The following is a 56,826-nucleotide window of genomic DNA, read 5'->3' as shown; positions in this document are numbered from 1 at the left end:
TGATCATGCCGTGAAAGCGTTGCACCGGGCCGCAGGTTTCTTTCTTCATGGTCATTCCGTAAAACGTAAACGCATTGCCAACCCTGCCGCCGCCCGCCCACGTTTGGTGGGCGCTCGGTGCAGTCGACGATAGCGGGTCATCTTTTCCGATTCGAGCGCCCTGTCAAACACGCTGTCGGTAATTGCCTTCTCTATCCCATTCCCGACAAAAGATTATCCTCGTCTTTGCTTACGTCGGAGCGCAGGATGGCCGGCGACTGTCGCTCATCCGCAGCGGACGAGAAAAACGTTTGCGCCGGAGTACGAAGATTCGGACTTTTCATTGTGTAACGCACGTCGAACTGTAGATGCGGGCATCGGCCTGCGTCGCCGGGGCAGGCAATGGATAAAAGCATAGAGAAGTGCCGTGGCCATAGCAAACCGCGTGGTCCGCTCGTCTTGCTCAAATCCATGCTCCGAGCGTGGCGCATCACCCTGAGCAAGGCGGCCGCTTCAAGTGATGCCCCCGCGACACGCCCGATCGCCCGATACGCTGTAAGGATGGCGGAGGCCTCAGTGCCTCGCTTCCCCCGGTGCCGCATCTTTGCCCGCGGTCGGCGGCGTGTCCTCGTCGCTGCTGCGAGCCCAGAAAAAGCGATCCGGCATATATGCACCCATGCCTGGGCGGAAGGCGGCGCGCATCGCCTGGTACAGGTACTCCTGCGCCTCGCGGACCGCCTCTGCCGGTTCCTGGCCGTTGGCGAGGAGCGCCGCGATAGCGGAACCCAGTGTGTCGGTGAGGCCCATGATCCGGTGGCTGCCGCGGTCCCACATGTCCTGGCGCAACTGACCGTCTTCGCTGAAAAGCGTATTGACGAGCCGGTGCGTGCCGGTTTCGGTCGACAGAATGTATTCGCAGCCCTGCGACAGCAGATGCGAGATCGCCGCGTCGAGGCTCGGCGCTTCTGCGTCGCCGTCGGGTTGGGCGAGGGCGAGCAGCGTGGCGGAATCGGCGACCAGCAAAGTGGTCTGCGGCGCAAGCAGATCGGCGATGGCTTCGCGCAATTCGTCGGCGGCGAGCACGTGTTCGTCGTCGAGCGTGAAGTCGGGGGCAAGGATCAGCGGAATGTCGTCGTAGTCGGCTACGACTTCGGCGATTGCGCTCACCACCTCGGCTCGCGTGCAGGCGCCGACCTTGAAGGCTGCAATCGGCATGTCCTCGAGCAGCATGCGCGCCTGGGTCGCCACGACTTCTGGATCGAGTCCGTTGACCTCGTCGCAGCTCGCCGAGTCGCGCACGGTATAGCCGGTGAGCACAGAGACGCCATGACAGCCCATGCTGGCGAGGGTCATCAGGTCGGCTTGCAAGCCGGAGCCGCCGGTAGGATCGGAAAGGCCGAAGGTGAGGACGATCGGAGGCGTGTCGCTGGGCATGAAAATATACGAAGGAGCAGAATTTTTGGCGCAGTGAGTGCGCAATCGGCTCAATTATGCGTCCTAAACCGGCGCGGGGGCGTTTTTTCGCATTGAGGCCGGCGCCGTGCGGGCAACCTGTGGCGCGACGCCGCACGCAGCGCCGCTTTGCGCACTCCGCATTGCCGGGGGCCGTTGCGCAGGCGGACTCGGCGTTTGCGATTGCTAGGCATTGGGGCGGCAACACGGTACCATCATGGCTTCCGTTTCCACGGATTTCACGACGCGACACAAGAATGGAATATCAAAGCTGGATGTGCCTGATTTGCGGCTGGATTTACGACGAAGAAGCCGGTTTGCCGGACGAAGGCATTGCGCCGGGCACTCGTTGGGAAGACGTTCCCATCAACTGGACATGCCCCGAGTGCGGTGCGCGCAAGGAAGACTTCGAGATGGTCCAGATCTGAAGTCCGACAGCGCACGGCGGTGCTCCGCCGAGGTGTGGCATTGCGCCGGAACGTCCTTCTGCGGGCCGTGTCGCAATCACAGGTTGACGTTGCATGGTCTGTCATGGCGCATTGGTCGTTCTGCTTCCGTCGCTGCGCAGGTGCCATTGCGCATTTGTCATTGTTCAGTCGCCGGTTCGCGCGTTAGGCGCTCAGTCTGCGTGCGGCGCCAAACGGCGGCCCGCCGGCTTTCCGTCGCCAACTCATGACTCTTCAATCCGCAGCCCCCGTTTCCTTCGACGCATTGCCTAATCCGCGCGGCGGCGCGGTTCGCCCGGCGGAACTTGCGCTGGCCGAGGCGCTGCTGGCGTTTGAGCAGCACACCGGTTGCACCACGGCGCTGGTGCGCGCCTCGCACGCATTGCGCAGCGCCGGGTGGCTGAGCGCTACGCGTTTTGCCGACGCGCTCGTGCGCCTTTCGCCGCTGGCCGCGGGAGATCCCGCCGAGGCCGAGAATGTGCGGCCGGCGTTCGGGGCCGCGCTGCGCGACTTCCGTGCGGCGCTCGAGCGTCACAATCTGCGCGAGATGGCCTGTTCACCCACGCTTTTCAGTCATTACCGCGCGCTGTGTGCCGATCCCGGGGAACACACCTCCGCTTCTCCGGTTGCTTTCGAAGACCTCGCGCTGACCGCGCGGCCGGTGCCGCCCGTATCGTTCCATGCGCAGTCGGCCGAGCAGTTGGCTCATCTGCGTGCGCGGTATGAACGCGCGCTGCTGCCGGTGCTGCGCTCCCAGCCCGATACCGGCAGCGTAGCGGCGCGCGCGGCCACGAATGCCGCGCTGGACGAACTCGACGCTGTATTCACCGAGCTCGCCGGTCCGGACCCGTACGACTTCTGGCGTCTTGCGAAGGCTTGCGCCCGCGCGTTGCGAGTCAGTGGACGCGCGGCGGGCGAGCCCGACGCCCGGCGTTTCTACGCGCGTTGCAATCTGGCGCTCGCCGATCACGCGCGCGGCATCGAGCGCGCGCAGCGTTCGCTGGTGCGAGCGACTCTCGCGTTGCTGTGGCGCGATTACGCACTGTTCGGCGCCGCCGCGGAAGACGCCGACCAGGTCGAGGTGCTGCACGACTACGGCTTGACCGTCGACTGGCACGTCGCGGGCACGCAGGCATCCGAAATGCTTTGGGAAGCCGGTGCGGTCGAGGCGCAGTCGGTGAGCGCGCGCACTTCGCTGACACGGGAACTCGGTGTGCTGAGCGTCAACGCCCACGCGTACGAAGATTTTCTGCAGACGGCCGATGCCGCGATCTCTGCGCTCGCCGAACATGCGCGCGCCGCGGATCAGCCTGAAAAGGCCGATCCAAGCGAAGCGCTGCAAGCGGGCGAGGCCGCCTACCGGCTCGGGTCCGCAGCTTGCGCGCTCGGCCTCGGCCATGTCGCGCTGCTAGCCGATGCGCTCGGACTCGCGTGGCGTCGTCGCGCTCATGCAGGCGTGTCGACGCCTGCGGTGCGCGCTCATGTGTTCGTCGACGCACCCGCGGCGAGCGCGCTCGAAGGCGCCGCCGAGGCGTTGCGTGCGACGCTGCACAAGGTGGCGGCGGGCGTGGCGCCCCCGGCCAGCGGCGCGGCACTCGCTGCGCTCACGCGCTCGATCGAGCAGGGCGGCGCGTAACCGGCCTCGGGTGCGCAAGGGCCGCGCGAAGAGCGCGTCACGCAGGCGAGCGCGCCGCTCAAAGCTGCACCGTGGCAAGGCCCGCGTGCGTGATAGAGTGCAACATGATTCGCCGTCGATGGCTCGCGGCACGCTGCCTGACTCGCGTCGCCAATCCACGCTCAAAGCCCGCCATCCTGCACCGTCTTTGCTAAAATCCGAACTATGTCCAAGAGTACCGATCGCATCAATCTGACCAACCAGTTCCTGATCGCCATGCCCAACATGGCCGATCCGACGTTTTCAGGAACGGTGGTCTACCTTTGCGATCACAGTGAGCGCGGCGCGCTCGGCCTCGTGATCAACCGGCCGACCGATATCGACCTGGAAGCGCTCTTCAGTCGCATCGACCTCAAGCTCGAAATCGAGCCTCTCCTTCATGTTCCTGTGTATTTCGGTGGCCCGGTGCAAACCGAGCGTGGCTTCGTGCTGCACGACCCGAAAGACGGCAACACCTATACGTCCTCCATGTCGGTGCCGGGCGGCCTCGAGATGACCACGTCGAAAGACGTGCTCGAGGCGGTCGCGAGCGGCACGGGCCCCGAGCGTTTCCTGCTCACGCTCGGTCACGCCGGCTGGGGCGCGGGTCAACTGGAAGAAGAGATCTCGAAGAACGGCTGGCTGACGGTCGAGGCCGATCCGAAAATCGTGTTCGACGTGCCGGCCGAAGAGCGTCTCGAAGCGGCTCTGGCGCTGCTCGGCATTTCGCTGTCCATGCTGTCGGGCGAGGCCGGGCACGCATGAGGGGCGCCGCATGAGCCTGCCGGCCGGACGTGAGGCGACGCTGCTTGCGTTCGACTACGGTGAAAAGCGCATCGGCGTGGCGGTCGGCAATTCGCTGACGAAGAGCGCGCGGCCGCTCGTCATCGTGCAGAATCGCAGCCGCGAATATCGCTTCGTAGAGGTGGGCAAACTGATCGCCGAATGGAAGCCGGACGCGCTCGTCGTCGGCTTGCCGATGCATCCGGACGGCACGCCGCACGAAATGACGCAACTCGCCAAACGGTTCGGCAATCAATTGAACGGCCGCTTCAATTTGCCCGTCACGTGGGTCGACGAGCGTTATTCGTCGGTTGAGGCAAAGTCGGGTATCCGCGAGGGCAAGGGCCGAGCCGACATGCTCGACGCCGAAGCTGCCAGCATCATCCTTCAGCAATATCTAGACGGACTTTCCGACCATCATGAGTTCCATTGACGCCGAAGCGCTTTATCGCGCGTTGCTCGACCAGATTCGCGCCGCCTATGGCGACGAGTTCGGTGCGGCACAAAACGGTGCCGAGGGCGCCGTGCTCGCCGGCATTTACAGCGGCGGTGCGTGGCTCGCCGAACGGCTCGCGCATGATCTGAAGCTGGCGAGTTTCGGCGTTGTGAATGTCGCACTGCATCGGGACGACTACGCGAAGAAAGGTCTGCACTCGCAGGCGAGCCCGACCTCGCTGCCTTTCTCCGTCGACGGCCGCCGCATCGTGCTGGTCGACGACGTGCTGTACACCGGCCGCACGATCCGCGCAGCGCTCAATGAACTCTACGACTACGGCCGCCCGGCGGCGGTCGAACTGGCGGTGCTCGCCGATCGCGGCGGGCGCGAGTTGCCGGTAGCGGCACGCTTCGTCGGCGGCGTGGTGGATGTGCCCGCGGACGCGACGCTGGTGCTCGCGCGCGAGGAGAGCAGCGCAGGCGAGCCGCGTTTCACCTTTCACACCGAAGCCCGCGCCGATTGAGCGCGGCATCGGGCGCGAGTGCGCACGCACCGCGACTCGCCGCCCGCCGCACAACGTTGAAGTCCGTATCTCCAGCAGGTAACTCATGAACACCGCGAACCAGGCCTCTCACGACCAAGCCGATAGCGCCACCGAGCGCTTCCGCTACGGCTTCCTGAAGGGCAACCCGCAGCTCACGAAAAACGGCGAGCTGAAGCATTTGTTGTCGATTGAAGGTTTGCCGAAGGCGATCGTCAACCACATTCTCGACACGGCAAGCCAGTTCGTCAGCGTGACGGATCGCGAGGTCAAGAAGGTACCGCTCCTGCGCGGTAAGTCGGTCTTCAATCTGTTCTTCGAGAATTCGACGCGCACACGCACCACGTTTGAAATTGCCGCGACACGGTTGTCGGCCGACGTGCTGAACCTGAACATCAACGCTTCGTCTACGAGTAAGGGCGAATCGCTGCTCGACACGATCAACAATCTGTCGGCCATGCATGCCGACATGTTCGTCGTGCGCCATGCGTCGAGCGGCGCGCCGTATCTGATCGCCCAGCACTGTGCACCGCACGTGCACGTGATCAATGCCGGCGACGGCCGTCATGCGCACCCCACCCAGGGTCTGCTCGACATGTACACGATCCGCCACTACAAGAAGGACTTCACGAACCTGCGCGTGGCGATTGTCGGCGACATTCTGCATTCGCGCGTCGCGCGCTCGGACATACACGCGCTGACCACGCTCGGCGTGCCCGAAGTGCGCGCGATCGGCCCGCGCACGCTGCTGCCGGGCGGCCTCGAACAAATGGGCGTGCGAGTGTTCCACAACCTCGACGAAGGGCTGAAGGACGTCGACGTGATCATCATGCTGCGTCTGCAGAACGAGCGGATGAGCGGCGCGCTGTTGCCGTCGGCGCAGGAGTATTTCAAGAGCTGGGGCCTGACGCCCGAGCGGCTCGCGCTCGCCAAGCCCGACGCAATCGTGATGCATCCGGGCCCGATGAATCGCGGCGTCGAAATCGATTCGCAGGTGGCCGACGGTCCGCAATCGGTGATTCTGAATCAGGTGACGTTCGGCATTGCAGTGCGCATGGCGGTGATGGGGATCGTCGCAGGCAATAACGATTGATCCGGCAAACGCATGCGCGCGACGCCACCCCGGCGCACATGCGGCAAACAACGCAGAACCTGGCCGAATCCGGCCGAAACATTAAGGCAGCGCATGAAGATTCGTATTCAAGACGGCACGCTGATCGATCCGGCAGCGGGTACCGAACAGCAGCAGGACGTTTTCATCGAGGCGGGCAAGATCGTCGCGCTCGGCAACGCGCCCGCCGGTTTCGAGACGACGCAAACCATCGACGCGCGCGGTCTGCATATCGCGCCCGGTCTTGTCGACCTGTCCGCGCGTCTGCGCGAGCCGGGCTTTGAACACAAGGCCACGCTCGAATCGGAAATGGCCGCGGCGCTCGCCGGCGGCGTGACGAGCCTCGTCTGTCCGCCGGACACCGATCCGACGCTCGACGAACCCGGTCTCGTCGAAATGCTGAAGTTCCGCGCCCGTAATCTCGATCAGGCGCATGTGTATCCGCTCGGCGCGTTGACGGTTGGCCTGAAGGGCCAGGTCATCACGGAAATGGTCGAACTGACCGAAGCGGGTTGCATCGGTTTTTCGCAGGCCGACGCGCCGGTGGTGGATACGCAGGTGTTGATGCGCGCGCTTCAATACGCGAAAACGTATGGCTACACGGTGTGGCTGCGTCCTGTGGATGCCTATCTCGGCAAGGGCGGCGTGGCGGCGAGCGGCGCGCTGGCGTCGCGGCTCGGCCTTTCCGGCGTGCCCGTCGCGGCGGAAACCATCGCGCTGCATACCATCTTCGAACTCGTGCGTGTGACGGGCGCGCGGGTGCATCTGTCGCATGTGTCGTCGGCGGCGGGCATCGCGCTCATGCGCGAGGCGAAGGCCGAGGGCTTGCCGGTTTCGTGCGACGTCACCGTGAACCATGTGCATCTGATCGACCTCGACATCGGCTACTTCGACGCGCAGTTCCGGCTCGACCCGCCGCTGCGTCAACAGCGCGATCGCGAAGCGATCCGCGCGGGTCTCGTCGACGGCACCATCGACGCAATCTGCTCCGACCACACACCGGTCGATGACGACGAAAAACTGCTGCCCTTTGGCGAAGCGACACCGGGTGCTACCGGCCTCGAGCTGTTTCTGTCGCTAACGGTGAAATGGGCCGACGAAGCCGGTGTGCCGCTTGCAAAGGCGCTCAACCGCATCACCGCAGCGCCGGCCGCCGTGCTCGATCTGCCGGCGGCGGCCAACGTTTCGGTAGGCAGCGTAGCCGACCTCTGCGTGTTCGACCGTCACGCGCATTGGCGCGTCGAGCCGCGCGCGCTGAAGAGTCAAGGGCATAACACGCCGTTCCTCGGTTACGAATTGCCGGCTCGCGTTCGCGCGACCATCGTGGCCGGTCGCGTCGCATTCGAGCAGCGCTAACGTACCCGGCATGGCTCACGCATTGGCCAGCCTGAATTTCGCATCGACCCGCAACGGAAAGCTCCAAACATGAAGCTCGCGTTACGCAAGGCCCGTCTCATCGCGCATCTGCTGCACGGCATGTGGATCGTGGCGACGCGCTTTCCGAAAGCTGACGCGGACCGGCGTCACGCGCTCAATCGCGAATGGTCGCTGAAGATCCTGCGCCTGTGCGGCATGCGGCTCGTCGTGCATAACGACGGCGCGCGGCTCGACCGCGGTGCGCTTGTGGTGGCCAATCACATCTCGTGGATCGACATCTATGTGATCAATGCGTGGCGGCCCACGCCGTTCGTGTCGAAGGCGGAGATCCGCCACTGGCCGTTGGTCGGCTGGCTCGCGCAGCAACTGGATACGGTCTTTATCCAGCGTGAGAAGCGCAGCGACGCAAAGCGGATCATGCATGAGCTGTCCGACCGTTTGAGCGCGGGCGAGCTGATGTGCGTGTTTCCGGAAGGCACGACGTCCAATGGACTCGCGCTGTTGCCGTTTCACGCGAATATGTTTCAGGCGGCGGTGTCGGCCGCCGCGCCGGTGCAGCCGCTATGCATCATGTATGAGGACGCGCACGGCCGGCAGTCCACGGCGCCTGCCTATATCGACGATCTGTCGCTCGCGGACTCGCTTAACTTGCTGCTGCGTGGCGGGCCGTTGACCGCACATGTGTACGTGGGTGCGCCGCTTGCGGCGGGCGCGGACCGTCGTACATTGGCGGCCCAAGCGCAAGGCGTAATCGAAGCGGCGCTGCGCGAGATGCAGGGCGGCGCGGCAATAAGCGGCGCGCTCGTCGCCGAGCAGGCGGAAACGTCCGCATCCGCCGAAACAATGATTGAACCCGCCGACAGCCCGGCGCGCTCGCCAGGCGTCTAAACCCCGTACTGCTTAATTGCCGCCGCTCGAGCGGCAGTTGTCGCATTGGACCTGCGTGAGTGTGCGCTCCGCGGGATTCTGCGCGAGCCGCACCGCTGACAGCTTTTCGCCCCACACGCAGCCGGAGTCGAGTCCGATCAGGTTGTCGCGCAACATCAGCCCTAGCGCGGCCCAATGGCCGAACACCACGGTCACGTCGGTGGTCTTGCGCCACGGCACGTCGAACCAGGGCATGCAGCCGGGCGGCGCGGCGTTCAGGCCGCCGCTGCTGCTGAAGTCCATCGCGCCTTCCGCATTGCAGAAACGCACGCGCGTCAATGCGCTGCACGTGACGCGCAGGCGTTCGATGCCTTTCAGATTCGGCGTCCACAGGCTCGGCTCGTTGCCATACAGGCCCCCCAGTGTCTCCTTCCAGTTCGGCGCGCGCAGCGCCCGCTGCAATTCGTCGGCGAGTTCGAGCGTGAGGTTCACGTCCCATTGCGGCACCACGCCCGCGTGCACCATCAGCATGCCGTTCTCGTAATGCGCGATAGGGCGGTGACGGACCCACTCGAGCAGATCTGCGGCATCGGGTGCGGCCAGAATGTCGTCGATCGTGTCGCCCTTTTTCGACTTGCGAATTCCCGCCGACACCGACAGCAGATGCAGATCGTGATTGCCGAGCACCGGCACTGCGCGATCGCCGAGCGCGACGATGTCGCGTAGCGTGGCAAGCGATTCGGCGCCGCGGTTGATCAGATCGCCCGCGAACCATAGCGGCGTGCCGGCCGGCGGCGCGGCCTTCGCGAGCAGCCGTTGGAACGGCGTGCGGCATCCTTGCAGATCGCCGAACGCGAGAGGCGCCAGGCGCTGCGGCGAGTTGAAGGGGGCGGATGAAGGCGCGGTGGACGTTGTCATCGACAGAATAGGGGCGGTTCGATACACGCGGCGGCGCACGGCGCGTGCCGCGTTAGCCGGTGCAGCAAAAGAGCGTGACATAATAGCCCGTTAGAGGTCGGATGCTGCGGCTTACGAGGTGGGGGAGCCGCTAGCGGCGGACTGATGGGGCGTTGTCAGGACCGCCGCCGGCCGCGCGCCGAGGATATTGCATGACAACAGGTTGGCTGCTCCCCTCTCTTACTGAAAGGGAATTCCCACTTCACAGACGGCAGCCCTATTCATCTCAGAGAGACATGGGACTTACGCTTTCTCCATGGGCTAACGCCGCCAGCCCGGCGGCCAAAACATTGCGCGCAGCGTTGATGTCGCGATCATGGTTGTTGCCGCAATCCGGGCAGGTCCATGCACGCGTATTCAACGGCAGCTTGACCACTGTATGTCCGCAATCGCTGCATCGTTTGCTTGACGGATATCATTTGTCGATGCCGACCAACTTGCGACCATACCACTGCGCTTTGTACTCGAGTTGCCGGGTGAATTCGGACCAGCTTGCATCGCTGATTGCCTTTGCAAGGCAACGGTTCTTCTGCATGTTGCTGACGGCGAGGCTTTCGACGGCGATCACTTGGTTTTCGTTTATCAGCCGGGTCGAAAGTTTGTGCAGGAAGTCCTTTCGCGAATCTGCGATTCTGGCATGCATCCGTGCAACCTTAAGCTTCGCCTTCCTGCGATTGGCAGAGCCCTTTTGCTTCTTGGCTAGTCGTCGTTCGAGTTTTGCAAGCTTGCCCTCGTTCTTTCGGAGTATCTTTGAGGCAGGAATCTTCTCGCCGGTTGAAAGAATGGCGAAGTGCGTGAGACCCAAGTCGATGCCAACTTTGCCGGATACCTCTGCTTCACGCTGACTGCGTCATCGCACAGCAACGAGACATGGTATCTGCCCGACGGGTCTTTCGAAACAGTGGCGGTTGTTACCCTCGCGCCTTTCGGGATCGTGCGCGACCATCGAATCGCAAGTGGCGCAGCCATTTTCGCGAGCGTTAATGACGCACCATCCCATTTGAAAGCGCTAGTTGTGTACTCGGCCGACTGCACGCCTTCGTTGCGCCTGAAATTCGGATACCTCGCACGCTTTGCAAAGAAGTTCGCAAATGCCGACTGCAAGTGGCGCAAGGCCTGCTGTACCGGGACCGAACTGACTTCGTTCAACCATGCGTGCTGGGGTGTTCTATTGAGCGCCGTGAGCGCTGCAGAGGTTTCATGATATCCGACTCGTTTCTGGCGCTGATACCAAGCGTCGGTTCGCAACCGAAGCATGTAGTTATAAGCAAAGCGCGCGCACCCGAACGTCCGACCAAGAACCGCTTGTTGGTCCGGCGTCGGTTAGAACCTGAACTTATATGCACGCTTAATGCCCATGTCTCACACGATACCATACGTGTATGTGAGGCGGAGCGGCAGTCTTCCGGCTACCGCATTTCATTTCCCCGCCTCATGCGGCGGGACACGTCGGAGCGAATTTGATGACCCTCGTGAACGGAGAAAGCATGTCGTCTTTCCATGCGAAGCAACCCGTCCGCACGCTCGTCACCGGGGCGAGCGGCTTTACCGGCCGCTATCTGGTGGACAATCTGCTCGATCGCGGCCATACCGTGATCGAAACTTTCGCCGGCCGCGACGAAGCCCAAACGCCCACGCGCCTGAGGCTCGACATTACGTCGCCGGAAAACTGCCGGCGCGTCATTGAAGCCGTGCGGCCGGATTACATCGTTCATCTCGCTGCGATCAGCTTTGTCGGCCACGACGATCCGCTCGACTTCTACCGCGTCAACGTGATCGGCACGCTGAACCTGCTGGAGGCGTGTGCGGCGACCGGCCATTCGCCGCGCAAGGTGCTGATTGCGAGCAGCGCCAATGTCTATGGCAACGTGACGAGCGATGCGATCGACGAAAGCTTTCCGCTCACGCCGGTCAATCACTACGCGGCCAGCAAGGCCGCCATGGAAACGATGGTGCACACCTGGTTCGACCGGTTGCCCATCCTGATCGTACGCCCGTTCAACTACACGGGTCGCGGACAGGCGTCGAACTTCCTCGTGCCGAAGATCGTCGAGCACTTCGCGCGGCGCGAGCCCTCTATCGAACTCGGCAATATCGATGTTGCACGGGATTTTTCCGACGTGCGCTACGTGGCGAGCGCTTACGAGGCCCTGCTCGATTCCGAGGCCGCCGCGGAGACGGTGAACGTCTGCACCGGCACGCCGTATACGCTGCGCGAGATTCTCTCGGCGGCAAGCGATCTGACCGGCCATGAGTTGCAAGTGCACATCAATCCCGCTTTCGTCCGGCAAACCGATGTCAAGGTGCTCGCCGGATCTCCCGCGAAGTTGCGCTCGCTGGTACCCGCAGTGCAGGCTATTCCGTTCATGGATACGTTGCGCTGGATGCTCGCCGCCTGAAACGCATGGATCGGGCGCTCGCTCGTCCTTGGTTGCAGCCCGTTCCGCAAGGGGCGCGGCCTTGGATCAATCCGTTTCACACCGCTTCGCCATCGCGTCGCGCGGCTAGCGCGCCTCGTGCTATGACATATCGCATATGGATAAAGCGGCGATCCGGTAAACATGAGCCTCGCGCCAATCGGCGTCGGAAATTCCGTCCGAATCCGTGCTTGTCAAGCTGTTTCAAGTTGTTAGGGTTCTGGTTTTTGTCCAGGGCCGCTTTATAATCGGGGTTTTTATAAGATTGGCGTCTGAGCGTCTGCTTTGTTGCAGAGGTGCAGCCGCCGAGAGAAAATCAGACTCCACAATGCGTGTCGCGCGGGCCGGCCGATCAATGCCGGGGCCGTCGCAAATCTCTGGAAGGGAATTTCATGATCCTGGTTACGGGCGGTGCCGGCTTTATCGGCGCTAATTTCGTGCTCGACTGGCTGAATACGTCGGACGAAGCGGTGCTGAATGTAGACAAGCTGACCTATGCCGGCAATCTCGGCACGCTCAAATCGCAGCAGGGCAATGCGAGGCACGTGTTCGTGCGTGCAGACATTTGTGACCGCGCCGCAATGGACGCGCTATTCGCCGAGCACAAGCCGCGCGCTGTGCTGCACTTCGCGGCCGAAAGCCACGTGGACCGTTCGATTCACGGCCCGGCCGATTTCGTGCAGACCAACGTGGTCGGCACGTTCACGCTGCTCGAAGCCGCGCGAAGCTACTGGAACACACTCGGCGGCGCAGACAAGACCGCATTCCGCTTCCTGCACGTCTCGACCGACGAAGTCTTCGGCTCGCTTTCCGCTACCGATCCGCAATTCTCCGAGACCACGCCGTACGCGCCGAATAGCCCTTACTCCGCGACCAAGGCCGGCTCCGACCATCTGGTGCGTGCCTACCATCACACCTACGGCTTGCCCACGCTCACCACGAACTGCTCGAACAACTACGGTCCGTACCAGTTCCCCGAAAAGCTCATTCCGCTGATGATCGCCAACGCGCTTGGCGGCAAACCGTTGCCCGTATATGGCGACGGACAGAACGTACGCGACTGGCTGTATGTCGGCGACCATTGCAGCGCGATTCGCGAAGTGCTCGCGCGCGGTACGCCGGGCGAGACGTACAACATCGGCGGCTGGAACGAGAAGAAGAACCTCGACGTCGTGCACACGCTGTGCGATCTGCTCGATCAACTGCGCCCGAAGGCGGGCGCTTCGTATCGCGATCAGATTACCTATGTGAAGGACCGTCCGGGCCACGACCGCCGTTATGCGATCGACGCTCGCAAGCTCGAACGCGAACTCGGCTGGAAGCCCGCGGAAACGTTCGAAACGGGTCTTGCAAAGACGGTGCAGTGGTATCTCGACAATCAGGCGTGGTCTGACGAAGTCGCTTCGGGAGATTACCGGAAGTGGGTTGAGACCAACTACGCGCAACGGGCGTAAGGGCACGGCAATGGCGCGCAAAGGCATTATTCTCGCGGGCGGTTCGGGCACCCGGCTCTATCCGATCACGCATGTCGTCTCGAAGCAGTTGCTGCCTGTCTACGACAAGCCGATGATTTATTACCCGCTCTCCACGCTGATGGTAGCGGGCATTCGCGACGTGCTGATCATCTCCACGCCGCAGGACACGCCGCGCTTCGAAGCCATGCTCCGCGACGGCAGCCAGTGGGGCATGAACATTCAGTACGCCGTTCAGCCTTCGCCGGACGGCCTCGCGCAAGCGTTCATCATTGGTCGCGAGTTCGTGGGCAATGACCCGTCGGCGCTGATTCTCGGCGACAACATTTTCTACGGCCACGACCTCGCGAAGCAGCTGGAGCGCGCCGATCAGCAGGATCATGGCGCGACCGTGTTCGCGTATCACGTGCACGATCCCGAGCGATACGGCGTGGTCGAATTCGACCGGCAATTCCGCGCGCTGTCGATCGAGGAGAAGCCGTTCAAGCCGCGCTCGAACTACGCGGTCACGGGTCTCTACTTTTACGACAGGCGGGTGTGCGATATCGCCGCGGACATCGAGCCATCGCCGCGCGGCGAGCTTGAAATCACCGACGTCAATTCGCGTTATCTGGCGGATGCCGCGCTCAATGTCGAAATCATGGGGCGCGGCTATGCGTGGCTCGACACCGGCACGCACGATTCGCTGATCGAGGCGGCAACCTTCATCGCGACGCTGCAGAAGCGCCAAGGCCTCGTGGTCGCCTGCCCGGAAGAGATTGCCTACCGCCAGCAGTGGATCGACGGCGAGCAGTTGCTGGCGCTCGCCAAGCCGCTCGCGAAGAACGCATACGGGAAATATCTACAAAACATTCTTACGGATCAAGTCGCATGGCCATCCAAGTAACCGCTACGGCGCTGCCTGAAGTGAAGATCATCGAGCCGAAGGTGTTCGGTGATGCGCGCGGCTATTTCTACGAGAGCTTTAATGCGCTGGAGTTTGCCGAACACGTGGAAGCCGGCGTGACCTTCGTGCAGGACAACCATTCGCGCTCGGCGAAGGGTGTGTTGCGCGGGCTGCACTACCAGATCCAGCATGCGCAGGGCAAGCTCGTGCGCGTGGTGGAAGGCGAGGTGTTCGACGTGGCCGTCGACATCCGCAGGACCTCGCCGAATTTCGGCAAGTGGGTTGGCGTGACGCTCTCGGTGGACAACCACCGGCAACTGTGGGTGCCGCCGGGTTTCGCGCACGGTTTCGTGGTGTTGTCCGAGTCCGCGCAGTTTCTCTACAAGACCACCGACTACTGGTTCCCCGAGCACGAGCGCAGCATCGTCTGGAACGATCCGGCGATCGGCATCGAGTGGCCGATCGACTCCGAGCCGTTGCTGGCCGCGAAGGATGCGGCGGGCAAGCGTCTGGCCGACGCCGAACATTTCGCGTGAGGATGGTTGAATGACTACACGGAAACCGGCCACTATCCTGCTGACTGGCGTGAATGGCCAGGTCGGCTTTGAACTGGCGCGCAGCCTTCAGGGTCTAGGCCGGGTTGTCGCGCTCGATCGCGGCCGTCTCGACCTTGGCAATCTCGATCAGGTGAGGAGCGTCGTGCGGGAAGTGAAGCCGACGTTGATCGTCAATCCCGCCGCTCACACGGCTGTCGACAAAGCGGAAAGCGACCTCGATCTGGCAATGCGCCTGAACGCGGAGGCACCCACGGTTCTGGCAGAAGAAGCTAGGCGATTGGACGCGGCGTTGGTTCATTATTCAACCGACTACGTCTTCGACGGCACGAAGATCGGCGCTTATATCGAAGACGACGCGGTCAATCCTCAGAACGTGTACGGCAAGAGCAAGCTTGCCGGCGAACAGGCGATCGCGGCTTCCGGCTGCGCGCATCTTATTTTCCGCACGAGCTGGGTGTACGGCACGCGCGGCAAGAATTTTCTGCTGACGATGCTACGCCTCGGCGCGGAGCGTGACGAGCTGAGCGTGGTGGCGGATCAGGTCGGTGCGCCGACATGGTCGAACACCATCGCAACGTTGACGTCGAATGTACTGTCGCAATCAGTAGTAGGTGATCCCGACGACTGGTGGAAGCGGAACTCCGGCGTGTATCACCTCACGGCTTCGGGCGAAACTTCGTGGCATGGTTTTGCGCAAGCGATCTTCGACAATTCGACGTCGGCGAAAAAGCCTACGGTCAAGCCGATTCCCGCCGCTTCCTATCCAACGCCCGCCGCACGCCCGGCCAATTCGCGGATGTCGAACGATAAGCTGTATGCGACGTTCGGGGTAAAGGCGCCGGAATGGGAGGACGCGTTGCGGCTGTGTCTCGACTCACTCGTGCGTTCCTAATCGAGCTTGCCGCCTTTGCCGCGAAGACCGTCGCAAATGCCCTTGCTCATCATTGCGATGTCTTCACGCCGACGACTGGACAGAACGGCGAAGATAACGAATTTGATCGCTAGCCTGCACAGTTCGTTGACTTTCCAGTTGAGTGAAATGTAAGGGCGGCGGCAAAGCAGCAATGCGTTGCGATAGTAGTAGTAACGTCTGATCGGCTTGTGAACCGCGAGGCGAACGGTTGCGACTTCAAGCGCCTTTTCCCCGATGGTATGCGTCATCGTGACGTCGTAGGCGCCATAGCTTTTATAGCCTTTCGCCTTGGCCCGCAAGCCCCATTCGATATCCACGTAGTCGATAAACAGGTCTTCGTCCATTGGACCGACTTTCGTAAGCGCGGCGAGTGATATTAGTGCGCCCGACGTGATGAGATAGTCGGCTGTCGTGACTCTCGGCCCGCCATCGTCACGCTTGCGGCGCGGGAAACCATGACGGAACTCGATAAACGGCAGGTAATAGCCGCGGTTGGTCTCGAAGAAGTACGGGCCGATCTGCGCAAACGGGGCGCGAGACGCGAGTTGGTCGGCATGTGTTTCGAGCCGTTGGATCATGTCGTCGAGCGGGGTGCTGTCCTGATCGAACAGCGCACAGAACTCACTCGTCGTGTGCGTCTGAACGGCGGTGAAGCCACGATTCAGAGCCGCTGAAATTCCGTGGTTCGACGACAGGCGGATGATGCTGGTCACGACGGGTTCAAGCGCTGCATTCCATGCCGGGAAATTGCTGGACGCGTTGTCGATGATGAACACCGCTTGAACCTGCGGCGCAAGATGTTTCACAAGACGCAGAAGCGCTTCGGCTTCCGGTTCGTAGGTGACAATGACGGCTGAAGTTCGGTTTGACACTACTGGGAATTCCTGTCGGGATCGAGAGCGAGGGTAATCGAAGAACGAGGAGTGGTCAATTCAGCTGTCTGCTGCGCAACGCGTAGCTGACGCTCGTATAGCGACCGCTTGGGCTGGGGCACTGATGGCGTGGCGTGCCGCGTTTGAACTGATGTTAGGAAAACATGCAAGCTGACAAATTTCGCATCGTGTTGCTCGATACGAAGTATCGAAATCCGAACCACTATATTTGTATCGCGCTGGGTAGCGCGTTCGAGCGCAATCCCGATGTCGAGTTTGTCAGGAAGGCCGATCCGATCGATGCGCTGAGCGTCGCGCACGAGCATCGCTGCAATCTGTTCGTTGCTTTCGACGGCGAGGAACTCGACGCGATTCTCTGCGAGCGTTTGTCCACGTTGTGTGGCCGTTCCGTCCTCTGGGTCACGGAAGATCCTTACGAGATCGATGTCAACGTTCGTCATTCGAAGCTGTTCGATCTTGTCTTCACCAACGATTCGGCTAGTGTCGACAATTACGGTCTCAAGGGACGTCATCTGCCGCTCGCGGGGGCAACCGAGTTTCACGACCACTCCGTGATTCCGGTCGACAAGCCGCTTCGGTACGAGCTGTTTTTCGCCGGGACGGCATGGCCCAATCGCACGGCGTTCGTTCGATCGGTATTGAGAGACATACCCCCCAACTGGCGTTTCAAGCTTGCGCTGCCGACCAACGAACATCTGCCGCCTCGCGAGGTCGACATGCCCGAGAGCATGTTGTCATGGCGAACATCGCCGGTCGACTTCGGGCGCTTTGTGAATCACAGCGCGGCGACGGTCGTCTTGCCGCGTAAATTTTCAGCTTCGGGTACGCACGATTTTGCCGAGACGCCGCCTCCGCGACTGTTCGAAGCGGCGCTAGCGGGCGGAGCGCAACTCGTCCACGGTTCGCTGGTGGAGGTTGCGCACTCGTTTGCTCCCGAGCAGGAGATCCTGTTTTTCGACACTGGGCGCGAATTTATCGATAAAGCCACGGCGCTGGTCAACGATCGCCCCTACCGTAATCGCATCGCGCAGGCCGCGCGAGAGCGCGCTTTCCGCGACCATACCTATGACCGGCGTGTTGCGACGATCCTCGGTCACTCGCGGCTCCTGAAGCCTGCAAAGCCAGTCGAATGGCGCGCTGGCAACCCGTCTGCACCCGCCGATGCTTCCAGTAGCAAGACCCGCAAGACGCTCCTCTTCGTCTGTCACAACGTGGTGGAGCGCGGCAACTTTGGCGGAGTAGAGGTGTATCTCGACCGAATGCGCACAGCGTTGCGCGAGGAGTTCGATGTCCTTTTCTACGTGCCTGGCGAACGCGGCCATCACCATGAAGCCCATCTGCTTTCGCACGATTACACCGTACTCAAAAGCGTCAAGTTCAGGGAAGGGTATAGCCCGGTGTTGATGGCATCGGCGGAACGGGAGCAGGCGTTCTATTCGATTCTTGTCGACTATCAGATCGACCTAGTTCACTTTCATCATTTCATTGGCCACGTGCCTTCGCTCGTTTATGTGGCAAAGGGCCTGGGTGTGCCGACCGCGATCACCGCGCACGATTTCTTGCCGCTCTGTAACGAGTTCAATCTGATCTCATTCAACGGGCGCTTTTGCGGCGCGCCGAAGGTCTCGCTGGCGCAATGCGACACCTGCCTGCTGGAGAAGCATTCGATTCCACCAGGCTCGCAAGCCACACGCCGGAATTTCTGGAATGGCGTGCTGGGCGCCACGGATGTATTGGTGTTCAACACCGCCGGTACTCGCGACATATTGAGCGACGTTTACCCGGCAGTGCGCGACCATCGCGGACTCAAAATAGTCCCGGTCCCGATTCATGACGACGTGCCGTGCGGAACTGCGTCCGGTCAGCCCGGGGCGGAAGCCATCACCGTGCGAGCTTCGCAACCGACGCAAGCCGACTCGACGAAGTCGTCCGGGCCAACCACGCAGGTCGAGCAAGGCAGACAAGGCGGTCGACCTACACTGAAAGTGGCGATTCTCGGCAATTTGACGCGCGAGAAAGGGGGCGACGTTCTGCTTCGCGCGTTCGCCGGCCTTGCCGATGCGCCCATCGAATTCCATGTGTTTGGCCGCGTCAACCTGGGCTATGAGGAACTGACCGATACCGCTCGGTATCCCAACGTCACGCTGCATGGCTCATATTCCGCGGATGACATTCCTGAGGCTTTATCCGAATGCGAAGTCTCGGTCCATGCATCGATCTGGCCCGAGACCTATTGCCTGACGCTCTCAGAAGCCTGGCAGCAGGGCATCGTGCCGATCGTCACCGATATCGGCGCACTTGGCGAACGCGTGTCGCATGGCGTCAACGGCCTCAAGGTTCGCGTGGAGAGTGAAGGCGATCTGATCGATACCATTCGCTTATTGGCTGAAGACCGGCATCTGCTCGCGAAGCTGAAGTCGAATATCACAAGCGGGCTGTATGAGACCTTGACCGCGCATGTGGAAGCGTTGAACGCTGTGTACAGCCCGTTACTACGCTCGTTGCCCGCGCAGTCGACCCAGCACGAGCCGCCGAAACGGCTTCCCGTGCTCAAGGACTACGGCATCGTCCTGCAATCGAATGCGTGGACCCATCAGACGGTGGGGCGTCCTCGAATTCCGCGGTGGCGGCCTGCCGGTCCGCGCGCCGGCAGGGCCATCCGTGTCTATCAGTTCTATAAGGAAAGAGGACCGGTGCAGACATTCAAGCTTTTTGTTAAACACGGTAAGAGGATTCTATGGCGCCGATAGAACGCGTACTGGTTTGCGGTGCGTCGCTGGATGCCGTCAACAATAACTCGGTGTTGCGTGGTTACGTGGGCCGCGGCTTTGGCGAGGTGCTCGGGGATGCCGCGGTGCGCACTTCTTCGCTCGAAGCAGCCGAGCAGATTGCAGCGGAGTTCTCGCCCCAGCTCGTGGTCGTATTCGGCTCGTGTATGCCGCAGACCTCCATCTATCATGGGCTGCGCAACTACTGCGCACGTTCCGGCGCCGTGCTGAGTTTTTGGTTGCACGACGATCCGTACGAATTCGACTATCACTACAAGATTCTGGACGTCGCGGACATCATTTTCTCAAACGATCGCTGGGCCGCCACCCATTATCAGCACCCGCACACGTACCACGTCCCGCTCGCGGCTGACCGGGATGCTCACTTTCGCGAGACTGGCGGCATCAAGGACCGCGACGTGTTTTTTTGCGGAGTCGGATTCCCGAACCGTCAGCAATTGCTGCGCGACTGCGCACCGCGGCTCGCGAGTTTGAAGGTCGAAGTGCTCGGCGTTGGCTGGCCCACCGATATCGCGTTTGCCCGTAATGAGCGAATTGCGAATTCCGCGCTGCCCGATTGGTCGGCGAGATCGCTTGTGACGCTGAACATCGGGCGTCGCTATAACCTGGCGAACGAGCGCTTCAATCTTGATGCATCGACGCCCGGTCCGCGGACCTTCGAGGCGGCAATGGCGGGCGCTGTGCAATGCATGTTCGTCGAAGGGCTGGAGATACTGGACTATTTCGATCCCGATAACGGTGAGATTCTCCTCTTTGATTCCCCCGAAGAGTTGCGTCGGCAAGTTGACGCGTTGCGCGACGATCCCGAACTCGCGATCCGCTATAGCCAGGCGGCACAGCGCCGTGCGCTTGCGGATCACACGTACAGGAACCGGGCAGAACTTATCCTGAACACGGTTCGTTCCGTCACGCGCGCGTGACGGCCGAAGATCAAACAAGCGAGCCAACGGTGGACCGTCTTGCGGCGCGGCAGGGCGGTGAAAGCCGCATCTTCGCGGTCGTCGTCACGTTCAATCCGGACGCGGTTTGTCTTGCCGAACTGGTCGCAGCCACGCTTGCACAAGTCAGCGGTCTGGTGATGGTCGATAACGGCTCGCGCGAGGACGTGTCCAGGTTTTCGCTTATGGAAAACGATCGCATCGTGTTCCTTCCGCTCGGGCGCAACGCCGGTGTTGCGGCGGCGCAGAATGCCGGCATGGAGTTAGCCAAGGCACACCACGCGACCGACATTCTGCTTCTCGATCACGACAGCGTGCCCGATGGCAACATGGTGACCCGCCTGCTTCAAGCGCGCCAGCAACTGTCCAGTCAAGGCATCCCGGTGGGTGCCGTGGGTGCGGTGGCGGTCGACCGTCGAACCGGCAAGCGGGCGCCCGTGGCGCGATCGCGTGAAGGCCGCGCTTCATTTGCCGTTGCCGCGGTTGACGCAGGACCGATCGAAGCCGATTATCTGATCGCCTCGGGAACGCTCATATCGATCGAGGCATTGTCGCGAGTGGGCCCGATGAACGAATCGTTTTTCATCGACCAGGTGGACGTGGAATGGTGTTTTCGAGCCGCCGCGCGGGGCTTGAGGCTGTTCTGCGAGCCGGCGGCTTTGCTCGACCATGCGATAGGCGAGCGGGTTATCCGTGTGTGGTTGTTCCGGTGGAGGGAACTGAGCGTGCATGCGCCCCTACGTAACTATTTCTTCTTCCGCAACACGCTTGCCTTGTTCAGGTCGGGGCTGGTTAGCGCGCCGTGGAAGAGATACTGGACGCGTGTGCTGGTGCTGTCGTTTGTCGCTCAGACCTTGTGCGTGGCGCCCCGCGCAAAACGGCTCGCGGCGATGATGCGCGGAATCCGCGATGGGCTCAGAGCCGAAGCGGCGGCGCCTTAGCGGCTCTGCAGCGCTGGATGCGATGGCTTCAGAAGAAGTGCTTCAGATACAATACTCGTTCGTAATTTGCTGGAATCGTATGGAACACGACAACACCCTGAAAAGCTACGGTGGACTTCGCGAGTTTCTCGCGGCACTGGCCACGCCGCATCTTTGGGCGCTACTGGCTTGGTACGACATTCGGCAACGTTATAGAAGGTCCGTTCTCGGCCCGTTTTGGGTAACGCTTTCGACTGGCGTCATGATCGGCACGATGGGCCTGCTTTGGTCAGTGCTTTTCAAGAGCGACGTGCGCGCTTACCTGCCGTTCTTTGCAGTCGGTAATATCGTCTGGACGTTCTATTCGACGCAGATCAATGAAGCCTGCCTGGGCTTTACGCAGTTCGAAAACATCATCAAGCAGATCCGCTTCCCGATGGCGGTCTATCTGCTGCGGATCCTGATGCGCAATCTGATTATCCTGGCGCACAACTGCGTCATCATTATCGTTGTGCTGGTCTGGCTCGCGCCGCCGTTGACTTGGGTCGCCTGGCTCGCATTGCCTGGACTGCTGCTCGGCAGCGCGGCAATGATGGGTGCCTCGCTGATCGTGAGCGTGTTCTGCACGCGCTTTCGCGATATGCCGATGATCGTGCAAAACCTCATGCTGGTGATGTTCTATATCACGCCGATCATCTGGCGCCCCTCGGCGCTCGGTCCGCGGCATCAATGGGTCGCCACCTATAACCCGTTTGCGCATTTGATCGAGATCGTCCGGGCTCCGTTGATCGAGGCAAGGTTCCCTGTCGAGTCGTGGCTGTGGTCGCTGGCAACGGCGGCAATCCTCCTCATTTTTGGCGTAATGTTGCAAGGCCGCTTCAAGGACCGCATTGCGTATTGGCTTTGATTAATTGATGACTGAATCTTATATTCGCGCGACGAACCTCCTGGTCGAATTCCCGATCTACAACGCGTCGCATAGATCGCTGCGGAAATCGTTGCTTAGCGCGACGACCGGGGGACGGGTCGCTTCCGACGCGGGGCGCCGCGTTACAGTGCGGGCCCTCGACGACGTTTCGTTCGAGCTTCGGCCGGGTGACCGGGTCGGGCTGGTGGGGCACAATGGCGCGGGGAAGACAACCATGCTGCGGGTTCTGGCGGGCGTGTATCCCCCAGTGTCCGGACGCCTAGTCGTGAAAGGCAGCATCGTGTCGTTGATCGACATGTCTCTCGGCATGGAGCCTGAGGCGACCGGCTACGAGAACATCTTTCTGCGCGGAATCATCATGGGTCTGCGGCCCGCCGAAATCGAGGAAAAGCTCGACGAAATCGCGGCTTTCAGCGAACTCGGCGAGGACTTCCTGAACATGCCCGTGCGCACCTATTCGAGCGGCATGATGTTGCGTTTGGCATTTGCAGTATCGACCGCGGTGAAGTCGGACATCGTGCTCATGGATGAATGGCTCTCCGTGGGCGATGCGTCTTTCAACGACAAAGCCGCGAAACGCCTCACTCAGGTTGTCGAGGAATCGGCTATTCTCGTTTTGGCCTCGCACTCGCCGGACATGGTCAAGCGCATGTGCAATCGGGTATTTTCGTTCGAGCACGGCAAGATCACCGAGATATCGGTGTGAACGTATCGCTTGCGTAGGCCGTTGAACGGCGAGATAGCAGGGCGCACGCCGCTCCCGTCAATCGTACCGCGGACGGGAGGGCAAACAAGCACTCGCCGGCGTGTTTATCGACTGGCGCGTCTATTAAGCGTTGTTTTCATTTTTCTTAGCGGCTCGGTCACTCGCCACGAACTCGAGTGATGTATCGATTCGATTGTCTTGAGTGCGTTTTGCAAGCGAGCCTCGGTAACGTTGAGCGTCTGTTGCAGTCGCTCGACGTCGGCTTGGGTTGCCGCTAACGCCTCTGTCGCAATCGACAACTGGTCGGTGAGATCGCTGATAACGGTGCTGTCGGAGGTATCGGGAGCCTCGACATTGCAAGTCTCGGCCATGCGTCGCCAACTGTCGACGACACGTGCCTTATCTTCACAAGGGCGGAGGGCGACGAAAAACTCTATGGTGTCCCGCTCCGTGTCGAAAAACTGTTCGCAACTCAAGGACATGAGCCCCGCCGCGGCCAACTGCTCCATCAACGTTGCGAACGAATAAGGTGTAAAAACCCAGCAGTGCGCATCGCAATACACGCCCGTTTCTAAAGCGTTCTTAGCGCGGTCTAGTGTGCGACGTACATCGGCGGTTCGGCTTAGATTCTCGGCGTGAACGTCTCCTCGCCACGCGGCCATTGCATCGATTGGAATGGCATTCAGAAAATAGTCGAGAATAAAATAAGGCTGTGGCGCTCGAGGGTGCGTTAGATGAGCCGCCAAAACCTCCGCGAGTTGGGTTTCCCTGCGGAGAAAATCAAAGGTAAAGCGTCGGTCCGGTACCGCGAGTCGGATTTCACCGGAGGGAGACAAGACTGAATGGAGTTCATTGAGCCAGGCAACCAGGTCCGGGACATGTTCCACGACATGCGATGCGATGACGAAGTCAATTTCCCGGTTCAAGGACTTTTTTAATGTTTTTGCTCCCCAGATAACGTCGGTCTCGACGATCTTTGCCGGATCGACGTAGGGGTTGCCGTGATAGTGCCGTCTAAGTGTGTCGGCGTCGGCGTAGTCCACGTAAATGACCGCTGCATCGGCCTTGGTCAATATCGGATTGCAGAGGGCTCCTATCTCGATGCCGACGGCCGTTTGTAGATCCAATCCATCAATCAATTTGTCTCTGCGGTCCATGCATGTCTCCGGTTTTAGGGCGCCCTCCGTCGTCTTGCGAACGGCGGGGCGAGCCCTAGAGTTGAGCTAATGCTGCTTCGGGACTACTGATCTGGTCGCTGTGGGATGAAATCTGTTTCCCGAAAATGGCGTTGACGATTGCCTTGCCATATTGGTCCCAGCCGTAGTTCTGCTTCGCGTAGTCGAAACCCGCTACCGCCATTTTCGCGTACTCGTCCCTGTCGCGTAATAGCATCAGCGCGCGCGACAACTTGGCTTCCCACTCGTGAGACTTGGCGAGAAATCCGGTCTTTCCATCGACGATCGAATTACGGAATGTGAAGATTGGCGTGGCTATCGAGATCGTGCCGGCAATCGCAGCTTCAAAAAACTTGAGCTCGGACTTGCAGTTCGTGAACGTATTGTCGATGAGTGGCGCAATATTGATTTCGGTTTGCGCGATTAGCTGCTGAAGATTCAAATAATCCTGGAGCGGATATCGGTCGATGCGATCCGCGTACTGTTCGAGCGATGGCCCCGGTTGCAGGAATCCGACGATTACCAACCGAAGGTCGTCGTCTTGCCTGAGCAACTGCGCTAACGTTTGCGAAACCACGCCGAAGTCGCGGTTATGCGTGGGAGATCCGCTGAAATAGCCTATGTGATATGGAGTGCTCGACCTGAAGCCAGTGACTTCCTTACGCTTGAAAAGACGCTCTGATACCGCCTGCTGCTCACGGTTAAGAAAATTGGGTATGACGCCGACGGTGACATGTGGCGCAAAAGTCCGTATCTGCTGCGCCAAAAATGTATTTGTCGTAATCGCGCCATCGCATGCTCGTAACAAAGCACCATTTCGAGAGCAATAAGCGAAGAAATCGTTGAGCACAGATTCCTGATCGACGTCGTGGTCCAGCGTGTCCAGGACCAGATGCACGTAGTCCGCGTTGAACACCAGATCGTCGACGTCGTACAGCACTCGCACGCCACGGTTTTTCGCGTGGGAAACCAGTTGCGCAATACACGGCGCGTATTTGGTGCGGCAAAACACGAGCGCATCGACATGATCGATCACCGCGTGCATTCTCTTTATGTCGCCGTAATGGAACCAGGACGCGGACACCTCGCCTTCTGCGTTGAGCGCTTCGACCATATTGAAAATTCTGTACCGGAACGTGCTGTTGTCTGGCCTCTCATAGAAATAGGCGACACGCGTCGGCGCGGTGCTCAGCATCGAAAAGCGCTGTTCGAACGTGAGGTGCCACGGGTCACTGTATTCGATACGGTCCGTCAGGGCAGACTCAAACATGACGCCCCTCCGAGCCTGCGTCAGGGTAAAGCTGACACAGACATTGGCTTAGAGATTCGGACCAGTCTTCGCCAATCTTGTTTTGTGCGAAGTTCGCCGATCTTCTCTCCGGATCGTTTGCCAATGCCACGGCTTTGACGATTTCCTGCTTGAGGCTGCTCACGCTGTGATCGGCACAGAGAATGTTGCGGGAATATCGTTCCAAAGACTTCTTAAGCCCGCTTCGATTGGTGACGACTATGGCGCCTGTAGCCGCGAGATCAAGCGGCGGATAGCTGGGGTGGGGGGTATCCATGAGGCACAGTCCAACGTCCATGGTCCGCACCAGATCGATATAGTCTTGCCACGGCAGATTCTGGTGAAAAAACGGCCGAATACCACGAGGTAGCTCGACGTCGTGCATATCCTTGCCAACGAAATGGAACTCCCACTGCTCGGCGGGAAGTGTTCCATCTTCCAGGCACGCACTAATCGCTTCGAGGCCTCTCCAATATAGATTGCGAACGTTATTGGGGCGAGCGTAGAAAAAGAATCGGCGTACGCCGTTCGTCGCTTTCGGGTGGTTATCGCCGTTAAACAGCGTCGGAAATGCGGGTTCGAACCATGCGCCGTTCCGCGATACGTTCCCAAGTGCATCAGGACCGGTTGTCAAATGATCGAATAGCATCCTGGTGTTGATCACGATGCGAATGTCTGGATCGCTGACCGTTTCAATGCAGCGAAGTCGCTCATCGCCGTGCGCATAGAACATTCGCTCATCTTCCTGCATCAGATAAATAATGCGGTCTGGGTGAGCTATCTGTCGCACCGACCTGGTCGTCCACCATGAGGTGGTGACGAACAGTTCGTCGGGTCCTACCGGCACTTCGTGTCCACCAGTTATCCCCGAGAAAATAAAGTCGATGTTGTCGTGCCAGTCGATATTGTTCAGTTTGAGGATATGCCCGAATGCATTCGGATCAGCCGGTTCGCTTCGCGTAACCAGGCGCAACCGTGCGCCGACATGCTTGGCCAGCGAAGCCGCGAACACGATCGACGTGCCGACTCCACCGAACAAACTACCGGGGCCAATGCTATCGGTGACCAAGGTGACGCGCCTCGGTTCGCCAATCACCGCGTACGTGCGCAATGGGGCGATTGAAGCAAAGTGTTGGCTGAGTAGATCGCGGACGTCGATCGGATGACGGATTCCCTGCGCCACATGAACATGCGTATTCGACGCTATGGAAGGCGAGCGGGAAACCGGTTGAATGGCGCGATTTTCTTCTCGTCCATACTTTTCGTAATGGACGAGGGGATTGAGTTGCATTGTCGCAGCGTCCGCATAGTGGCTTAGATACCAGTCGGCGTCGAACTTGAGGCTGGGATTTCTGCGATCGGTCCAGACCACTGCGTAGTGCAACGCGGGCGGCAGACCGGAGGCTGCGACATCGGGGTATTGAGAGGCGAACCAGGCTGCGTCGAAAAGAGGAGAACGGCTGATGATAGCCGCAGCCTCCGTTCTTTGCTTGCGCTCCACGAGTTTGGCGCGGAGCTGGCCCCGCAGCGACCAGAACACGACCTTGGCGGCGCGGACGGCATTGCGATGAACTGCCGGGTGTGAAGTAAGAAAGCTTCGAGCCGGGCTTGTCAGGCGCCAAAACATGCTCGATTCGATCGCCATGCGTTGCGCCCGCTCATCGGCGAGCGCTCTCTCCACTTCTGGGCGAACTGCCGGAGCGGCATCAATGCGCTCACTCATCGCCGCCATCTCACGCTGAATAGCCGCTATTTCGCGCGCATGATTGTCCCGCTCGCTTCTGAGCGTTGCTTCAAGTTTGGCGGCACGCATGTTGGCTGTTCGCTCCCTGACCTCGGCCTCTATGACATGAGCGGCCATCTGCCGCTCGCCGAGTTTGGCTTGCTCGAGTTCCGCGTTCGCGGAAGCTCGCGCGTCGTTCAGAGCCTGCGCGTGTGCTTGAGCCTGAGCACCCGCGTATTCGATATGTCCTTTCTCTCTTTGCTCCGCTTCCCAGCGTCCGCCTATCAGGGCGAACCTGTTGCGGACTGTCGCCGCGTCCGTATTGCCGAGTGCGCACAGCCGGCTGACGCTTTCACTAACATTCGCGCCGACGGCAAGGACGCCGAGACCATGCGCATGAAGAAACTCGAACGACGGAAATTGCGTTCGCAGCTCCGCCCACAATTTCCATACGCCGAAGTCGTCATGTCGCTCGTTGGTGTCGTGAAACAGAACGACGGCTCGATCGCTTAGCTTGCTTTTCCAGGTTTCAAAATCGTGCTTGACCGCTTCGTAGGTATGGAGACCGTCGATATGAAGTAGATCGATCGTTCCATCCGCAAAATGCGGCGCCGCGTCGTCGAACGTGCAGCGCATGAGCGTGGAGAATGCCGCGAACTTGGTGCGGTGATACTGATCCAGATCGGCAAAGACCCGATCGCCGTATCGTCCGGCGTGCGGGTCTCCAGTCCAAGTGTCCACCGCATAACAACGCGTGTTGAGCCCGAGGCGCTCGATGGCCAGGCAGAACGCGGCGTAGGAAACGCCCGTATGAGTGCCCAGTTCTACGAATAGCCGTGGCTGGACCGCACTTATGATCCAGTGTGCGAAGGGGATATGCCCGCTCCACGCGCTATGCGCATCAATTCGGTCCGCTACCCAAAAAAGAGGGTCGAGCCGATCATCGTATAGTCGTTGGACGGATAGATCGGGTAGGTCGGCCGGTCCAGCGGTACCGACAGGCAAGTTGGCCGTATTCATGCGTCTCGAGATATTGTTGCGAAAGGAGGAACAAATTATATCCAGAGATTTCGACGCCTTGTCGCTCGTTACGACCAAAGGTCATTTCACAGGCCCCTCTGACGCCGGTGCGGCCCGCCTGGCAGCGGCGTCCGGGCGAATCGATCCGCGAAAAAACGCGGACCTGCGCTACGACCTGCCGCGGACTCGCCCGGCAATCACACGGATGGGTTTGGTGACGCGCCACGAGGTAGAGTCGCGTAGTTGCGCGATCGAATGCTCGAGCGCCGCGATTCGAGCGCTGGCTCGGGCTCGCTCATTCTGCATTCTTTGTTCGTAATCCTGCTGTACCTGCTGCTCAAGCTCGTTGGCGCGGATTCGCGCTGCTGCCTGATGCGCTTGCAGATCGGCTTCCGCTCTTGCTTGTGCGTCAGCCGCTTCCCGTATCGTTTGTTCGAGTTGTGAGCGGAGCCCCTCCTTCTCCGCGGACAAACGATTGGCGAGTGCGCTCGCTTGCTCGGCCTGACCTTGCCAGTGAATGGCGTCAGCCGACCTGGCTTTAACTTCGCCTCGGACGCGGGTGAGTTCGCGTAAAAGAGCCGCGCGATCGAGCGTTTCATGCGACGGAAATGGGACCTGGCTCTTCGACAGCTTTTCCGGTTGGCTCGACTGCGCCTGTTGCTTTGCGGCTTCGCCAATCTCCTTGCCGGCTCGCACCTTGCCGGAATCCGCGATCCTTGAGTGGACAGCGTTCGCGTCCTGCCGATTGATGCGGGTTTGCAGAATCGGTTCGAGCTTGGACCAGAGATAATCTCCTTCCTCGATTAGCAGGGGGAAGTCCAGAAAAATCATCGGGACATCTTTTTTGACGAGCGCCCTCACCGTTTCATGGAAACCCAAGGCGAGGATTCGCGCCTGGTCGATCGGATTCAGCGAATAGACGATGCCGCCGGGCGTCTGACCCCAAGTCTCCCATTGCGCCACCTGGGGATCCACGTTTTCGTTGCCGTAGCGAGCGCGCATTTCGAGTATGACGCGGCTTGTCGCCGCCTCGACGATATCGCGCATCGGCATGATGACCGCGTCGATGGTGATGTCGGTCCTGGCCATCAGGTCGTCGACCACCTCGAACAACCACGGAGACTTGACGATGTACGGCAGCGCATGGCCGGCGATCGGCGTGTCTTCCAGGCCCGCGTTTGCGTTCTCATCGAGCTTGTCGTCTGGGTTCGCCGCCAGATGCGTTTCCAGGCCGCAGGCGGCGAGATATTGAACGAGAAAGCTGGTGCCGGCACGTCCGGTACCGGCGATAATTACGTGGTGGCTCATATTTAGCGGCTAAAGACGCGAATCGATTTTGACGGGTAGCGAATTGTACAAGAGGAGCCCCGGCTGGCCGTCAATGAGCTTTCATCGTTCTCATTTTCCTCAACGGGCACTAATTGTCCAATTTACTTGACGTTTGACAACCCCCAACCTCAGCATTCTATGCTTACCGTGGCTTACCCGGCGTGCCGCGACGTCCTGCCGAACCAAGTGGCGCGCATATTCAACGCAGTTTTTCTGTTTTATGCAGCTATCCGCATGCCGTTCGAGTAACAAAGCGCAAAGCCTGTTGCTCTAATCGACGCTTTTAAGCACACTTGCGCTTTTGTTGCGGCTCTCCTGACCATAATTTCCAAGAGGCGCCAGACCACTTCGCCCACATGAATGCCACAAGCGTGCTCCGTTCTCCAATTGAAGGTTTGTCCGTCTCCGTCGTGGTCTATCGGCCGGATATGGCGAAATTGCAAAGCACGCTTGCAAGCCTCGGCGCTGCCTGTGATGCGTTGATTGCTAGGCGGCCGGGCTTTCCGATCGCATTCCACCTAGTCGACAATGGCGGGCTGCCCGACGTATCCGCGACCCTTGAGGCGCTCCGGGCACACGGCGTCGTCTGCACGATCGTCGCCGGGCACGGTAACGTGGGCTATGGGCGCGGTCACAACCTGGCGATTGAACACATCGGCAGCCGTTATCACCTAGTGCTGAACCCGGACATCGAACTCGAGCACGACGCGCTCGACCGCGCGCTCGATTTTTTCGAGGCGCACCCCGAGGCGGGTCTCATCACGCCTTGGATCGGCGACGAGCATGGACAACAGCAATTCTTATGCCGTCGCTACCCGACGCTTCTCGATCTGTTCGCACGCGGTTTTCTGCCTGCGCAACTGCGCCGGCTATTCAGGCGTCGTCTTGCTCTCTACGAGATGCGCGACCGGATCAATGCGCACGACGTCGTATGGGATCCGCCGATCGTCAGCGGCTGTTTCATGCTGTTCCGCACGTCCGTGCTCAAGGAGCTGAAGGGCTTCGATGCCCGGTATTTCCTTTACTTCGAGGACTACGACCTGAGCCTGCGAGCCCATGACGTCACCCGAGTCGCCTATACACCCGCGGTGCGCGTGCTGCATCACGGCGGCGGCGCGGCCCGCAAGGGCTCCGCGCATATTCAGATGTTCGCGGCCTCGGCGTACAAATTCTTTCGCCGCTTCGGCTGGAAATGGTTATGAGCCGGATTCTCGTAACCGGTGCGAACGGCTTCGTCGGGCGGGCGCTATGCCGCACTCTGGTCGACCACGGTCATAGCGTCACGGGCCTGGTGCGGCAAGCGGGCGGCTGCGTGAGCGGCGTGCGCGAATGGGTCGATGCCTCCCAGGATTTCGCCGGTCTTGCAAACACATGGCCTGAAGCGCTGACACCCGACTGTGTCGTCCATCTCGCGGCACGCGTCCATGTCATGCGCGACAACGCCGCCGACCCCGACGCGGCGTTTCACTCGACCAATGTCGAAGGCGCTTTACGCGTCGCGCAGGCCGCGCGACATCACGGCGTGCGGCGCTTCGTATTCGTGAGCAGCGTCAAGGCGCTGGCTGAAAGCGACCCCGGTCGTCCATTGCGTGAAGACGACCCGCCGGCGCCGCAGGACGCCTATGGCCGCTCCAAGCTTGCCGCCGAACAGGCACTGTCCCGCTACGGCGAGGAAACCGGCCTTGACGTGGTGACCGTGCGTCCGCCGCTGGTTTACGGGCCCCAGGTGCGCGCCAATTTCCTGCGTCTGATGGACGCAATCTGGAAACGCGTGCCTTTGCCGCTCGGCGCGATAAGCGCGCGGCGCAGTCTCGTCTATGTCGACAACCTGGCCGATGCGCTGATGCACTGTGCAACCGACCCGCGCGCCACGCGCCAATGCTTCCACGTCGCGGACGGCGACGCGCCCACGGTCGCCGAACTCGCGCGCTCGCTCGGCCGTCATTTGCACAAGCCCGTGCGGTTGCTGCCGGTGCCTGCCGGCTGGCTGCGGCTCGCGGGTCGCTTGAGCGGGCACACGGTGCAAGTCGACCGGCTGGTGGGCGCCTTGCAGCTCGACACCGCCCGGATTCGCGCGGCGCTGGACTGGCAGCCGCCGTATTCGACCGACGAAGGGCTGACTGCGACCGCCCGCTGGTATCAATCCACGCACTGAGGGCGCACATGTCGACGTACATCTCCACGCTCGCGATCTGGATGACCGTGACCTTGATCGCGCTCGGTTCCGCTGGCGCTTGCGCCGGCATTCTGTGGGCGCTGCTCAAGACCGGTATCGCCTGGCAGCTTGCCACCGACGTCCCCAACGACCGCTCGCTGCACGTCGCGCCGACCCCGCGCGTCGGTGGCTGGGGCATCGTCCCGGTCGGCGTCGCGGCAATGCTGCTGCTCGCGCCGAGCCTGTGGTACGCCGCGCTCGGCACGGCCTTTCTGGCGGCGGTTTCGCAACTAGACGACCGTCGCGGCTTACCGGCGCGCGTCAGGTTCGCCGCCCACATGGTCGCCGTGGTCGGACTGGTCGCGCTGTTTCCTGCTGACGCGCCCTGGTGGTTCCTGGCAATTCTTGCGTTTTTGATGTTATGGCTGGTCAATCTTTACAATTTCATGGACGGCGCGGACGGTCTTGCAGGCGGCATGGCGCTGTTCGGTTTCGCTGGCTACGCGGCGGCGGCCCTGCTCAGCGATCATCCTCTGCCGCAACTCTCGTGGTCGGCCAGCGCGCTTGCAGGCGCGGCGCTCGGCTTCCTGCTGTTCAATTTCCACCCGGCGCGTATCTTTCTCGGCGACGCCGGTTCCATCTCGCTGGGCTTCCTGGCCGGTGCGCTCGGGTATTGGGGCTGGCGCTCGGCCGTCTGGCCCGTGTGGTTCCCGGTCATGGCGTTCGCGCCGTTCATTGCCGATGCGTCGGTCACCCTAGCGCGGCGGCTGCTTCGCGGCGAAAAATTTTGGCAAGCTCACCGCGAGCACTACTATCAACGTATGGTGCGTTCCGGCATCGGGCACGCCCGGACAGCTTTGGCGTGGTATGTCCTCATGGTAACTGGCATAATGCTTGCTTTGTGTGCGCTGGGCAGCGCCCCTGTTTTTCAGTGGGGCATGGTTGCCGGTTGGATCGTCGTTCTCTGTGTAGCAGGCGCGGTAATCGATCTGCGCTGGCGTCGGTTTCAATCAACACTGTCCGATAACTGAGGTAGACGCTGATGCTAAGAACCAAGGCCACCTGGCTGTCTTTCAGCGCTTTCCTTTTCGACTTATGCGCGGTGGCCGGCTCCTGGCTCGTCGCGTACATCATCCGCTTCAACGGCACCGTTCCCGAAGACTTCCGGGTCGGCGCCTTGCACTCTCTCCTCTGGGTGCTGCCGGTCTACGGCGTCATGTTCCGCATATTCGGCCTGTACCGAGGCATGTGGGTTTTCGCGAGCTTGCCGGATCTCGTACGGATTTCAAAAGCCGTAGTCGCCGGCGCGCTGGTTGCCATGGTCGTCTCGGTGATGGTCCAGCCGGTGCCCATCGTGCCGCGTTCAGTGCTGGTCGTATCGCCGTTGTTTCTGTTTCTCGCAATGGGGGGCGCGCGCGCGCTGTATCGGGCCACCAAGGAGTTTTACCTATACGGCGGACTCGTCGGCCAGGGCAAGCCGGTAGTCGTGCTCGGCGCGGGCAACGCGGGCGCCAATCTCGCGCGTGAGCTATCGCGTTCGAGCGAATGGCGTCTCGTCGGCCTGCTCGACGACGACGTTTCGAAGCATGGGCGCGAAATCTACGGCTACAAGGTCCTCGGGCCGATCAGCGAATTACCCCGAATGGCCGAGGAGTTGAAAACCGAGTACGCGATCATCGCCATTCCCTCGGCTTCTGTTGACGTCCAACGCCGCGTCGCGACACTTTGCGTACGAGCCGGCGTCCGCGCGCTCGTGTTGCCGGCGTTGACGGCAGTCACCCAAGGCCAGGCCTTCCTCTCCCGCGTCCGCCAGATCGACTTGGAAGACCTGCTGGGCCGCGACCCGGTCATGATCGACACCGACGACGTCGAAGCACTGCTTAAGAACCGCGTCGCCATGGTGACGGGCGCAGGCGGCTCGATCGGCTCCGAACTGTGCCGGCAGATTCTGCGCTTCGGCCCGGTGCAGCTGGTCGCGTTCGACGTCTCCGAGTTCTCCATCTACCGCCTGAATGAGGAGCTTTGCGACAAGTATCCGGAAGTGTCAGTGGTGCCGATCATCGGTGACGTGAAGGACTCGCTGCTGCTCGATCAGGTTATGGCACGCTACAGCCCGCACATCGTCTTCCACGCCGCAGCCTACAAGCATGTCCCGCTGATGGAAGAGGTCAACGCCTGGCAGGCCGTGCGCAACAACGTGCTCGGCACCTATCGCGTGGCGCGTGCGGCGATCCGTCACGACGTCGTGCGCTTCGTGCTGATTTCCACCGACAAGGCCGTCAATCCGACCAACGTGATGGGTGCGAGCAAGCGCCTCGCGGAAATGGTGTGTTCGTCGCTGCAACAGCAAGGCGCGCGGCGCACGCAGTTCGAGACCGTGCGCTTCGGCAATGTGCTCGGCAGCGCGGGCAGCGTGATCCCAAAGTTCCAGGAGCAGATTGCGCGCGGCGGTCCGGTTACGGTCACGCATCCGGAAATCACGCGTTTTTTCATGACGATTCCCGAGGCGTCGCAGCTCGTGCTACAAGCGTCGAGTATGGGGCACGGCGGGGAGATTTTCATTCTCGACATGGGTAAGCCGGTACGCATCGCCGATCTTGCGCACGATCTCATCCGCCTGTACGGCTTCACCGAAGAGCAGATTCGCGTGGTGTTCACGGGCCTGCGCCCGGGCGAAAAGCTCTACGAAGAACTGCTCGCCGACGACGAAACCACGACGCGCACGCCGCACCCGAAGCTGCGTATCGCACGGGCGCGCGAAGTGCCGGATAGCCTGATCGACAGCCTGCTGCCCTGGTTAATGCAGCACCGTGTTCCCACCGACGATGAGGTTCGCCGCGACCTGCGCCGTTGGGTTGCTGAATACCAGCCAGCGACATCGACCGCGCTGCGCAGCGTGCCTGCGCCCGTAACGCGCGTCTTATAGCTGTTTCGCGACCGCAATCGACGTGTTTGATTTCCGGGGGCTAAAAAGCCAAGCGCGATGCAGAACCGAACGGCCAACTTTGAACTGGCTTTCGTGAAGAGGACGAGTTGCGACAATCCTCGTCCTCTACATACAGTAAGCGCGGGTGAAGACATGTCGAGCGGTGAGGGACGTTCCGGCAGGTCCCGTCCGCATTCGTTGCGCTCAAGTCCTACAGGTGACAGAACGTCGCCTGGTAGTCGAGACACTTCACGAAAACAAGGTGAGCGAGCGTACCGATATTTGGCGCATTGTCGAAATTCGTCGACCAGACCGCTACAAACCGGCTGCGGGCTTTCGGTAAGTGCAGGCAGAAATGCTCAGAATGTGCCTCAGCGACGATGACGGCACGGAGATTTTGTGTGGCACTGCTCATGGCCAAGGTCCCGACCTACGTTCGATCGCCCGGGATATGCCAGTGCTGGCACGCGAGCGCGATGCGATCTCGCTAGCGCGACAAGAGTGTGCGAGCGGTGTTGACACCGAATTTACCTCTGGGTGTGCCTCAACGCACGGGGCATTGTCTGGATATGTCACTGCAAGGTTTCGGCTATCAGCGATTGCCGGATGGGCATTCTATAGGATAGCTAAAAAAATCCCCATTCTTTCGTTCCACCTCTCGACACGACTGGGGTGCTCAGGACAGCATCAATCTGTGGTCTGCGCTGCCTTGACTTCTGATTGGCCTCGGCAAGATGAAATCACTGAACCCGATTTCATTGACCCATGCCTTCCAAAACACTGCATTTTCTCGGTCCCGTCGCGAACGAGGGAAATGCCGAACGCAAAGACGGTCATAAGAACGTCCGCAACAACCCTCACGACAGTCTACGCAACAACATTCGCAATCCCGGATGCGTCGCGCCTCTACTGCGTGGCCGCGTCTTTCCGTGCGATCGGTGTGTGTCTAGCTGTGCGTTGCTTCCTGCGGCTTCCGGTCAGTGTGAGGGCGTCCTCAGATGAAGCCGCGAGTGACAATTGCGCGTGAACAACACCGATTAAAGCGGCCCGCAGCACTGGCCGATGCTGAAATAGCGCATCTCGAAACGGTGGTCCGGTATTTCGTTAATAGCCGCGCGGGCGGCGCTACAGAATATTTCGACTTGTCTTATTGGCTCGTGCGCGTCGAAGGCATCGGTGAGCATTTTCGTCTCGTTCCCGCTCAGCAGCGACGACTCACCTGGTTGCGAACGATGCTTGTGGGCGCAGCACCGTCAAAACCGGCGGCGTGTCCGCACAAGTGCTGGGTGTGTAGCCGGTGGCTTCGGGAGGGCAGCGCGTCGGCGTCTGATACCCAACGTTGACGAGCTACGCGGAGCAAGCTTATTGCAGTCTTGAAGCTGTCGTAGACAGATCGAATTGGTTTGCAGCAGCGCGCGAATAATCGCGATGCGGCTCCGGACGGAACCGCGAACATGCCGCATCCGGCATGTCTGTACGCCGTTCGGAAAGCTGTGCGATAGCGGTCATCGGGTGCATTCGCGCGTATTCGGAGGAACGCGATCGACCATTTCGGGTTCTAAGCGAACGAACCAGAGGGCACGAGTGGCGTTGAGCATGTCATCATGGCGCGCCATGGCATAGAGCACTGCCTGTACGTCTGCAGGGCGCCCCGGCATATCCGGCGGCAATCTGCCATCCGCCTGATCGACGAGCGGCGCAGCAGGTTCGAGTCGACCGCGTGCTCCAGTGCGACTGCCGCGAGTGATATGCCCGTCGCCCGGCATGCCGCAACCACTTCGGCCTTGAACTGTTCGCTGTGCTCCGCCGGCGATGGCGCTCCGTGGGACCGCGTTCTTCGATAGTGTTCACGTGTCCGCTTATTTCCCCTTGGTGGACCCGATACTCGCAAGCGCCAGCCGTTACTCGAGGTGAGTTGCCCGGGCGCTTACGGCCAAAGGTGTGAACGGCTGTGAGAATCCGACACTAATCGGCGGCGTCGATCGGACATGAGCACAGACGCACCCGACGTGCTCGTTTCAGGAAGTGGTGACCTGAAGTCGGGATCCGGTAGAAGAAGGCTTACCGCCAAAGAAACAGGCCCGACACCGGCTCAAACCGCCAAGTTCACTCAAGATGTCGAGCCCCACAGACGCATGGGGTACGGGTGCCGGGCCAGTATGGCACGACCTATCAGTCCCGTCGATAGCGTTTCGGCATTGCGGGGATTGCCGATGCCGGCCACCGGCCGCCTGTTTGAGTGCGCCCGCTGCCGGGCGCAGGTCATCGTTTGCCGCCATTGCGACCGCGGCCAGATCTACTGCGACGGTGACTGTTCTGAGGTCGCACGTCAGACCAGCATGCGCGTGGCCGGCGAGCGCTATCAGTGCAGTCGTCATGGCCGGTTCGCGCATGCCGAACGGATGCGCCGCTATCGCAGCCGCCAGAATAAAGCGACGCATCAGGGTTCCTCTGTGCCTGCCGCCGATGCTCTACTGGCACCGACTTCGACGACGTCGGCGGCAACAGCGGCGGTATCTGCCACCGCCCCAGCTGTGCCTGAGCAGTGCCATTTCTGCCACTGCGTCTGTCCGGACTTCGTGCGCCTCAGGCCACTACGCCGTCGGGTCTTCCGTGATGTTCGTACTACTACCTACTGCACAGGAAATGACCCATGACCATTGAAGTTGAACTCGAGGCGCAGATGCTGCGCTACTACCACGTCGAGAAATGGCGCTGCGGCACCATCGCACGGCAGTTGCACGTGCACCGTGGCACGGTCCAGCGCGTGATGGCGCAGGCCGGTCTGCCCCGCGTCGGCGCGATGCTCAGACCTTCGCAGATCGATGCCTACCTGCCGTTTATCCATGACACGCTCAAGAGATTTCCGTCGCTCACGGCCAGCCGGCTGTATGCGATGGTCACCGAGCGCGGCTACCGTGGCAACCCTCATCATTTCCGGCACCTGATCGCGGTACACCGTCCGCGTCCTGCACCAGAGGCTTATCTGCAGCTGCGCACCTTGCCTGGAGAGCAGGGCCAGGTTGACTGGGCCGATTTCGATCACCTGCGGATCGGGCGTGCGCCAGCCGCTCATGGCCTTCGTCATGGTGCTGTCGTGGTCTCGGCAGATCTATCTGCGCTTCTTCCTTGACGCCCGCATGGACAGGTTCCTGGCTGGCCACGCCGGCGCGTTCGCAGCGTTGTCCGGATTGCCACGAATCCTCCTCTACGACAATCTCAGCAGCGCTGTGCTCGAGCGTCAGGGTGATGCGATCCGCTTCAACCCGACGCTTCTCGCGTTCGCCGCTCATCATCGCTTCGAGCCCCGTCCCGTGGCAGTGGCCAGAGGAAACGAGTATGGTGTGGTAAAAAAATGTCGCGGTGCCTCTCAATGACCCTGTGTTGCCTACCAGGTTGACGCGTCCATGACGACATAATTTCAGACTGATACTGATGTTCCGCTGATCAACATTGGGGGAATATCATGTTTGAGACTCTCTTCACGCGTCCGCATGCTCTTGCTGCCCACACTCTCGCGCCCTGCGTGGAATCCAGGAAGCGCTTCCTCGTACATTGTCAGGAACAGGGTTATCCACCCAAGTCGGTCCGGAAGATAGCCTGGATCCTGCTGGTTTTTTCACAGAGCATGGATCTGTCCCGCCCGCGGTTAATAACGCACGAGGAAATCGCGTTTGCGGTTGACCATCGGATTCGACTTCTCCGAAGTGAGCGCACGAACGAGTCCCGCAGCTCGCGGCTTCTGTTCATCCATACCGCCACGGCCTGGCTGCGCTTTCTGGGGTGTCTGGAGGAACGGCATCCCACGAGAGAACCATTTGTTCGCTATGTCCAGCACTACGCCGATTTCATGCGTGACCAGCGAGGACTTTCTCCTGCTACGATTTCAACCTGTCGTGATGAGATCGGTCATTTTCTGGCAACGGTCTGTCGCGCTGACAAGGAACTCGCTGCTCTCACTATCCACGATGTCGACGCCTATCTTGCGTACCAAAGCAATTATGGCTGGGCCAGAGCTCCGTGGAGTTGCCCCTGTAACCGAGGACACGCGGACACCGTTAGATTGATGACTCCGCTGCACGCCTGAACTCGCGAGGCGAGCGATATTTCAGTGCTTTGTGCGGGTGGCTCTCATTGTAATGTTCAAACGCAACTGCCAGACGTGAGAGGACCGTTGGCGCGTCAGGCTTATCCATATAGGCGACGTAATTGTGCTTCATGGTCTTCACGAACGACTCAGCCATCCCGTTGCTCTGCGGCGAGCGCACGGGCGTGGTCAACGGCTGCAGGCCCAGTTCGCGCGCAAAGCTGCGCGTGCGATGGTCGATGTAGGCCGAGCCGTTGTCCGTCAGCCATTCGATGGGCTGCGCGACCTGCGTAGCGCCGAAGCGCTGTTCGACGGCAGCCAGCATCACGTCGCGCACCACGTCGCCGCTATGGCCTCCCGTTGTCGCAGCCCAGCTAATCGCCTCCCGGTCGCAGCAGTCCAGCGCGAACGTTACGCGCAGCGGCGTGCCATCGTCGCACCGGAACTCAAAGCCATCGGAGCACCAGCGTGTATCGCTGCGGTCCACGGCAACTCGACCATCATGCCGCCGCGTGTCTCGCCGCACGCCGGGACGACGCAGCAGCAACTGGTGCTCACGCATAACCCGATACACTCGCTTGTGGTTGATGCACGGCGCGCTGGTCTGTTCTCGACTACGGCGCAGCAGTGCCCAGATGCGTCGGTAGCCGTAGGTCGGTAGGCGCGCGACGTGGGCCTGGATTTCCTCGACCAGTTCCGCGTCGTCGGTCGGTCTGGCGCAACGACCATCTTGCCAATCCGACGAGCGAGCCCGTTTTGCTGCTACACCAGAGCGCGCCACGCCGAGAACTTCACAGACCGTTTTCAATGGTCGTCCCCCGGCAGCAAGGGCGAGCGCGCAATCAGGTTTTTTGAGCGGCCCCATTCCACGGCTTCCTTCAGGATTTCGACCTCCATCGTCTTCTTCCCGAGTAGTCGTTGCAGTTCCTTGATTTCCTTGATGGCTGCGGCGAGTTCGGATGCCGGCACCACGGTCTCGCCAGCTTTTACTGCCGCCAGACTGCCTTCCTGATATTGCTTGCGCCAGCCGAACACCTGATTCGGGTTCACGCCATGCCGTCGGGCAACGGCTGACACCGATGCGCCCGGTGTCAGCGTCTCCTGCACGATGGCGATTTTTTCTTGCGCCGTGCGCCGCCGACGGCGCTCCGGTTCACTCAGAATTTCGATGGGTTCCACGTAATGACTAGGCTTAATGTTAGACACAAGACTATCCGTTATTTTAAAAGAGTCCTTGTGTCCTCAGATGCATGGGGCCGCTCCACTCCGTTACACGCGCTTGCGAGCACGCTCCGTAATTTCTTCCGGTACGTAGAAGGACAAGGGTGGGCTACCAACGTTGCGTCGGGCATTGAAGCATCAGTGGTGTACAGAGAGGAGGGGTTGCCGCTCGGGCCGGATTGGGAAGATGTGCAAAGGTTCGTCGCCAGCTTTGTCGGCGACAGCACGATCGATCTACGCAACCGTGCGATGATCATGCTGCTGGTTGTCTACGGACTGCGGCGCGGCGAGGTAGTCCGGCTCCGCCTGGAGGATGTAGACTGGTGCGGCGAGATCCTTCATGTCCATCGTCCCAAGCAACGTTGCACACAGCAATACCCGCTGGTGGCGACAGTTGGAAACGCCATTCTGCGTTACCTGAAGGAAGCGCGTCCACGAAGCGCCCATCGCGAGCTGTTCCTGTCGGTCGAGGCGCCGATCCGACCGCTATCACCCGGACGCGTAAGTAGCATTGTCCGCTCGCGTCTTGCGACGCTTGGTATCGATATCCCGCGACATGGCGCACATTGCCTGAGGCACGCCAACGCCCGGCATTTACTTGACGCTGGCTTTGCCCTGAAGGAGATCGGGGACCATCTCGGCCATCGCAGCGCTTCGTCGACGAGAGCCTATGCGAAGGTTGACCTGACCGGACTGCGGTGTGTGGCCGAAATCGATTTGGGGAGTCTGCTATGAAGCTCTCCGAACTTGTCGCCCAATACGTGAGCCACAAACGGGCGTTGGGCATGCGCTTCAATTCTGAGGCGGCCACGCTTGCCTCATTCTGCCACCGGCTTGATGGCAACATTGATGTGGAGTCGGTCACAGTCGAACAGGTACACGACTTCCTGACTGGCAACAGGCCGCTGACTAACCATTGGGGTAAGAGAAGGTCGGTACTTGACTGCCTGTTTCGTTTTGCACTCTCGCGTGGATATGTCACGGCTTCTCCGCTTCCTCGCTACAGTCCGAAATTGCCGCAACCACTGACACCGTATATTTATTCGCAGCAGGAATTAAAGCGCCTGCTCGACGTGGCGTCGGCGGCATGCAGTCCATACGGTCTGCTGGATGCATACGTTTTGCGTGCACTCATTCTGATTCTGTACGGCGCTTGCCTCCGCCATGGCGAAGCCTTGCGGCTAACCATGCGGGATGTCAATCTCGACGAAGCCGTCCTGCACGTGCGCGAGAGCAAATTCTACAGATCGAGGCTGGTTCCGCTTGGCGCACATCTGAATAGTGCAATGCAAGCTTATGCACGGCAACGCAACCAGAGATTTGGGCAGGCACCGGCCGCGCCGTTCTTCTGCTTACGCGATGGTCGCCCCCTGAGCCAGAAAGCTGTGTGCAGGGCCTTTCAGCGACAGCGCACCCTGGCAAATATCCAACGCGAAGGCGGTGTGTCCTGCCAGCCGAGGCTGCATGATTTGCGGCACTCAGGCGCAGTGCACCGGCTAATCGCCTGGTATCGCTGCGGCGCGGATTTGCAACTGTTGTTGCCGCAGCTCGCCACCTATCTCGGCCACATTGATCTCGCGGGCACCCAACGCTACCTTACCCTGACGCCCGAGTTGCTGAATGAAGCGAGCACGCGCTTTGAAACTTACGTCCTTGAGGTGCAACATGGATAACTCATCCCTGCTGGGTCCGTGGATCCGACGTTTCCTGATCGAGTATCTGGTGGGCGAACGTAACTTTGCCATCAATACGCAAAGAAGTTACCGCGACATGCTCATGCTGTTGCTTCCGTATCTGGCCGCCAAGGTCGACAAGCGGATCGACCGCCTGACCGTTGATGATCTCTCCGCGCAAATGGTCCGCCTGTTCCTGACGCACATGGAAGAACAGCGCCACTGTATGGTCAGCACACGAAATCAGCGGCTCGGCGGCATCCATGCGCTGGCTCGTTTCATCGGCGAACATGCGCCGGAATACATCGACTGGTGGGCACAGATTCATCTGATTCCCGTTAAGAGAACCAGTCGGCCGGAGATCAGCTATCTCAGTAAGCAGGAAATGGACGCTCTGCTTGCTGCCTCCGACGTGAATACAGCGCAAGGGCAACGCGAACATGCGTTACTGCTATTCATGTTTAACTCCGGAGCGCGTGCAAGCGAAGCTGCGCAGCTCAAGATTGGCGACGTTGACTGGCACACGCGTTCGGTCAGCATCGTCGGCAAGGGGAACAAACATCGCCGCTGCCCGCTCTGGAAATCCACACTCGATGCGTTGCGCTCACAGACTGAAGGGAGGCCCGCCGCCGCGCCGGTGTTCCTCAACCGGTTCCACCAGACGATGACGCGCTCCGGCATCCATGCCCTGGTGAAGCGCTGCGCTGTCCGTGCTGCAGCCAACACGCCGTCACTTGCCAACAAGAATGTGCACCCACATCTGATTCGGCATACAACCGCCTCGCTACTACTCCAGGCCGGTGTCGACATCAATACGATACGCGGCTGGCTTGGGCACGTGTCTTTGGAGACGACCAACATCTATGCCGAGATCAACCTCGAAACAAAGGCGCGGGCGCTGGCGACATGCGAAGTAGAAGGCGGTGCCGAAGGACAAAAGCAATGGCGCAACCAGCCCGACCTGATGGCCTTCCTGCGCACACTGTAGCCGAATAATATGTGCTGTTCGATCTCCGCAAAGACGCTGCCTTTGCCTCGTTGGTATTCGAGCAGCACATATTTTTTACCACACCATACTCGTTTATATGGGCTCGAGCCCATATCCACGAGAAGGGACGCGTCGAAAGAGCTATCAGGTATGTACGTGGGAATTTCTTTGCCGCGCGCAAGTTCGCCGATCTCGACGATCTGAACATCCAGGCCGCGCAATGGTGCGCGGGCATGGCGGCGGATCGTCCCTGCCGGGAAGAGCCCACGATCACGGTGCGCGACGCGTTCGCCCGCGAGCAGCCCAGCCTGCTTGCGTTGCCGGACAACCCGTATCCTTGCGAACTGCAACTGGCCGTGAAGGTCGGCAAGCAGCCGTATGTGTGTTGATTTGCGCCGCGAACTGACCCACTTTTGGAGTGAACCCCTGAGGCTGGACCGGGCGAAGTTCGGAAAGTGATACGCTTGTTGGGCCTTCACTTGAAGGAGAAGGTCATGCCAGCAAGAGGTTCTTATCGACGCCACAGCGGCGAGTTCAAGCTGCAATTGTGCACGGATATCCGCACAGGCAAGATCGGGCGCCGTGATGCAAGCCGAACTCATGGGCTTTCTGCCAATCTTCTACAGCTCTGGTTGACGCAGTACGACCGAGGCGATCTGAACGAAGAAGAGGCCGCGGCGAGCGTTGTTGCGGAATATGAAGCGAAGGTCGCCGCGCTGGAACGCAAGGTTGGACAGTTGACAATGGAGCTTGATCTACTTAAAAAAAAGTCCGAGGCTGCGTCTCGTGAACGACGGCGCGCCATCATCCATTGTGAGCGGCCCCCATCCTGCTCGATCAGGCAAGGATGCAAAATGATCGACCTCGCACGTAGCACCTTCTACTACCGCTCCAAGGCACACGAAGCGGCGCTATCAGATGACCGGCTGGTTGATCTGATCGGCGACATCCATGACGAATTTCCTGGATATGGCTATCGTCGCGTGACCCTTGAGCTCTGCCATCGAGGCTACAGGGTCAACCACAAGAGGATTGCGCGGGTCATGCGTGAGCGCCATCTGGGTGTTAAGCCCAGACGCCGCTTCGTTCGGACAACGGACAATCACAGTAATCCGGTCTTTCCTAACCTGTATCGCAACCGGATTCCAGCAAACCCGAATGAGGTGTGGGTGGCGGACATAACGTATATCGGACTGGTGTCCGGGTTTGCGTACCTAGCCGCAATTATTGACGCCTGTAGTCGACGAATCGTCGGCTACGCCGTGAGTCGTTACATCGATACAGAACTGGCGCTTGCCGCACTGGACGTTGCGGTCGAGAGCCGACGACCCAAGCCTGGCCGCTGCATTCATCATAGCGACAGGGGTTGTCAATACGCCAGTGCGGCCTACCGGGAGGCGCTGGACGATACGGTCTGATTGGGTCAATGAGTGCAGTCGGGAACCCGTATGACAATGCGCAGGCAGAGAGCTTTATGAAGACCCTGAAGGTCGAGGAAATCTATCTCGCTGGGTACGAGACCTTCGCGGACGTCACGTCCAGGCTTCCCGTGTTTCTCGAAGATGTCTATAACGCACGACGTATGCACTCTTCGCTAGGTTATCTGTCGCCCACCCAATTTGAGGATCGTCTCGTCCAGCAAGCGGCTTAGTTTTTGGCCAAACCCCGGTCCAGCCTCAGGGGTTCACTCCAAATTTTCTAGCGGAAGTGGGTCAGTTCTATGCGCGTATCAACATATGTGCGCTTCGATCTGAACGGCTACACGATCCCGCATACCCACGTGCGGCGCGTGCTCACTGTCCGGGCCGATCCCCGGCACGTGCGCATTCCCGACGGCGCCGATCTGCTTGCAACTCATGTGCGCAGTTACGATCGCGGCGCGCAAATCGAGATTGCCGCGCACATCGACATCCTCGTTGCACCCAAACGCGAAGCCCGTCACCATCGCGGCCTCGACCATCTCGCCCGCGCAGCGCCGGCCAGTCGCACACTCGTCTTGCGCGCGGCTACACGCGGCGCCAATCTGGGCAATATCACCGCCCACCTGCTGCGGCCGCTCGACCGTTATGGTGCCGCCCAACTGCAGGCAGCGATCGAGGAAACGCTCTCCAGCGATGCCGCGCCTCATCAGAATCCGGTGCGTCTGGCGCTGGAGCGTCGGCGCGAGTCGCGCAAAGTACCGCCGCCAGTGACGGTGAATCTGCCCGAGCACGTGCGTAGCAAGGACACGCTGGTGACCCCTCACCGGCTCAACATCTACGACCAGATAACGGGAGGTACTGATGAGCTCGCCTGAGAACCTGCAGGAGCGCGCGAACGCGCTGCGCCTGTACGGGCTGCTGGCGCATTGGCCGGATCTCACTGACGCCGGCTGGGTTGCACCGCTGCTGCAGTGGGAAGAGGACGAGCGTGCCCGCCGTTCGCTCGAGCGACGCCTCCGGGATGCCCATCTGGGCAGCTTCAAACCGCTGTGTGACTTTGACTGGGCTTGGCCCACGCGCTGCGACCGGGCCGCTGTCGAAGACTGATGTCGCTCGAGTTAGTCAGAGACACCGCCAACGTTGCACTGATCGGCGCCAACGGCGTGGGCAAGTCGACCTTGGCGCTGAACCTCGCCTACCAGGCGCTCGTCAACGGGCATACGGCGCTGTTCACAACCGCTGGCCAGATGCTCGGTGAGCTCGCCGCACTTGACAGTGACTCAGCGATACGCCGGCGGCTGCACCGGTACGCCACGCCTCACGTGCTCGTAATTGACGAGGTTGGATACCTATCCTACTCGAATCGCCACGCCGACCTGCTGTGCGAGCTGATCAGCCGCCGGTATGGCGCTGCGAGCACCGTGGTCACCACAAACCGGCCGTTCGCAGAATGGTCGAAGGTATTTCTGAACGCAGCCTGCGACGTCGCGCTGGTGGACCGGCTGCATCGCGCCGAAGTCGTCGCGATCGAAGGCGAGTCCTACCGGGTGAAAGAGGCATGTGAACGGGCCGAGCAGCGCGCAAAGAAACGCAGCGCGGCACGCATGGAGAAGCAGAAATCATGACGAGCCTGCACCTGCCTTCGGGCATCACTCACGGCCTGGACTTCCTGATCTCGGACAACTGGTCCGCAGATCAGGCGCTCGCCGTCGTGGAACTCATCGACGAACTACGCGAGCGTATCGCCTCGCACTACCAGATTCCGCTCAAGACCTGCTGCACGAACAGCGCGCGCCTCCCGACAATCCTCACCCTCGCGACATCGACAATCCGTTCTGATCGCCATCGCCCAACAACAGCGGCCCATAACCGCCCCTGTTGTTGACGTTTCTACTCAACTTTGCGCCGCCATCTAATGGCGCTTTTACACCGCCGCTAACAAAAAGTCGGGGGGCGCCGCAAACCCCTGCCTCATAAGTGGCAGCGTCGCGTCACTGCCGCGCAGCCCTCCGTTCGTCATCGCGGGTTGGACGACCACTTACGACAGGAGCGGTTGTGCCGGCATTAGAGCTTGCAGTTGCCATCAAGGGAAATGCGAACGGCAACCACTACTTGCAAAGAAGACAACACAGGTTCTTACTAGCGGTCCCGTTCAAGCAATCTGTAGAGAGCCTGCCGCGAAATTCCCAGATTTGCCGCGGCTTGGCTCTTGACTCCCCGCGCCTCCACGATTGCTCGCTTTGCGGCCTCCGGCGTGAGCTCGCGACTTACCCTTACTGTCGCAGCATTTCTCATCGTTAGGTAGGCATTCGACTTTGAGACGTCGCTGTGCCCCGCAGCTTGGACGACACGTTGCCTCGCTTCCCTGTGCAGTTTAGCCGAGGCGCTTTCGCGCTGTTGTTTGATTGGTGCAGGCGCGCCAGCAAGTGTCTCCTACATCTGCTGTAGAAACTGATGTCGCAGGCCGTGACTGGTTACCCCAATGCCAGAATGCCTGACGCCATGCTTTCTCAGCACGTGGTAATAGCGGTCGCGCCACTGTTGCTTGGTGTAACCATGCGGAATTGTGGTGCCGGTGTAAAGATTCGACAACTCCGCTGCTTCCTCGAGCACCGCGAGCCTGAGGCCGATCGGTACAAGCCGGTTTCTGCCGCCCGGCGTGCCACGTGTGACATGCAATAACCCATCATTGCGTACAGCCTGCGCTGGTCGCAGCAGAAAGCTTTCCTCCACCCGCAAACCGAATGCCGCCTGAAGCTTTAGCTGCACCGCGACGTTGCGGTCGGTCGCAGCCACCTCTTTGATCTTCGTTTCGGCGTCAATGCCGTTTGCCACCCACGACTTATCGATTCGGGGGACGTGCGAACGCAGTAGATCGTGATTTTCCCTGTCGACATAGTCGGCGAGCGTGCCGACAAGTTTGGGCTTTCTCGTCCAGTCAGCAAGAGCTCGCAGGTACGTCAGTTTATTCTCGATGGTGCCACGCGTCAGCTTCCTACGTAACCAAAAGTTCACCAGGAACTGGACGTGCTTGTGCTTCAGTGAGTATGGAGACTGCAAGGCGAAGCCGTTTTGTCGCAGTTCCTCAAATGACTTGCCGAGCGTCATCGTTCGGCACTTCTGCGTCTGCATCGAGAGCGTTTTCGGGCTCCCCGTTGCCGCGCTATTCGCACGGTCCACATTACGCTCGAGCAGCTCTTCGAGCACCGCCTTGAAGTCAGCGGGCAGCCGGTATTTGTCCACGGCTTCGCGCACATCAAGAATTGCAGACATCTTCACCTCGTCCGTGTGTCGGGGAGCACATCAGTGCCCGCCATCATATGGGGCCGTCGCGGCCACCGAGTCCCTGCTTACTGCGGCAATTTTCAGTCAGTCGTCCTTCGCGCCTGAGAGGGGGCAATCTGCCGCGACACAGCCTCCGCATCGGCTCAGGGTGAGTTATCGACTAACGAAAACGGCTCGTCTGGCGTGGCCGTAACCGATGTCGACGGCAGATGCCCGATACCTTCATTCACATTCTCCTGTTGGTTCAAACTGCTCGGCGTGCCGAGACTTTCGTCCCGCAGCAGCCTGTTCAGAGCACTGCTGTGGCCAGCGTTGCCTGTGCGGCTTTATCACGTTGAGCCAAGGCGGTCGCAGGCTGTTGGCCGCGGCGAAGACAACACTGCTTGACCGACCAACTGTACCGATCCGATGAGGTTAATAGGGAAGCGAATGATCACTAATTTCGCCTGGCTTTCGGCGGAAGCAGCGAACATCCAAACGGGCGCGCGTTCACGTTTTGTTGCGTTGAAGAGCAGAGGCAACGGGTTACGCATCGAAGGAATTTCTTCGCTGGATGCATGGGCTCGCTGCCTCGGTCGTTCGACGTTGCCTTGACATTCCGCCACGCATGGCACGCTGAAGCTATCCAGAGTCGTCGCTGCTCAGCGACGTGTTTGCCCCGCTGCGAAATGTGGCGCCACCGAAAGCTGCGCTGCGTCCTGAGGAGAGACGAGCGGGGCGAACTCACGCTGCCGTCTACCACCCCCTTCAGTCAATCAACGGAGAACATATGGAACGGATAAAGTCGCTGCATCCTCTGGCCGGTAATAACGCAACCTCTGCCGCGGCGTTGTGGAAGGATCCCAGTGCGGCCGCTGAAGGGTGGGACGCCGATCAAGCTCCGTGGAAGGAAAAGCGCCGTCGCGTGTGTTTGCCATTAACAAACCGTATCCGATTGCTACTGGAGGGGATAACCGGCGATGCATGCGTCGTTCGCCTCGGAGTGCTACTGGAGCATGCCCCTGACACGCGCAACCCGGTGACCTGGGTAGACTGCCTGGCTATATCGGCATTTGGCGTGTTTGCCATCGATCAGTACGAGTGGATCGGCAAAGTCGCGCGCTCTGCAAACGAGGAGGAGCTCCTTCTGCATGAGAGACCCGGTGTGGTCTGCGTTCAAACCTCTCCATTGCGCAGAGCAAAGCCCGTATTACGCCATTTGCGAGCGGTACTCGGACAGTTCCTGTGTCCGGTCGAAAGCATCGCCGTCTTCGCCGACTCCGACTGCGCTCTCGATCCAACGTTGCCGGAAAACATGCTTCAAGGCGGTGAGTTACGTCATTTCATGCGCACGCGCCTAAACCGCTTTCGTTGCAGCCACTCTCGGTATCTCGATCCTCGAAGGATCGCGGCGCATCTGCAGTCGCACAGCCCGGACTGGGGCCAAGGTTGATACATGCCCTCGTCGACGTTCACTTGCTGATACCGTCGCCAACGGCGCGGACAGACGCGGGCAACCACTGGGTCAGTTTCTGGCGGAAATCAACAAACTGGGACTACTCGGTCGACGGCAGCGCCGAATTCAAACCCGAGGTCATGTTTGACGACGGTCACTCGATGTGGATGCGCATGCCCGCGTAATCGCAAACGTGGCCGGTGCCGATGTACAAGGACCACGGCGATCGCGTCGTCGGGAATTTCATCGCCGAGCTGATTTCCTTATTTTCCAGCGGCTGGCCGACGAGATGGTTCTCGTTTCCGTAAAGGATGAAGTGAGGTGGTGCGTGGACGCCGGCGCGTGTCGGAGTGTTCTGACCGTAGCCAAAAAAAGCCTCACGGTTGGCCTTCACTCAATGCCAAACCTGTCTTCAGCATTTCAATCATGAACTCGAGCGCCGCAACGTTAGCGTCCGACTCTTGAAGGTGCAATTCAACGATCAGGCGGCGCTTTGCATTCTTTCCTGGCGCTTTCCTAACCCTCACGTCGACGCCGGGGATATCGATACCCGCAAGGCGGTTCAGCATCAGTTGGGGTGACGGCCTACGCGGCGAGCGGCCCGCCTCGGCTGCGAGCGCGCGAACAGTATCCGCCCCCCGCAGCGCTATCAGCCTCACTATTTCCTTGCCGGCCGCGAAAGTCAGATTGTTACCCGGAAAAAGCATTTTCACCTCAGCTGGCAACGCCTTGTGAATGGCGATTGCCTCGCTAAGCCGGGATTGCGGTATGCCCATACCTGTATGAGGTTGACGCTTTTAGCGGCCGGTTTCCGTCATAGGCAACTGAGCGCGCTAACGGTTCGGGTCAAACGCGAACGGCTGCCAAATGACGCGAATGGCAAGTACCGGTTTACGAAAAAGCTGTGCAACCCCGGTTCCTGTGCTCCGGTAGCGCCTGCTACCAGTCCCCGGACTGTGCCGCGTGATGCAGCCACGGTTCGTGACATCCGATGAATTCCTTGCCTCGTTCCGCCGATCCGACTCAACGAGTCGTCTTCGCGTTCGCCTCCGTGTCGCACGTTCGTCCTTGCCCGCGAACACCGGGCGCATGACTGGTTCATTACAAGGAAAGAGCATGACAATCCACTATGACTACCGGTACGTTATCGCCTGCAGCGGCTTGCCCGAACAGTTCCGGCGGGACTTGCGCGGGCTCGCCAGCGGCAGGATCACCACAACCTACGATTACCGCACCCGGATAAAGGAAAGAGTGTCACCGGAAGCGCAATGCCGACGGATCGCTGAAATAGCTGAAGGGTTTGAGGCACTGCGTAGTAGCGGCTACGCCCTGCATAGTCCGTGGCACTTCAGGGGCAAGCATCTGCAACTTCTTATAGACCGGTGGTCCGCGCAGCACATGACGCCCGGAGAGCGTGCCGAGCGGTGCGAGCACTGGTGCCAGTGTCTGCTGTGGATCCGCAAGCGGCAGCTCATTAGCTTGCTTAACGCTTGGATAAGGACACGGACCTCGCCGCGCGAGAACGACAGTCGTCGTTGTACACGTATAGTTGGCTATGTGCGGCCTGCCATCCCTATACTCACGCGCGAAAAAGTCTTGGAGGTTCTGACCGAACAGCGCGGCAGTCTGCGGAGGGCCGCGCGCGCTTTAGGGACAACCACGCATTCGATCTGTGAGGTCCTGCGCGAAGGTCGGTCGCCCGAAACGCAGCTTCCGCCCGGGCTGACCATCTTGCCCGGAGGTTCACTCCCTGTAGCAGGCGATTGTCGTGCAGCACCGGCACACGTCAACATTGTCGTGTGATGACGCCAAAAAGGGAGTTTGGTCGGGGGGCTGGCTACAACAGGAGCACTAGTTACTGCGACATGAGGTGCCGAAGGCATAGAGGTATCGGGGCTTCTCGGGTGTCCTCAGGTACATAACGACGCGTGAGCGACGCCAGCCAGCAGATGTCCGGTTGAATTTGCGAATTCTGGCTGATTGGCTTGCTTTTCGGATTTCGCAAATCACTTCATTTTGCTTGAGAGATCATGAGGTTACGGAACATCGGCCGCAACGCTAGGACCCGTAACGCGTTAATCGATGTTTTCTGGATATCGGCTGAGCGCGGAGCGATGTGGCGAACTGCGTGGCAGGAATGGGTCAACTTCGCACGCGAAGACGGCCGGATGATTCGGGCGAGAGCGTTAGCGCTACCACGATTCTTGCAACGGCAGGTCGAGTTTGACGCTCCGTCCTTGAGCTGGGAACGCTGCTGAACGTCGGAATCGCCTGCGCTGGCCGCGGTGCAGAAGGGGCGGAAACGCACCAACGCCGCGCCCGCATGGCTGGATTTTTCGCGCGCAGGTCGCTTGCGTTGTTGCGCCACGCTCCCCTGTTGCGCCACCTTGGTGGACCCCAGTTGTGATAAGCGGCAGTTCAACGCATATCGACAGGCAAACAACCTTCTCCCGTCAGAAAAGACAGGTCACCTTCGTGCCAGGCGAGCGGCGCGCCGCGCATACCGTTTGATCCCGGCGAAAGAGGCTATTTGTTGGAAGATGAGACAACGACGCGAGAAGGATCTGACACGTGCGGCTCTATCGAACGTCCTCCTTGGGATCGCCCGCGGGCGGGTTCTCGGTCCTTCGCGCGGCGAGCTGCCTGGAGCGCGCACGGGTGGTTGTCTATGAAGCTGTTACGTTCACAGAAGGCCCCCCAATTCCGCCGAACCCGCGTATCGTATAGGCTCGCAGACGATCAGGCTCGCGACACTATTCATTCGAGACAGATGTTATGCCGCATGACAATGAGTTGATCCGGATAATGCAAGCAGTCCGCAAGTGCTTTCTGATTGTGCACCTGTACAAGGACGGGCTCGCTCGAGGTGAGTGGACCACGCAGAAAGGCGCCCTTGAGACGCTCGGAATCAGCGCGGCGGAGCTGTCGTTAGCACTTCGGCTTGACGCACTGCCGGCAGAAATCGTAGATCTGTTTGAGTCTCCCGGTGCGATAACGCCGTATGCAGTGCGGGTGATTAGCGAAACCATCGCAAAGGATGGTCTAGAAGCCGTGACGCAGCGGGCCAAGCCACATCTGACCGCTGGCAACAAGTTCTCGACAAGGGTGGCCCTGGCGACGTTGAAAGGAAATCTGGCTGCGACTACGCGCGCTCTCAGGGGAAAGAAAACCGCCAAGAACGCCGTTCCGGAGGGCGCGCCCGCGTCGCCGCGAAATCTTTCGGATCGGTATCATATCGGCGTCCTCGAAGGTAGATGGACCAATTACAGTGGCTGCGCCCGGGAGCTAAAGATTTCTCGAAAAATCGTTCGCGACGCAGTTTGCATCGAAGCGCTCATGCTTAAGATGCCTTGCGCTCCGGGCCTAATGGAGGTCAGTTTCACCAGCGGCCGCAAGTTTCTGGCGCTTGAAAAGCAGTGGGGGCGGGAAATGCTCGTGCAGCGCCTGACGCGCCTTACCTCGCACATGCGAGAAGCTTCAAGCGACCATCTAATTCGCGCGCTTGTCGGCGCGAACGTGCAACCAGCTGACCTTAGTCGTATTCGTATCAGGAAGGGCCGTGGCAGAAACCGACTTATCATCGAGTGCAACCACGCAAGCTTTCTGTACATGTATCGCCGTCAGTTCGAGCAGGCAATGCAGCAGGTGCTAAAGAGGCTGACAGAAAGTGCTGAAGGTAACGACCTTCCTCGAATGCTATTCGCATCTCAGCAGTTCAAGAATGCATCTTCTCTAGGTCGTGTGTGAGCTCGGTAAGTGGTGCAGGGCTTTGCCTTATCATTGACGTATAAGCTAGATGCTAGCGACGATCGTGAGCGGCGTCATCTTGACAAGGACGAAGCGTAGACTGCTGGTCGCTCAAGTGCAGCCGCTCGACTGGCACTCGCGCAGTCGGAGTGCAATTGATCGCGTGCCGGCCGGCCCTGCTATCACTGCGTGGACTTCACACGCAAGATCTTATTGCGGAGACCGACGAAGTGTGGGCTGATTCATGGCGAATCTGCTGTTGAGAAATGTAGACGATCAACTTGTCCAGAGCTTGAGGCAGCGAGCCGCAGCGCGTGGGCGCAGCGCAGAAGCCGAGCACCGCGAAATCTTGGCAAAAGCATTGAGCGCGTCTCAGCGCAAGACATTCGCCGAAGCGTTGATGAGCATCCCGAACGTCGGTGTGGAAGCTGATTTCGCGCGTATTCAAGGTTGGGACGGCGTGAGTGTATCCGGGCGAGAGCAAGGTCACCAAGGCGGTTCGCAAGCGGGACCGCGCGGACAAGGGCGCGACTGACTCTCTTTCGGAAGGCGGTGCAGGATGACATCGACCGGTACATCCCGTTGCCGACGATTGATGACTGCGGGCAGGCGTAGGAATGCGTTACCGGTCCAGCGTCACAGTATCACTGTTTTTGTTGACTGTTTAGTACGAGGGTTAGCGAAATGCGTTGGACGCTTCCATTCTCCTTAAAGCCACGACTTTTGGCTCTGACGATAATGGTTAGGAAGTTGTTGCGCCAACTTCCTTTTTGTGTTCAAACACCCACGGTTGTTTGTCTGACTTTCAACCCGTTATAAGGAGAAAACGCGCCGAACTTCAGCTTCGGGGATTGACCGGGGTAGGAGCGCGCTCGAACGTACCCCGGCTGTACCACCGATGTGACGGGGCTGGACCCGGCTCACCGCTTCGTTTTCCTCACCACCATCCACCGGGGCGACTTGAAGCGCACGATGCTCACGTAGAGCCACACATAAGTCGCCGCGAACAGCACCACAAAGCAGAAAAGATGCAGCGTATGTCGCCAGAACAACGTGGCCGGCACGACCGCAATCAGGCATAACAACCACAAGTAAGGCGACGTCAGCGAGTTGCGCCGCGTCAGTTCACGCGCGGTGCGCGTGCCGACTGCCCAACGCATCAGCCGCTTGTAAACCAGCATGTGCAGATGCACGCCATCGGGAATACCCGGCGACATGCCGCGAATGAATTTCTTCCTGTAGATCGAGAAGCACGTCTCGAAGATCGGGTACATGAACAGCAGCACCGGATACCATGCGGACACATCGCGATTGCGCATCACCAGCATGATCGACAGTTCGGCCAACATGAAGCCGATGAAATACGCGCCGCCGTCGCCGAGAAAAATCAGCCCCGCCGGGAAGTTCCAGATGAAGAAGCCGAGCACCGCGCCCATCATCATGAACGACGCCGACAGCACGATCGGATCGTGCACCTGGAAGGCCACGTAAGCGAGCGACGCGAACATCATGAACGCAACCATTGACGCAAGGCCGTTGAAGCCGTCGATGATATTGATCGCGTTCGCAAGCGCCGCCACCGCCAGCACCGTGACTGCGCACGAGATCACCGCATACGAGAGCAGGAAGTCGAGCGGCGGCACGCTGATGCGCGTGACCGCGATATCCAGCAGGAAATACGCGAGCGCGGCGGCGGCCATCGTAGAGACGAGGCGCGCGAGCGGCGATACGCGCTTGGTCAGATCCTCGACGAGACCCGAGCCGAAGGCCGGCATGCCGCACGCGATCAGTCCGAGAATGCCGCCCGACACAGCGGGATATGCAGAGTGCAGTTGCACGGCGGAGACGATCAGCCCAACCAGAATCCCCGTCCCGCCGATGCGCGGCACCGGACGCACATGGAATTTCTGGACGCCAGCCAGATCGGTGTCGGTCGAAAATGTTTCATGCAGATGCGCATAGCGCACGATCAACAGCGTGATCAGCAGTGAAACGAGAAAACCGAGCGCAAAACTAAGCATGAAAGTGGCCTGAGCGAAGACGCCGAATTATACAAACGAAACGCGGAGTGCCCCGAAAAGCGCCGGGCTCGCGCAAGCCGCGAAATATCCCAGATAGTGAGGCGCAAACCGGCTGCAAACCCGCGCCAGTCATGGATTCCACCTATTCAGCGAGGATCGCGCCGGGTCGTTAACCTGGATGCGGCGAAGTGTAGGCGACACGGGTGGCAGACGCACTCGCCGCGGATCGACAAGACCGTTCCGGAGACCCAATGCTAAACAACATCACAATTCGTGGCGGCCTGACGCTGGTAATCAGCGTATTCGTTGCCTTTCTGCTGACCGTGATCGGCGTCGGCTATGGTGCGCTGAAGCTCGCCAATAGCAGCCTCGACGACACGCAGCGCAGCGCGGCGGCGCTCTCGCATCTGAAGGCGAGCTCGGAGAAGCTGCTGCAAGTGCAACTCGCGCTGGGCTCCTATCAAACGCTGTTCAGCGTCGGCAAGCAGACTGACGACCTGCTGCCTGCCGCGCATAAGGTGCTGGTCGAATCGAACAAGGACTTCCGCAATTACATGGCCGGACCGTTTGCGAGCGACGCGGAGCAGAAGCTCGCGCAGAACGTCGAGCAAGCGCGCAGTGCGCTCGTCGATAAGGCAATCGAGCCGGAGTTCAAGGCGCTCACCGACTTCGACTTCAATACGTTCCGCAATATTCAGGGCGAAACGGCGAACGCGTTCTACGCCGCGTATTCGAAGGCCATCGGCGCGCTCGAAGGTGCGCAGACCGCGATTCAGCATCGCCAGGCCCAGACTGCGGCGCAACGCTTCCAGATCGCGACGTTGCTGTTCGCCGCAATCGGCGCGCTCGCCATCGTGATCGGCGTGGCTGCGCGCGTTGCGTTGTCGGCGGCGCTCATCAAGCCGGTCAATGCGACCGTCAAGCACTTCGAGCGCATGGCCGCAGGCGATCTGACGGTGGCGATCAAGAGCCAGTCGCGCAATGAAATGGGCCAGTTGCTGAGCGCGTTGACGAAGATGCGCGACGGTCTTGTCGAGACGGTGTCACAAGTGCGCGGCAGCACGACGGCCATCACGCAAGGCGCCAACGAGATTGCCTCGGGCAACGCGGATCTGTCCGCGCGAACGGAGCAGCAAGCCGCGGCGCTTCAGCAGACGGCAGCGAGCATGGAGCAGTTGTCGGCGACCGTGAAGCAGAACGCGGACAACGCGAAGCAGGCGAACCGGCTCGCGCACGGCGCGCTCGATACGGTCACGCGCGGCGGCAAGGTCGTATCGCGCGTCACCGAGACGATGGATGGCATTAGCGAGTCGTCGCGCAAGGTGACGGAGATCATCGGCATGATCGAGGGCATTGCGTTTCAGACCAACATTCTCGCGTTGAACGCGGCCGTCGAGGCGGCGCGCGCGGGCGAGCAGGGGCGCGGCTTTGCGGTGGTGGCGTCGGAAGTGCGCAGCCTCGCGCAGCGCTCGGGCGCGGCAGCGAAGGAGATCAAGGAGTTGATCGGCGATTCGGCGGCTCAGGTCGGGCAGGGCGCGTCGCTCGTGGCCGAAGCGAGCCGCACGATGAACGAGGCGATGCAGTCGGTGGAGCGCGTAACCGGCATCATGGGAGAAATCGAGGCCGCCGCGCTTGAACAGAGCGACGGCATCGAGCAGGTCAACAAGGCCGTCTCGCAGATCGACGAGGTCACGCAGCACAATGCGGCGCTCGTCGAGGAAGCGGCTGCGGCCGCGAAATCGCTGGAAGAACAGGCGGCTGTTTTGCGCGACGCCGTAGCCGTATTCCGGGTCGGCGAGCATTCGTCTGCGCAGGCGAGTCGCGGTCGGGCGTCGTCGGATTTTGGCACTCGAAGCCGCGCACCGTTGCGGAAGAACGCCTCGACGCTTCAGGCGGTTTGAGTTCTGTTGTTATCCTGGCAGGTCGAGCGGACGGTTCGAGTTGAACGTCCGCTTCGACGCGCCTCGCCGCGCATGTCTCGTCTCGCGATATAGATCCGTGAGCGGCGGAACACACTGCGGGCCAGGTCTTGAGTCCTTGAGTCCTTGAGCGGCTGGCTCGCTCGCCGGCGTCGTGGCTCTGTGGCTCGGTGGCTCCGTTTCGCGTCGGTAGGAAAGCCGCTCTCGCGGCCCCCTTCCGATAAGGCGTATCGCTGCGTCAGTGGCTACCACCGCTGCCGCCGCCTCCGCCTCCGCCGCCGCCTCCGCCGCCGTAGCCACCGCCGTGGCCTCCGCCGAAGCCGCCGCCGTGGCCTGAACCAAACCCGCCACCGTGGCCTGAGCCAAAGCCGCCACCGTGGCCTGAGCCAAA

General features: G+C 60.4%; 53 protein-coding genes and 2 pseudogenes (1 of these 55 only partly in view). 39 read left to right on the top strand and 16 right to left on the bottom strand.

What is annotated here, in order from left to right; genetic code table 11:
• Together cysC and F759_RS0123300 are read right to left on the bottom strand one after the other, a co-directional pair.
• On the bottom strand, nt 1-49 hold the 5' portion of the coding sequence (gene cysC, locus F759_RS0123305) for an adenylyl-sulfate kinase (protein ID WP_027801982.1). The gene continues 566 nt to the left of window position 1, outside the view; 49 of the gene's 615 nt are visible here — the first part of the coding sequence; it begins with the start codon at nt 47-49; its stop codon lies beyond the left edge, outside the window.
• Between the two features lie 503 nt (nt 50-552).
• Entirely contained in the window at nt 553-1,413 is an 861-nt protein-coding gene (locus F759_RS0123300) for a hydroxymethylpyrimidine/phosphomethylpyrimidine kinase (protein ID WP_027801981.1), read from the bottom strand.
• Between the two features lie 275 nt (nt 1,414-1,688).
• Here F759_RS0123300 and F759_RS0123295 point away from each other — a divergent pair, with 275 nt between their 5' ends.
• The 8 genes from F759_RS0123295 to F759_RS0123260 all read left to right on the top strand — a co-directional run bounded on the left by F759_RS0123295 (nt 1,689) and on the right by F759_RS0123260 (nt 8,667).
• On the top strand, nt 1,689-1,859 hold the full coding sequence (locus tag F759_RS0123295; RefSeq protein ID WP_006047743.1) for a rubredoxin: 171 nt from the start codon (nt 1,689-1,691) through the stop codon (nt 1,857-1,859).
• Between the two features lie 244 nt (nt 1,860-2,103).
• Nucleotides 2,104-3,513 carry a hypothetical protein gene (locus F759_RS0123290; protein WP_027801980.1) on the top strand — a complete coding sequence of 470 codons (1,410 nt, stop codon included), beginning with the start codon at nt 2,104-2,106 and terminating at the stop codon, nt 3,511-3,513.
• Nucleotides 3,514-3,717: 204 nt separating this feature from the next.
• A complete protein-coding gene (locus F759_RS0123285; RefSeq protein WP_020069822.1) occupies nt 3,718-4,296 on the top strand; it encodes a YqgE/AlgH family protein in 579 nt (192 codons plus the stop codon).
• 10 nt (nt 4,297-4,306) lie between these two features.
• Nucleotides 4,307-4,747: a Holliday junction resolvase RuvX gene (gene ruvX / locus F759_RS0123280; protein WP_027801979.1), complete on the top strand. Its 441-nt coding sequence runs from the start codon at nt 4,307-4,309 to the stop codon at nt 4,745-4,747.
• Nucleotides 4,734-5,273: a bifunctional pyr operon transcriptional regulator/uracil phosphoribosyltransferase PyrR gene (gene pyrR, locus F759_RS0123275; protein WP_027801978.1), complete on the top strand. Its 540-nt coding sequence runs from the start codon at nt 4,734-4,736 to the stop codon at nt 5,271-5,273. The genes ruvX and pyrR overlap by 14 nt, the downstream gene beginning before the upstream one ends.
• 85 nt (nt 5,274-5,358) lie before the next feature.
• A complete protein-coding gene (locus F759_RS0123270; protein WP_020069825.1) occupies nt 5,359-6,384 on the top strand; it encodes an aspartate carbamoyltransferase catalytic subunit in 1,026 nt (341 codons plus the stop codon).
• A gap of 93 nt (nt 6,385-6,477) precedes the next feature.
• Nucleotides 6,478-7,758 (top strand): dihydroorotase, encoded by a 1,281-nt coding sequence (locus F759_RS0123265; protein ID WP_027801977.1) that lies wholly within the window; start codon nt 6,478-6,480, stop codon nt 7,756-7,758.
• 69 nt (nt 7,759-7,827) lie between these two features.
• Complete coding sequence (locus tag F759_RS0123260) at nt 7,828-8,667, top strand: lysophospholipid acyltransferase family protein (RefSeq protein WP_027801976.1); 840 nt, start codon at nt 7,828-7,830, stop codon at nt 8,665-8,667.
• A 12-nt stretch (nt 8,668-8,679) separates the two neighbouring features.
• On the opposite strand, the gene F759_RS0123255 is transcribed toward F759_RS0123260, so the two are convergent.
• The 3 genes from F759_RS0123255 to F759_RS44265 form a co-directional block, all read right to left on the bottom strand.
• Nucleotides 8,680-9,564, bottom strand: a complete 885-nt coding sequence (locus tag F759_RS0123255) for a symmetrical bis(5'-nucleosyl)-tetraphosphatase (protein WP_027801975.1) — start codon at nt 9,562-9,564, stop codon at nt 8,680-8,682.
• Between the two features lie 265 nt (nt 9,565-9,829).
• Complete coding sequence (locus tag F759_RS44270; protein WP_244438893.1) at nt 9,830-9,979, bottom strand: transposase; 150 nt, start codon at nt 9,977-9,979, stop codon at nt 9,830-9,832.
• A gap of 39 nt (nt 9,980-10,018) precedes the next feature.
• Nucleotides 10,019-10,408, bottom strand: a complete 390-nt coding sequence (locus F759_RS44265; protein WP_244438892.1) for an RNA-guided endonuclease TnpB family protein — start codon at nt 10,406-10,408, stop codon at nt 10,019-10,021.
• Here F759_RS44265 and F759_RS44260 point away from each other — a divergent pair.
• The 6 genes from F759_RS44260 to rfbD all read left to right on the top strand — a co-directional run bounded on the left by F759_RS44260 (nt 10,394) and on the right by rfbD (nt 15,827).
• Nucleotides 10,394-10,807 carry a hypothetical protein gene (locus F759_RS44260; protein ID WP_027801973.1) on the top strand — a complete coding sequence of 138 codons (414 nt, stop codon included), beginning with the start codon at nt 10,394-10,396 and terminating at the stop codon, nt 10,805-10,807. The two genes, F759_RS44265 and F759_RS44260, sit on opposite strands and share 15 nt — an antisense overlap.
• Nucleotides 10,808-11,090: 283 nt before the next feature.
• Nucleotides 11,091-12,002: a GDP-mannose 4,6-dehydratase gene (locus F759_RS0123240; RefSeq protein ID WP_027801972.1), complete on the top strand. Its 912-nt coding sequence runs from the start codon at nt 11,091-11,093 to the stop codon at nt 12,000-12,002.
• Nucleotides 12,003-12,412: 410 nt separating this feature from the next.
• Nucleotides 12,413-13,474, top strand: coding sequence for a dTDP-glucose 4,6-dehydratase (gene rfbB, locus F759_RS0123235; protein ID WP_027801971.1), 1,062 nt, complete (start codon nt 12,413-12,415; stop codon nt 13,472-13,474).
• 10 nt (nt 13,475-13,484) lie between these two features.
• On the top strand, nt 13,485-14,378 hold the full coding sequence (gene rfbA, locus F759_RS0123230; RefSeq protein ID WP_027801970.1) for a glucose-1-phosphate thymidylyltransferase RfbA: 894 nt from the start codon (nt 13,485-13,487) through the stop codon (nt 14,376-14,378).
• On the top strand, nt 14,363-14,914 hold the full coding sequence (gene rfbC / locus F759_RS0123225) for a dTDP-4-dehydrorhamnose 3,5-epimerase (protein ID WP_027801969.1): 552 nt from the start codon (nt 14,363-14,365) through the stop codon (nt 14,912-14,914). The genes rfbA and rfbC overlap by 16 nt, the downstream gene beginning before the upstream one ends.
• 10 nt (nt 14,915-14,924) lie before the next feature.
• Nucleotides 14,925-15,827, top strand: coding sequence for a dTDP-4-dehydrorhamnose reductase (gene rfbD, locus F759_RS0123220; protein WP_027801968.1), 903 nt, complete (start codon nt 14,925-14,927; stop codon nt 15,825-15,827).
• Here rfbD and F759_RS0123215 read toward each other — a convergent pair.
• Nucleotides 15,824-16,720: a glycosyltransferase family 2 protein gene (locus F759_RS0123215; protein WP_084534330.1), complete on the bottom strand. Its 897-nt coding sequence runs from the start codon at nt 16,718-16,720 to the stop codon at nt 15,824-15,826. The two genes, rfbD and F759_RS0123215, sit on opposite strands and share 4 nt — an antisense overlap.
• 164 nt (nt 16,721-16,884) lie before the next feature.
• Between F759_RS0123215 and F759_RS38375 the strand changes: the two genes are divergently transcribed.
• From F759_RS38375 to F759_RS0123190, 5 genes are all read left to right on the top strand, one after another.
• On the top strand, nt 16,885-19,491 hold the full coding sequence (locus F759_RS38375; protein ID WP_051377427.1) for a glycosyltransferase: 2,607 nt from the start codon (nt 16,885-16,887) through the stop codon (nt 19,489-19,491).
• The gene (locus F759_RS0123205) at nt 19,479-20,450 is read left to right on the top strand and encodes a CgeB family protein (RefSeq protein ID WP_051377426.1); all 972 of its coding nucleotides are present in this window, start codon (nt 19,479-19,481) and stop codon (nt 20,448-20,450) included. Before F759_RS38375 ends, F759_RS0123205 begins: the two co-directional genes overlap by 13 nt.
• Nucleotides 20,447-21,409, top strand: coding sequence for a glycosyltransferase family 2 protein (locus F759_RS0123200; RefSeq protein WP_051377425.1), 963 nt, complete (start codon nt 20,447-20,449; stop codon nt 21,407-21,409). Before F759_RS0123205 ends, F759_RS0123200 begins: the two co-directional genes overlap by 4 nt.
• A 79-nt stretch (nt 21,410-21,488) precedes the next feature.
• Nucleotides 21,489-22,295 carry an ABC transporter permease gene (locus F759_RS0123195; protein ID WP_051377424.1) on the top strand — a complete coding sequence of 269 codons (807 nt, stop codon included), beginning with the start codon at nt 21,489-21,491 and terminating at the stop codon, nt 22,293-22,295.
• A 7-nt stretch (nt 22,296-22,302) separates the two neighbouring features.
• Entirely contained in the window at nt 22,303-23,022 is a 720-nt protein-coding gene (locus tag F759_RS0123190) for an ABC transporter ATP-binding protein (RefSeq protein WP_027801963.1), read from the top strand.
• Nucleotides 23,023-23,126: 104 nt separating this feature from the next.
• Here F759_RS0123190 and F759_RS38370 read toward each other — a convergent pair whose 3' ends face one another.
• From F759_RS38370 to F759_RS38355, 4 genes are all read right to left on the bottom strand, one after another.
• Entirely contained in the window at nt 23,127-24,179 is a 1,053-nt protein-coding gene (locus F759_RS38370) for a methyltransferase domain-containing protein (RefSeq protein ID WP_051377423.1), read from the bottom strand.
• 55 nt (nt 24,180-24,234) lie between these two features.
• On the bottom strand, nt 24,235-25,392 hold the full coding sequence (locus F759_RS38365; RefSeq protein WP_209440510.1) for a glycosyltransferase: 1,158 nt from the start codon (nt 25,390-25,392) through the stop codon (nt 24,235-24,237).
• A 67-nt stretch (nt 25,393-25,459) separates the two neighbouring features.
• A complete protein-coding gene (locus tag F759_RS41170; RefSeq protein WP_084534329.1) occupies nt 25,460-28,228 on the bottom strand; it encodes a class I SAM-dependent methyltransferase in 2,769 nt (922 codons plus the stop codon).
• Between the two features lie 168 nt (nt 28,229-28,396).
• Nucleotides 28,397-29,536 (bottom strand): hypothetical protein, encoded by a 1,140-nt coding sequence (locus F759_RS38355; protein WP_036025045.1) that lies wholly within the window; start codon nt 29,534-29,536, stop codon nt 28,397-28,399.
• A 377-nt stretch (nt 29,537-29,913) separates the two neighbouring features.
• On the opposite strand from F759_RS38355, the gene F759_RS0123160 reads away from it, so the two are divergent.
• Genes F759_RS0123160 through F759_RS0123145 form a run of 4 tightly spaced genes read left to right on the top strand, consistent with a single transcriptional unit; the run spans nt 29,914 to nt 34,638 of the window.
• Complete coding sequence (locus tag F759_RS0123160) at nt 29,914-30,759, top strand: glycosyltransferase family 2 protein (protein ID WP_027801962.1); 846 nt, start codon at nt 29,914-29,916, stop codon at nt 30,757-30,759.
• On the top strand, nt 30,756-31,712 hold the full coding sequence (locus F759_RS0123155) for a UDP-glucose 4-epimerase family protein (RefSeq protein ID WP_027801961.1): 957 nt from the start codon (nt 30,756-30,758) through the stop codon (nt 31,710-31,712). Before F759_RS0123160 ends, F759_RS0123155 begins: the two co-directional genes overlap by 4 nt.
• Nucleotides 31,713-31,720: 8 nt before the next feature.
• Entirely contained in the window at nt 31,721-32,743 is a 1,023-nt protein-coding gene (locus F759_RS0123150) for an MraY family glycosyltransferase (RefSeq protein ID WP_027801960.1), read from the top strand.
• Between the two features lie 11 nt (nt 32,744-32,754).
• Nucleotides 32,755-34,638 (top strand): polysaccharide biosynthesis protein, encoded by a 1,884-nt coding sequence (locus tag F759_RS0123145; RefSeq protein ID WP_027801959.1) that lies wholly within the window; start codon nt 32,755-32,757, stop codon nt 34,636-34,638.
• 1,037 nt (nt 34,639-35,675) lie between these two features.
• On the opposite strand, the gene F759_RS42885 is transcribed toward F759_RS0123145, so the two are convergent.
• Complete coding sequence (locus F759_RS42885; RefSeq protein ID WP_154670917.1) at nt 35,676-35,822, bottom strand: hypothetical protein; 147 nt, start codon at nt 35,820-35,822, stop codon at nt 35,676-35,678.
• A gap of 1,469 nt (nt 35,823-37,291) precedes the next feature.
• On the opposite strand from F759_RS42885, the gene F759_RS43695 reads away from it, so the two are divergent.
• Together F759_RS43695 and F759_RS45430 are read left to right on the top strand one after the other, a co-directional pair.
• Nucleotides 37,292-37,771, top strand: coding sequence for a transposase (locus F759_RS43695; RefSeq protein WP_456088826.1), 480 nt, complete (start codon nt 37,292-37,294; stop codon nt 37,769-37,771).
• A gap of 7 nt (nt 37,772-37,778) precedes the next feature.
• Nucleotides 37,779-38,015, top strand: coding sequence for a hypothetical protein (locus tag F759_RS45430; RefSeq protein WP_027801957.1), 237 nt, complete (start codon nt 37,779-37,781; stop codon nt 38,013-38,015).
• A gap of 681 nt (nt 38,016-38,696) precedes the next feature.
• Here F759_RS45430 and F759_RS0123115 read toward each other — a convergent pair.
• A protein-coding gene (locus tag F759_RS0123115; RefSeq protein WP_167334038.1) for an IS3 family transposase occupies nt 38,697-39,895 on the bottom strand; the annotation gives its coding sequence in 2 pieces (ribosomal slippage) (nt 38,697-39,580 and nt 39,580-39,895; 1,200 coding nt in all).
• 192 nt (nt 39,896-40,087) lie between these two features.
• Between F759_RS0123115 and F759_RS38345 the strand changes: the two genes are divergently transcribed.
• From F759_RS38345 to F759_RS38335, 9 genes and pseudogenes are all read left to right on the top strand, one after another.
• Nucleotides 40,088-40,681 (top strand): tyrosine-type recombinase/integrase, encoded by a 594-nt coding sequence (locus tag F759_RS38345; RefSeq protein WP_051377420.1) that lies wholly within the window; start codon nt 40,088-40,090, stop codon nt 40,679-40,681.
• A complete protein-coding gene (locus F759_RS0123100) occupies nt 40,678-41,619 on the top strand; it encodes a tyrosine-type recombinase/integrase (protein WP_027801954.1) in 942 nt (313 codons plus the stop codon). The genes F759_RS38345 and F759_RS0123100 overlap by 4 nt, the downstream gene beginning before the upstream one ends.
• The gene (locus F759_RS0123095) at nt 41,612-42,607 is read left to right on the top strand and encodes a tyrosine-type recombinase/integrase (RefSeq protein WP_027801953.1); all 996 of its coding nucleotides are present in this window, start codon (nt 41,612-41,614) and stop codon (nt 42,605-42,607) included. Before F759_RS0123100 ends, F759_RS0123095 begins: the two co-directional genes overlap by 8 nt.
• Nucleotides 42,608-42,618: 11 nt before the next feature.
• Nucleotides 42,619-42,996 carry a transposase gene (locus F759_RS0123090; RefSeq protein WP_027801952.1) on the top strand — a complete coding sequence of 126 codons (378 nt, stop codon included), beginning with the start codon at nt 42,619-42,621 and terminating at the stop codon, nt 42,994-42,996.
• Nucleotides 42,997-43,101: 105 nt separating this feature from the next.
• Nucleotides 43,102-44,025: an IS3 family transposase gene (locus tag F759_RS42310; RefSeq protein WP_027801951.1), complete on the top strand. Its 924-nt coding sequence runs from the start codon at nt 43,102-43,104 to the stop codon at nt 44,023-44,025.
• A gap of 8 nt (nt 44,026-44,033) precedes the next feature.
• Nucleotides 44,034-44,258: an integrase core domain-containing protein gene (locus F759_RS42305; RefSeq protein ID WP_027801950.1), complete on the top strand. Its 225-nt coding sequence runs from the start codon at nt 44,034-44,036 to the stop codon at nt 44,256-44,258.
• 69 nt (nt 44,259-44,327) lie between these two features.
• A complete protein-coding gene (locus F759_RS0123075; protein ID WP_027801949.1) occupies nt 44,328-44,903 on the top strand; it encodes a Mu transposase domain-containing protein in 576 nt (191 codons plus the stop codon).
• Nucleotides 44,890-45,653 (top strand): annotated as a pseudogene (locus F759_RS38340) (ATP-binding protein). Before F759_RS0123075 ends, F759_RS38340 begins: the two are co-directional and overlap by 14 nt.
• A complete protein-coding gene (locus F759_RS38335) occupies nt 45,650-45,913 on the top strand; it encodes a hypothetical protein (protein WP_036025041.1) in 264 nt (87 codons plus the stop codon). The pseudogene F759_RS38340 and the gene F759_RS38335 overlap by 4 nt, the downstream one beginning before the upstream one ends.
• A gap of 254 nt (nt 45,914-46,167) precedes the next feature.
• Here the strand turns inward: F759_RS38335 and F759_RS38330 are convergent.
• A pseudogene (locus F759_RS38330) lies at nt 46,168-47,301 on the bottom strand (integrase domain-containing protein).
• 781 nt (nt 47,302-48,082) lie between these two features.
• On the opposite strand from F759_RS38330, the gene F759_RS0123055 reads away from it, so the two are divergent.
• A complete protein-coding gene (locus F759_RS0123055) occupies nt 48,083-48,745 on the top strand; it encodes a hypothetical protein (RefSeq protein WP_027801948.1) in 663 nt (220 codons plus the stop codon).
• Nucleotides 48,746-48,902: 157 nt separating this feature from the next.
• Here the strand turns inward: F759_RS0123055 and F759_RS42880 are convergent, their stop codons facing one another.
• Together F759_RS42880 and F759_RS0123045 are read right to left on the bottom strand one after the other, a co-directional pair.
• Complete coding sequence (locus F759_RS42880) at nt 48,903-49,142, bottom strand: hypothetical protein (RefSeq protein WP_027801947.1); 240 nt, start codon at nt 49,140-49,142, stop codon at nt 48,903-48,905.
• Nucleotides 49,126-49,524, bottom strand: coding sequence for a hypothetical protein (locus F759_RS0123045; protein ID WP_027801946.1), 399 nt, complete (start codon nt 49,522-49,524; stop codon nt 49,126-49,128). The genes F759_RS42880 and F759_RS0123045 overlap by 17 nt, the downstream gene beginning before the upstream one ends.
• A gap of 340 nt (nt 49,525-49,864) precedes the next feature.
• Here F759_RS0123045 and F759_RS43690 point away from each other — a divergent pair, with 340 nt between their 5' ends.
• The 3 genes from F759_RS43690 (at nt 49,865) to F759_RS38320 (ending at nt 53,030) form a co-directional block, all read left to right on the top strand.
• Entirely contained in the window at nt 49,865-50,551 is a 687-nt protein-coding gene (locus F759_RS43690) for a hypothetical protein (RefSeq protein ID WP_051377419.1), read from the top strand.
• Nucleotides 50,552-51,553: 1,002 nt separating this feature from the next.
• Complete coding sequence (locus tag F759_RS0123030; RefSeq protein ID WP_152530692.1) at nt 51,554-52,495, top strand: hypothetical protein; 942 nt, start codon at nt 51,554-51,556, stop codon at nt 52,493-52,495.
• Nucleotides 52,496-52,739: 244 nt separating this feature from the next.
• Nucleotides 52,740-53,030 (top strand): FitA-like ribbon-helix-helix domain-containing protein, encoded by a 291-nt coding sequence (locus F759_RS38320; protein ID WP_051377418.1) that lies wholly within the window; start codon nt 52,740-52,742, stop codon nt 53,028-53,030.
• A 385-nt stretch (nt 53,031-53,415) separates the two neighbouring features.
• Here the strand turns inward: F759_RS38320 and F759_RS0123020 are convergent, their stop codons facing one another.
• A complete protein-coding gene (locus tag F759_RS0123020; RefSeq protein ID WP_027801943.1) occupies nt 53,416-54,516 on the bottom strand; it encodes an MraY family glycosyltransferase in 1,101 nt (366 codons plus the stop codon).
• A 251-nt stretch (nt 54,517-54,767) separates the two neighbouring features.
• On the opposite strand from F759_RS0123020, the gene F759_RS0123015 reads away from it, so the two are divergent.
• Nucleotides 54,768-56,417 (top strand): methyl-accepting chemotaxis protein, encoded by a 1,650-nt coding sequence (locus F759_RS0123015; protein ID WP_027801942.1) that lies wholly within the window; start codon nt 54,768-54,770, stop codon nt 56,415-56,417.
• Nucleotides 56,418-56,826: the final 409 nt, after the last annotated feature.

Source organism: Paraburkholderia dilworthii, assembly GCF_000472525.1.
GTDB classification, from domain to species: domain Bacteria; phylum Pseudomonadota; class Gammaproteobacteria; order Burkholderiales; family Burkholderiaceae; genus Paraburkholderia; species Paraburkholderia dilworthii.
The sequence above is the reverse complement of the archived record's forward strand: the minus strand, read 5'-3'. Positions and strand labels throughout refer to the sequence as shown.

Excerpts from the sequence above, each read along its gene's own strand:
- F759_RS0123300 (WP_027801981.1), bottom strand. The coding sequence starts at position 1,413 with ATGCCCAGCGACACGCCTCCGATCGTCCTCACCTTCGGCCTTTCCGAT.
- F759_RS0123295 (WP_006047743.1), top strand. The coding sequence starts at position 1,689 with ATGGAATATCAAAGCTGGATGTGCCTGATTTGCGGCTGGATTTACGAC.
- F759_RS0123290 (WP_027801980.1), top strand. The coding sequence starts at position 2,104 with ATGACTCTTCAATCCGCAGCCCCCGTTTCCTTCGACGCATTGCCTAAT.
- F759_RS0123285 (WP_020069822.1), top strand. The coding sequence starts at position 3,718 with ATGTCCAAGAGTACCGATCGCATCAATCTGACCAACCAGTTCCTGATC.
- ruvX (WP_027801979.1), top strand. The coding sequence starts at position 4,307 with ATGAGCCTGCCGGCCGGACGTGAGGCGACGCTGCTTGCGTTCGACTAC.
- pyrR (WP_027801978.1), top strand. The coding sequence starts at position 4,734 with ATGAGTTCCATTGACGCCGAAGCGCTTTATCGCGCGTTGCTCGACCAG.
- F759_RS0123270 (WP_020069825.1), top strand. The coding sequence starts at position 5,359 with ATGAACACCGCGAACCAGGCCTCTCACGACCAAGCCGATAGCGCCACC.
- F759_RS0123265 (WP_027801977.1), top strand. The coding sequence starts at position 6,478 with ATGAAGATTCGTATTCAAGACGGCACGCTGATCGATCCGGCAGCGGGT.
- F759_RS0123260 (WP_027801976.1), top strand. The coding sequence starts at position 7,828 with ATGAAGCTCGCGTTACGCAAGGCCCGTCTCATCGCGCATCTGCTGCAC.
- F759_RS0123255 (WP_027801975.1), bottom strand. The coding sequence starts at position 9,564 with ATGACAACGTCCACCGCGCCTTCATCCGCCCCCTTCAACTCGCCGCAG.
- F759_RS0123240 (WP_027801972.1), top strand. The coding sequence starts at position 11,091 with ATGTCGTCTTTCCATGCGAAGCAACCCGTCCGCACGCTCGTCACCGGG.
- rfbB (WP_027801971.1), top strand. The coding sequence starts at position 12,413 with ATGATCCTGGTTACGGGCGGTGCCGGCTTTATCGGCGCTAATTTCGTG.
- rfbA (WP_027801970.1), top strand. The coding sequence starts at position 13,485 with ATGGCGCGCAAAGGCATTATTCTCGCGGGCGGTTCGGGCACCCGGCTC.
- rfbC (WP_027801969.1), top strand. The coding sequence starts at position 14,363 with ATGGCCATCCAAGTAACCGCTACGGCGCTGCCTGAAGTGAAGATCATC.
- rfbD (WP_027801968.1), top strand. The coding sequence starts at position 14,925 with ATGACTACACGGAAACCGGCCACTATCCTGCTGACTGGCGTGAATGGC.
- F759_RS38375 (WP_051377427.1), top strand. The coding sequence starts at position 16,885 with ATGCAAGCTGACAAATTTCGCATCGTGTTGCTCGATACGAAGTATCGA.
- F759_RS0123205 (WP_051377426.1), top strand. The coding sequence starts at position 19,479 with ATGGCGCCGATAGAACGCGTACTGGTTTGCGGTGCGTCGCTGGATGCC.
- F759_RS0123195 (WP_051377424.1), top strand. The coding sequence starts at position 21,489 with ATGGAACACGACAACACCCTGAAAAGCTACGGTGGACTTCGCGAGTTT.
- F759_RS0123190 (WP_027801963.1), top strand. The coding sequence starts at position 22,303 with ATGACTGAATCTTATATTCGCGCGACGAACCTCCTGGTCGAATTCCCG.
- F759_RS38370 (WP_051377423.1), bottom strand. The coding sequence starts at position 24,179 with ATGGACCGCAGAGACAAATTGATTGATGGATTGGATCTACAAACGGCC.
- F759_RS38365 (WP_209440510.1), bottom strand. The coding sequence starts at position 25,392 with ATGCTGAGCACCGCGCCGACGCGTGTCGCCTATTTCTATGAGAGGCCA.
- F759_RS41170 (WP_084534329.1), bottom strand. The coding sequence starts at position 28,228 with ATGAATACGGCCAACTTGCCTGTCGGTACCGCTGGACCGGCCGACCTA.
- F759_RS38355 (WP_036025045.1), bottom strand. The coding sequence starts at position 29,536 with ATGAGCCACCACGTAATTATCGCCGGTACCGGACGTGCCGGCACCAGC.
- F759_RS0123160 (WP_027801962.1), top strand. The coding sequence starts at position 29,914 with ATGAATGCCACAAGCGTGCTCCGTTCTCCAATTGAAGGTTTGTCCGTC.
- F759_RS0123155 (WP_027801961.1), top strand. The coding sequence starts at position 30,756 with ATGAGCCGGATTCTCGTAACCGGTGCGAACGGCTTCGTCGGGCGGGCG.
- F759_RS0123150 (WP_027801960.1), top strand. The coding sequence starts at position 31,721 with ATGTCGACGTACATCTCCACGCTCGCGATCTGGATGACCGTGACCTTG.
- F759_RS0123145 (WP_027801959.1), top strand. The coding sequence starts at position 32,755 with ATGCTAAGAACCAAGGCCACCTGGCTGTCTTTCAGCGCTTTCCTTTTC.
- F759_RS42885 (WP_154670917.1), bottom strand. The coding sequence starts at position 35,822 with ATGCTCACCGATGCCTTCGACGCGCACGAGCCAATAAGACAAGTCGAA.
- F759_RS43695 (WP_456088826.1), top strand. The coding sequence starts at position 37,292 with ATGACCATTGAAGTTGAACTCGAGGCGCAGATGCTGCGCTACTACCAC.
- F759_RS45430 (WP_027801957.1), top strand. The coding sequence starts at position 37,779 with ATGGACAGGTTCCTGGCTGGCCACGCCGGCGCGTTCGCAGCGTTGTCC.
- F759_RS0123100 (WP_027801954.1), top strand. The coding sequence starts at position 40,678 with ATGAAGCTCTCCGAACTTGTCGCCCAATACGTGAGCCACAAACGGGCG.
- F759_RS0123095 (WP_027801953.1), top strand. The coding sequence starts at position 41,612 with ATGGATAACTCATCCCTGCTGGGTCCGTGGATCCGACGTTTCCTGATC.
- F759_RS42310 (WP_027801951.1), top strand. The coding sequence starts at position 43,102 with ATGCCAGCAAGAGGTTCTTATCGACGCCACAGCGGCGAGTTCAAGCTG.
- F759_RS42305 (WP_027801950.1), top strand. The coding sequence starts at position 44,034 with ATGAGTGCAGTCGGGAACCCGTATGACAATGCGCAGGCAGAGAGCTTT.
- F759_RS0123075 (WP_027801949.1), top strand. The coding sequence starts at position 44,328 with ATGCGCGTATCAACATATGTGCGCTTCGATCTGAACGGCTACACGATC.
- F759_RS38335 (WP_036025041.1), top strand. The coding sequence starts at position 45,650 with ATGACGAGCCTGCACCTGCCTTCGGGCATCACTCACGGCCTGGACTTC.
- F759_RS0123055 (WP_027801948.1), top strand. The coding sequence starts at position 48,083 with ATGGAACGGATAAAGTCGCTGCATCCTCTGGCCGGTAATAACGCAACC.
- F759_RS0123045 (WP_027801946.1), bottom strand. The coding sequence starts at position 49,524 with ATGGGCATACCGCAATCCCGGCTTAGCGAGGCAATCGCCATTCACAAG.
- F759_RS43690 (WP_051377419.1), top strand. The coding sequence starts at position 49,865 with ATGACAATCCACTATGACTACCGGTACGTTATCGCCTGCAGCGGCTTG.
- F759_RS0123030 (WP_152530692.1), top strand. The coding sequence starts at position 51,554 with ATGCAAGCAGTCCGCAAGTGCTTTCTGATTGTGCACCTGTACAAGGAC.
- F759_RS38320 (WP_051377418.1), top strand. The coding sequence starts at position 52,740 with ATGGCGAATCTGCTGTTGAGAAATGTAGACGATCAACTTGTCCAGAGC.
- F759_RS0123020 (WP_027801943.1), bottom strand. The coding sequence starts at position 54,516 with ATGCTTAGTTTTGCGCTCGGTTTTCTCGTTTCACTGCTGATCACGCTG.
- F759_RS0123015 (WP_027801942.1), top strand. The coding sequence starts at position 54,768 with ATGCTAAACAACATCACAATTCGTGGCGGCCTGACGCTGGTAATCAGC.